This is a genomic window from Pseudomonas sp. JV241A, from assembly GCF_900275665.1.
GTDB classification, from domain to species: domain Bacteria; phylum Pseudomonadota; class Gammaproteobacteria; order Pseudomonadales; family Pseudomonadaceae; genus Aquipseudomonas; species Aquipseudomonas wadenswilerensis.
In genome coordinates this window covers 397,726-454,376 of sequence record NZ_OPYO01000013.1, presented here as the reverse complement: position 1 = coordinate 454,376, position 56,651 = coordinate 397,726, and the positions used below count along the sequence as shown (strand labels likewise).

Here is a 56,651-nt window from a genome sequence, read left to right as displayed (position 1 = left end):
TCGAACGCTTGTCGGCCTCCAGGTATTCACGGGTATAACGCGGCTCTTCGACGATCTCCATCTTCTCGCGCAGGCGGTCGATGATCGGGTGCGCGGCATGGAAATCATCTTCGTATTGTTCGGCCACCAGGTTGCCGAAAATCAGCGGCACGGCGGTCATGTACTGGAGGCAGTGATCGCGGTCGGCGGCATTGGCCAGGGTGCCGACCTTGGAGATGATGCGGATCGCCGATTCATGGGTGGTAATGACAATACGCTCGATTTCATGCAGGCGGTTGCGCACCTGCGGGTGCAGAATCACCGCCGCCTCACAGGCAGTCTGGGCATGGAATTCGGCAGGGAAGCTGATCTTGAACAGCACGTTTTCCATCACGTAGCTGGCGTATTTCTGCGTCAGGCTGAAGGCGCGCTTGTCTTCAGGCTTGAGCGCCAGGTCCTTGTTGGTGTGACTGAACAGCACATCATAAAAGCCCCACTGCGGCGCGCTCAGTACCCCGGGAATACCCATCTCGCCACGCAGGGCGATATCGGCCAGGCGCACGCCGCGGCTGGAAGCATCGCCCGCCGCCCAGGACTTGCGCGAGCCGGCATTCGGCGCATGGCGATAAGTACGCAGCGCCTGGCCGTCGACGAAGGCATGGGAAAGTGCCGCCAGCAGCTGTTCGCGATTGGCGCCCATGAGCTTGGCGCACACGGCCGTCGAGGCGACCTTGACCAGCAGCACATGGTCCAGCCCGACGCGGTTGAAGGAGTTTTCCAGGGCAATCACACCCTGGATCTCGTGGGCCATGATCATCGCCTCAAGCACCACGCGCATGCTCAAGGGCGCTTCGCCATTGGCCACACGTTTTTGCGAGAGGTGATCGGCCACGGCCAGGATGCCGCCGAGGTTGTCCGAGGGATGCCCCCACTCGGCGGCCAGCCAGGTGTCGTTGTAGTCGAGCCAACGGACGATACAACCGATGTCCCAAGCGGCCTTGACCGGGTCCAGGCGGTAGCTGGTACCCGGCACCCGCGCGCCGAACGGTACCACGGTCCCTTCCACCAGTGGCCCCAGGTGCTTGGTACATTCGGGGAAGCGCAACGCCAGCAGGCCGCAGCCCAGGGTATCCATCAGGCAGTTGCGCGCCGTGTCCAGCGCCTCCGGCGATTCGGCCTTGAAGCCCAGGACGTAATCAGCGATGTCCTGCAGCACCCGGTCATAATCGGGGCGGTTGTTCAGATCAACGTTGGCACTCATTTCACATCTCTCTGTTGACGTAGGTAACAGGGAGCCAAGCGCCGCTACTGGTTAGAAGGCATCACCGGGTACCCGTACCCAGCCCTCCATCAGTACGCGAGCGCTACGGCTCATGATTGCTTTGGTGACAGTCCACTCACCGTTCACCTGCCGGGCTTCGGCGCCAACGCGCAGGGTGCCCGAGGGGTGACCGAAACGTACGGCCGTGCGCTCGCCACCACCGGCGGCGAGGTTGACCAGGGTGCCAGGCACTGCCGCGGCAGTACCGATGGCCACGGCGGCAGTGCCCATCATGGCGTGGTGCAACTTGCCCATGGACAGCGCCCTTACCAATAGATCAACGTCGCTGGCGGCCACGGCTTTACCGCTGGATGACTGATAGGCCGCCGGTGGCGCGACAAAGGCGACTTTCGGTGTGTGCTGGCGCTTGGCGGCTTCGTCGACATGCTCGATCAGGCCCATGCGCACCGCGCCATAGGCACGGATGGTCTCGAAACGGGCCAGGGCTTGCGGGTCGCTGTTGATCGCGTCCTGCAGCTCGGTGCCGGTGTAACCGATGGCTTCGGCCTGGATGAAGATGGTCGGAATGCCGGCATTGATCAGCGTGGCCTTCAGCGTGCCGACACCGGGCACCACCAGGTCGTCGACCAGGTTGCCGGTGGGGAACATCGAGCCGCCCTCGCCGTCTTCATCGGCGGCCGGGTCCATGAACTCGAGCTGCACCTCGGCGGCCGGAAAGGTTACGCCGTCCAGTTCGAAGTCGCCGGTTTCCTGGACTTCGCCATTGGTGATCGGCACATGGGCAATGATGGTCTTGCCGATATTGGCCTGCCAGATGCGCACCACGGCCATGCCGTTGTGCGGGATGCGGCCGCTGTCGACCAGGCCGGCGCTGATGGCGAACGAGCCGACGGCTGCCGAGAGGTTGCCGCAGTTGCCGCTCCAGTCGACGAACGCGGTGTCGATCGAGACCTGGCCGAACAGGTAGTCGACATCGTGCTCGGGCTTGATGCTGCGCGAAAGGATCACGGTTTTGCTGGTACTGGACGTCGCGCCGCCCATGCCGTCGATCTGCTTGCCATAGGGGTCGGGGCTGCCGATCACCCGCAGCAGCAGCGCGTCGCGGGCCGGGCCCGGGATCTGCGCGCTTTCCGGCAGGTCGTCGAGGCGGAAGAAAACGCCCTTGCTGGTGCCGCCACGGATGTAGGTGGCGGGGATTTTGATCTGGGGTACGTGAGCCATGGGGGTCTTGTCCTGTTGTCGTTCAGCAATCTTCAGGCTATTCACCTTCCCTGTGGGAGCCGGCTTGCCGGCGATGGCATCGACGCGGTCTATGCAACTGCGCGGTGCCGGCATCGCTGGCAAGCCAGCTCCCACAGAGGGCAAGTTGCCTGTACCTCAACCCATCAAACCGCTACCGCCGATTCGAGGAAGTCCTGGGCAAAGCGCTGCAGCACCCCGCCGGCTTCGTAGATCGACACTTCTTCGGCGGTATCCAGGCGGCAGGTCACCGGCACTTCGACACGTTCGCCGTTGGCCCGGGTGACAACCAGGGTCAGGGTCGCCCGCGGGGTGCGCTGGCCGAGCACGTCGAAGGTTTCGGTGCCGTCGATGCCCAGGGTCTTGCGGTTGACGCCCGGCTTGAACTCCAGCGGCAACACGCCCATGCCCACCAGGTTGGTGCGGTGGATTCGCTCGAAGCCTTCGGCGACGATGGCCTCGACACCGGCCAGGCGCACGCCCTTGGCCGCCCAGTCACGGGACGAGCCCTGGCCGTAGTCGGCACCGGCAACGATGATCAGCGGCTGCTTGCGCTGCATGTAGGTTTCGATCGCTTCCCACATACGGGTGACCTTGCCTTCCGGCTCGATGCGCGCCAGCGAACCCTGCTTGACCTTGCCGCCTTCCTGGACCATTTCGTTGAACAGTTTGGGGTTGGCGAAGGTTGCGCGTTGCGCGGTCAGGTGGTCGCCACGGTGGGTCGCGTAGGAGTTGAAGTCCTCCTCCGGCAGGCCCATTTTCGCCAGGTACTCACCGGCCGCGCTGTCGAGCATGATGGCGTTGGACGGCGACAGGTGGTCGGTGGTGATGTTGTCCGGCAGCACCGCCAGCGGGCGCATGCCCTTGAGCGTGCGCTCGCCGGCCAGGGCGCCTTCCCAGTACGGCGGGCGGCGGATGTAGGTGCTCATCGGGCGCCAGTCGTACAGCGGGGTGACCTTGGGCCCGGTGTCTTCCTGCACGGCGAACATCGGGATGTACACCTGGCGGAACTGCTCGGGCTTGACCGCCGCCTTGACCACCGCGTCGATCTCTTCGTCGCTTGGCCAGATGTCTTTCAGGCGGATTTCCTTGCCATCGACCACGCCCAGCACGTCCTTCTCGATGTCGAAGCGGATGGTGCCGGCAATCGCATAGGCCACCACCAGCGGCGGCGATGCCAGGAACGCCTGCTTGGCGTACGGGTGGATACGGCCGTCGAAGTTGCGGTTGCCCGAGAGCACGGCGGTGGCGTACAGGTCGCGATCGATGATCTCTTGCTGGATGACCGGATCAAGCGCACCGGACATACCGTTGCAGGTGGTGCAGGCAAAGGCGACGATGCCGAAACCGAGCTGCTCCAGCTCGTCATCCAGGCCCGCCTCTTTCAGGTACAGGGCCACGGTTTTCGAGCCCGGTGCCAGCGACGATTTCACCCACGGCTTGCGCACCAGGCCAAGCTTGTTGGCGTTGCGTGCGAGCAAACCGGCGGCAATCACGTTGCGCGGGTTGCTGGTGTTGGTGCAGCTGGTGATCGCAGCGATGATCACCGCGCCATCGGGCATTTGCCCCGGCACTTCGTCCCACTGGCCGGCAATGCCTTTGCTCGACAGGTCGCTGGTGGCGACCCGGGCGTGGGGGTTGGATGGCCCGGCCATGTTGCGCACCACGCTGGACAGGTCGAAGCGCAGCACCCGCTCGTACTCGGCGTTGGCCAGGCTGTCGGACCACAGGCCGGCGACCTTGGCGTAGGTTTCCACCAGCTTGACCTGCTCGTCTTCACGGCCGGTGAGCTTGAGGTAGTCGATGGTCTGCTGGTCGATGGAGAACATCGCCGCGGTGGCGCCGTATTCCGGAGCCATGTTGGAGATGGTCGCGCGGTCGCCCAGGGTCAGGGCGCGAGCACCTTCGCCGTAGAATTCCAGGTAGGCGCCAACCACCTTTTCCTTGCGCAGGAATTCGGTCAGGGCCAGCACCACGTCAGTGGCGGTGATGCCCGGCTGCGGCTTGCCCGAGAGCTCGACGCCGACGATCTCCGGCAGGCGCATCCACGAGGCGCGGCCGAGCATGACGTTCTCGGCTTCAAGGCCGCCGACGCCGATGGCGATCACGCCCAGGGCATCGACGTGCGGGGTGTGGCTGTCGGTGCCGACACAGGTGTCCGGGTAGGCCACGCCGCGCTCGGCATGGATCACCGGCGACATCTTCTCCAGGTTGATCTGGTGCATGATGCCGTTGCCTGGCTGGATCACGTCGACGTTCTTGAACGCCTTCTTGGTCCAGTTGATGAAGTGGAAACGGTCTTCGTTGCGGCGGTCTTCGATGGCGCGGTTCTTCTCGAACGCCTGCGGGTCGAAACCACCGCATTCCACCGCCAGGGAGTGGTCGACGATCAGCTGCACCGGCACCACCGGGTTGACCTGGGCCGGGTCACCGCCACCTTCGGCGATGGCGTCGCGCAGGCCGGCGAGGTCGACCAGCGCGGTCTGGCCAAGGATGTCGTGGCACACCACGCGGGCCGGGAACCAGGGGAAGTCGAGGTCGCGCTTGCGCTCGATCAGCTGGCCCAGCGAGGCATTGAGGCTGGCCGGATCGCAGCGGCGCACCAGGTTTTCCGCCAGTACGCGGGAGGTATAAGGAAGACGGTCATAGGCGCCGGGCTTGATCGCATCGACCGCCGCGCGGGCGTCGAAATAATCCAGGCCAGTGCCCGGCAGGTTCTTGCGAAATTCACTATTCATGGCACAGGGACTCAATCACGGTAGGGTCGGGAGGCAATCCGACTAGCCCCTTCTTGCTACTGTGGGAGCGGGCTTGCCCCGCGATAGCGATCTATCAAGTACATCGCATCGCGGGGCAAGCCCGCTCCCACCCGCAGGAAGGGAGCGTAAGCCGTTTGCCCGCCAGTCTCAGCGTTGTTCGATTGGCACGAACTTGCGCTGTTCGACGCCGGTGTACTCGGCGCTCGGGCGGATGATGCGGTTGTTGGCACGCTGCTCGAATACATGCGCCGCCCAGCCGGTCAGGCGCGAGCAGACGAAGATCGGGGTGAACAGCTTGGTCGGGATGCCCATGAAGTGGTACGCCGAGGCATGGTAGAAGTCGGCATTGGGGAACAGCTTCTTCTGCTCCCACATGGTCTTGTCGATGGCTTCGGACACCGGGTACAGCACAGTGTCACCCACCTCATCGGCCAGCTTCTTCGACCAGGCCTTGATCACTTCGTTACGCGGGTCGGACTCTTTGTAGATGGCATGGCCAAAGCCCATGATCTTGTCCTTGCGCGCCAGCATCTGCAGCAGCTCGGTGACCGCTTCCTGCGGGCTCTGGAAGCGCTCGATCAGCTCCATCGCCGCTTCGTTGGCGCCGCCATGCAACGGGCCGCGCAGCGAGCCGATGGCCGCGGTGACGCAGGAATACAGGTCGGACAGGGTCGAGGCACAGACCCGCGCGGTGAAGGTCGAGGCGTTGAACTCGTGCTCGGCGTAGAGGATCAGCGAGACGTTCATCACCTTGACGTGCAGCTCGCTCGGCTTCTTGCCGTGCAGCAGGTGCAGGAAGTGGCCGCCAATGGTGTCTTCATCGCTGGTGCAGTCGATGCGCACGCCATCGTGGGTGAAGCGGTACCAGTAGCACATTACCGCCGGGAACAGCGCCAGCAGGCGGTCGGTCTTGTCGTGCTGCAGGTCGAAGGTCAGCTCCGGCTCCAGGGTGCCGAGCACCGAGCAACCGGTGCGCATGACGTCCATCGGGTGAGCATTCGCCGGAATGCGTTCGAGCACTTCTTTCAGGGCTTGCGGCAGGTCACGCAGGGCCTTGAGCTTGTGCTGGTACTCGGCCAGCTGCGCCTTGCTCGGCAGCTCGCCGTACAGCAGCAGGTAGGCGACTTCTTCAAACAGCGCGTGCTCGGCCAGGTCGCGCACGTCATAACCGCGATAGGTCAGGCCGGCACCGGCCAGCCCTACGGTCGACAGTGCGGTTTGCCCGGCCACTTGACCACGCAGGCCGGCACCGCTGAGTACTTTTGCTTCGGCCATGTCTTTCTCCACTTTTGAAATTGTTATGGAATCTTGGCTAATCGCGGGGCAAGCCCGCGCCTACAGGTTCGGGCATTCAGCCCTTTTTCTGGGCGAACAGTGCGTCGAGCTTCTGCTCGAACACGTGGTAGTTGATGGCGTCGTACAGCTCCATGCGAGTCTGCATGGTGTCGATGACGTTTTTCTGCGTGCCGTCGCGACGCAGCGCGGTGTAGACGTTTTCGGCAGCCTTGTTCATGGCGCGGAAGGCCGACAGCGGGTAGAGCACCAGCGAGACATCGACCGAAGCCAGTTCTTCGGTGGTGTACAGCGGCGTGGCGCCGAACTCGGTGATGTTGGCCAGGATCGGGGCTTTGACCCGGTCGGCGAAGGTCTTGTACATCGAAAGCTCGGTGATAGCTTCCGGGAAGACCATGTCGGCACCGGCCTCGATGCAGGCGGCGGCGCGGTCCAGGGCCGCTTCCAGGCCTTCGACGGCCAGCGCGTCGGTACGCGCCATGATCACGAAGCTGTCGTCGGTACGGGCGTCGACGGCGGCCTTGATGCGGTCGACCATCTCCTGCTGGGAGACGATTTCCTTGTTCGGGCGGTGGCCGCAGCGCTTGGCACCGACCTGGTCTTCGATATGGATAGCGGCGGCGCCGAACTTGATCATCGACTTGACGGTACGCGCAACGTTGAACGCCGAGGAGCCAAAACCGGTATCGACGTCCACCAGCAGCGGCAGGTCGCAGACGTCGGTGATGCGCCGTACGTCGGTCAGCACGTCGTCCAGGCCGCTGATGCCCAGGTCAGGCAGGCCCAGCGAGCCTGCGGCCACGCCGCCACCGGACAGGTAGATGGCCTTGAAACCGGCACGCTGGGCCAGCAGCGCGTGGTTGGCGTTGATCGCACCGACCACCTGCAACGGGTGTTCGGCGGCAACTGCATCGCGAAAGCGCTGGCCGGGACTGCTTTTCTGACTCATGACTCACCTCGTGGGCTGGTAGCGTCCAGATAGTGACGCTCGATGTTGCGTTTGGAGGCGCCGATGTGACGGCGCATCAAGAGCTCGGCCAGTTCACCGTCACGGTCGGCGATGGCATCGAGAATCCGGTGGTGTTCGGCGAACGCCTGGCGTGGCCGGTTGGGCGTGGCGGAGAACTGGATGCGATACATGCGCACCAGCTGATACAGCTCGCCGCAGAGCATCTGCACCAGGGTGCGGTTGCCGCTGCCCTGGATGATCCGGTAATGGAAGTCGAAATCGCCTTCCTGCTGGTAATAGCCAAGGCCGGCCTGGAAGGTGGCGTCGCGCTCGTGGGTGTCGAGCACCCGGCGCAGCTCGTCGATCTCGGCTACGCTCATACGCTCGGCGGCCAGGCGGCAGGCCATGCCTTCGAGGGACTCGCGAATCTCGTACAGCTCGATCAGCTCGGCATGGCTGAGCGACACCACCCGTGCCCCGACATGGGGCACGCGCACCAGCAGGCGCTGGCCTTCCAGGCGGTGGATCGCCTCGCGCAGCGGCCCGCGGCTAATGCCGTAGGTGCGCGCCAGCTCAGGCTCGGAGATCTTGCTGCCGGGGGCGATCTCGCCTTTGACGATAGCCGCCTGGATACGCCGGAAGACGTTTTCCGAGAGGGTTTCGCTGTCGTCTGCCACTGTGCCGGGGGCTTGGGCTGTGTCCAGCATATTGTCGACACCTCATAAATCAATGAGGGCAAAACTAGCCAAACCAGCATGAATAGTCAAAGACAAAATCAACATTGTCGACAATCGTCTAAGAACGAACTTCAAGGTCCCCGCTGTTGTCTGAGTGCAGCCGCTGGCGCCAGCACACCAGCGTGATAGAATGCCGCGCCTCCCGACGGGGCACGAATAGTGTGTCTGTCATCTGTTCATGCAGGTGCCAGGTAAACGAGGAAGCTTGCGCAGTACTGCCAGTGGCCTTGACCCGAACATCGCACAGCACCGCGCCAGGATTTATGAGACTTACGCCCCTCCCACTGTTGTTCAGCCTCTGTCTGTTGCCGGCCCTGGGCCAGGCCGCGGAAAAGACCGTGTACGGCCTTAATGAATACGCCCGCCTGGCCGATATCGACCTGGAAGTGGCAGCCAAACTCGACACCGGGGCCAAGACCGCCTCGCTCAGTGCCCGCGACATCAAGCGCTTCAAGCGCAACGGTGAGTCCTGGGTGCGCTTCTACCTGGCAATTGACGCTGCCCACTCGCATCCGATAGAACGACCACTGGCCCGCGTCAGCAAGATCAAGCGACGCGCCGGTGATTACGACCCGGACGAAGGCAAGGCCTATACCGCCCGTCCGGTGATTGCCATGAACATCTGCATGGGTACGGCCCTGCGCAGCATCGAAGTGAACCTGACCGACCGCAGCGCGTTCCAGTATCCGCTGCTGATCGGCTCCGAGGCCCTCAAGCACTTCGACGCGCTGGTCGATCCAAGCCTTAAATACGCTGCCGGCAAACCCGCCTGCGCCACTGACGCTCACACCGCAGAGTAATCCTGATGCGCTCTCTTACCCTCCATCTGAAAGTCCTGATTACCGTCCTGGTGCTACTGGGCATCCTGGTCACGGCCTATCAGATCTTCTTTCTCGGCATTCCGGTGACCGAGGATGAAACCGATGACCTGTGGAACATCGACGCCAAGGTCGAGTTCGTCGCCAGCCCCAAGGACCCGGTCAAGGTCCAGATGTTCGTACCACCGCTGAGCCGCGACTACGTGAGCCTCAACGAGAGCTTCATCTCCAATAACTATGGCGTCAGCGTCAACCGCGTCGACGGCAACCGCAAGGTGACCTGGTCGGCACGCCGCGCCAACGGCAACCAGACCCTCTACTACCGCCTGGTGCTGACCAAGCGCTACAGCACCGAAAAGGCCAAGATCAAGGGCCCGACCTTCCGTGACAGCCTGGCCGTCGAAGGCCCCGAGAAGATCGCCGCCGAAGCCCTGATGGCACCTATTCGCCAGCACTCGGCCGACGTCGAAACCTTCGTCGGCGAAACCATCAAGCGGGTCAACAACCTCAACGACGACAACGTCAAGCTGCTGCTGGCCGGCGACACCTCGTCGCTGAACAAGGCCAAGGTCATCGACCTGCTGCTGTCCATCGCCCACGTACCGGTCGAGAAGGTCCACACCATCCGCCTGGTCGCCGACCAGCCGCAAACCCCGGAACTGTGGCTGCGCAGTTTCAACGGCACCGACTGGCTGTATTTCAACCCGGACACCGGCGAGCAAGGCCTGCCTGCCGACCGCCTGCTGTGGTGGACCGGCGATGACAACCTGATCACCGTCGATGGCGGCAAGAAAGCCAACGTCAGCTTCAGCCTCAACAACAGCGAAATGAACGCCATTCGCCTGGCCAAGCTGACCGACGAGAACACCGACGCCGACTTCCTCGAATACTCGCTGTACGGCCTGCCGCTGCAGACCCAGCAGACCTTCATGATCATGGTGATGATCCCGATCGGCGTACTGGTGATCCTGGTGCTGCGCAACCTGATCGGCATCCAGACCCTGGGTACCTTCACCCCGGTGCTGATCGCCCTGGCCTTCCGCGAAACCCAGCTGGGCTTCGGCATCATCCTGTTCACGGTGATTACCGCGCTCGGGCTGTCGCTACGCTCCTACCTCGAACACCTTAAATTGCAGATGCTGCCGCGCCTGTCGGTGGTGCTGACCTTCGTCGTGGTGCTGATCGCCGCGATCAGCCTGTTCAGCCACAAGCTGGGCCTGGAACGCGGCCTGTCGGTGGCGCTGTTCCCGATGGTGATCCTGACCATGACCATCGAGCGACTGTCGATCACCTGGGAAGAACGCGGTGGCGGCCATGCCATGAAAGTGGCGATCGGCACCCTGTTCGCCGCCTCCCTGGCGCACCTGCTGATGAGCGTGCCGGAGCTGGTGTACTTCGTCTTCACCTTCCCGGCGGTGCTGCTGGTACTGGTCGGCTTCATGCTGGCGATGGGTCGCTACCGCGGCTACCGCCTGACGGAGCTGGTGCGTTTCAAGGCTTTCGTGAAGGCTGACGCCTGATGTTCGGTCTCTGGAAAACCTGGAAAGCCCTGGAGGCCCGGGGCATCATGGGTATCAACCGGCGCAATGCGGACTACGTCCTCAAGTACAACAAGCGCCACTTGTACCCGATCGTCGACGACAAGATCATCACCAAGGAGCGTGCGATCCAGGCCGGCATCCATGTGCCGGAAATGTACGGGATCATCTCCACCGAGAAAGAGATCGACAAGCTCGGGGAAATCATCGGCGGGCGCAGCGACTTTGTCGTCAAGCCTGCCCAGGGTGCCGGCGGTGACGGCATCCTGGTGGTTGCCGATCGCTTCGAAGACCGTTATCGCACGGTCTCGGGCAAGATCATCAGCCACGAGGAAATCGAGCACCAGATCTCCAGCATTCTCACCGGCCTCTACTCCCTGGGCGGTCACCGCGACCGCGCACTGATCGAGTACCGGGTCACCCCGGACCAGATCTTCAAGAGCATCAGCTACGAAGGCGTGCCGGACATCCGCATCATCGTGCTGATGGGCTACCCGGTGATGGCCATGCTGCGTTTGCCGACCCGCCAGTCCGGCGGCAAGGCCAACCTGCACCAGGGCGCCATTGGCGTCGGCGTGGACCTGGCTACCGGCGTGACCCTGCGCGGTACCTGGCTGAACAACATCATCAGCAAGCATCCGGACACCACCAACGCGGTGGACGGCGTGCAACTGCCGAACTGGGACGGCTTCATGAAGCTTGCCGCCGGCTGCTACGAGCTGTGCGGCCTGGGCTACATCGGCGTCGACATGGTCCTGGACCAGGACAAGGGCCCATTGATCCTCGAGCTCAACGCCCGCCCCGGCCTGAACATCCAGATCGCCAACGACTGCGGCCTGACCCTGCGTACCCACGCAGTCGAGGCGCACCTGGAGCAGCTGGCCAAAGACGGCCGTCAGGAAAGCGTCGAAGAGCGCGTGCGCTTCGCCCAGGAGCTGTTCGGCCACGTGCCGAGCTGAGTCAACACTCCGCCTGCGTCAGCCTTCCCGGCTGGCGCGGGCTGGAGACTCAATGTCGTAGTCAGCGCTAGGAGCATTTCCTACAGAGGACTACAATCGCCTCCCCCGCATTCATAGCTGTTACTTGCATGCCGACCTGTACGCTCCATCCCCTGCCCTACCAGGCCAACCCTGCGGCCTACTTCGCGCGCGTCCGCAAGGCTCCCGGCGCCGTGCTGCTCGACAGCGCCCGGCCGACCGCCGAGCGTGGCCGCTTTGACCTGCTCAGTGCCTGGCCACTGCAGACCCTGGCGCCCACTGTGGATGAAAGCGGCAGCGCCTACCTGCAGCGCCTGCGTGAAAGCCTGGCGCAACTGGGCCGGGCGGATGTACCCGATGGCATCGAACTACCGTTTGCCGGTGGCCTGATCGGCTACTTGAGCTACGACTTCGGCCGGCGCCTGGAGCATTTGCCCAGCATTGCCGTCGACGACCTGGGCCTGGCCGATGCCAGTCTTGGCCTGTATGCCTGGGCGCTGATCAGCGACCACCAGCTCAAGCGCAGCCAGCTGCTGTTTCACCCAAGCCTGGCCGAGGCCGAGCGCCAGCGCCTGATCGAACTGTTCGAGGCTCCCGCCCCCGCCGACGCCACCGGTTTCTCGCTGCAAGCACCGATGCGCGGCGATATCAGCGCGCAAACCTACCGCCAGGCCTTCGACCGCGTGCAGCAGTACATCCATGCTGGCGACTGCTACCAGATCAACCTCACCCAACGCTTTCGCGCGCCGTGCCAAGGCGACCCCTGGCACGCCTACCAGGCCCTGCGCCAGGCGTGCCCGACACCCTATTCGGGTTTCCAGCTACTGGCCGATGGCAGCGCGCTGCTGAGCTTCTCGCCGGAGCGTTTCATCCAGGTCAGCAATGGCCAGGTAGAAACCCGGCCGATCAAGGGTACCCGCCCACGCAGCAGCGATGCCGCTGAAGATGCGCGCAACGCCGCCGAACTGCTGGGCAGTCGCAAGGATCGTGCAGAGAACCTGATGATCGTCGACCTGTTGCGCAACGACCTGGGGCGCACCTGCGAGATCGGCTCGGTGAAGGTGCCGGAACTGTTCAGCCTGGAAAGCTACCCCAACGTGCATCACCTGGTCAGCAGCGTCACCGGGCGCCTGGCCGCCGGCAAGGATGCCCTGGACCTGATCGCCGACAGCTTCCCCGGTGGCTCGATCACCGGTGCCCCGAAAATCCGCGCCATGCAGATCATCGACGAGCTGGAGCCCAGCCGCCGGGCGCTGTACTGCGGATCCCTGCTGTATGTGGACGTGCGTGGTGAGATGGACAGCTCGATTGCTATCCGCAGCCTGCTGGTCAAGGACGGTCAGGTGTGCTGCTGGGGGGGTGGCGCAGTGGTGGCGGATTCGGACTGGCAGGCGGAGTACGAAGAGTCGATCACCAAGGTCAAGGTGTTGCTCGAGACCTTGCAGGGCCTCTGAAAAGCATCGCCGGCAAGGCCGGCTCCCACAGGTAATGCATGCACTGGACCATTGTGGGAGCCGGCCTTGCCGGCGATGGGCTGCAGCGCAGCCCCAAAACCATCAGAGGCTCAACGACCGGTTCGAAGCCTTGATGAACTCTTTCTTCAGCGCCTCGAAATCATGCACCGCCGGGAACTGCGGAAACTCGCGGATCACGTTCTCCGGCGCATGGAACAGAATCCCTGCATCCGCCTCGCCGAGCATGGTGGTGTCATTGTACGAATCCCCCGCAGCAATCACCCGGTAATATAGGCTCTTGAAGGCCAGCACCGACTGGCGCTTGGGATCTTTCTGGCGCAACTGGTAACCGGTAACCCGATCGGTTTCGTCTGTGATCAAGCGATGGCAAAGCAGCGTCGGGAAGCCCAGCTGGCGCATCAGCGGCTGGGAGAATTCGTAGAAGGTGTCGGAAAGGATCACCACCTGGAAGCGCTCACGCAGCCAGTCGACGAACTCGATGGCGCCGTCCAGCGGCTTGAGCGTGGCGATCACCGCCTGGATATCGGAAAGCTTCAGGCCATGCTCATCGAGAATGCGCAGGCGTTGCTTCATCAGCACGTCGTAATCGGGAATGTCGCGGGTGGTGGCCCGCAGCGATTCGATTCCGGTTTTTTCCGCGAAGGCGATCCAGATTTCCGGGACCAGCACACCTTCCAGGTCGAGACAGGCAATTTCCACAGCACACTCCTCGAACAACGCCAAAAATGGGAAGCCGCACTCTACATGCGCGGCGTCGACACCGGCAATTTTTGTTAAGATCGCAGGTATTACGAGCGCCAAGCGCCATTCAATGACCGGAAGCCGCCTGATGAGCCAACCCTTCGACGTCGCCGCCCTGGCCGCGACCTACGCCAACAAGTCGCCACAAGACATCCTCAAGCTGGCCTTCGAGCACTTCGGCGATGACCTGTGGATTTCCTTCAGCGGTGCCGAGGACGTGGTGCTGGTGGACATGGCCTGGAAGCTCAACAAGAACGTCAAGGTCTTCAGCCTCGACACCGGCCGCCTGCACCCGGAAACCTACCGCTTCATTGACCAGGTGCGCGAACAGTACAAGCTGCCGATCGAAATCCTCTCCCCCGACCACAGCAAGCTCGAGCCCTTGGTCAAAGAGAAAGGCCTGTTCAGCTTCTACAAGGACGGCCATGGCGAGTGCTGCGGCATCCGCAAGATCGAACCACTGCGGCGTAAGCTGAGCACCGTCAGCGCCTGGGCCACCGGCCAGCGCCGTGACCAGAGCCCGGGCACCCGCAGCCAGGTCGCCGCGCTGGAAATCGACAGCGCGTTCTCCACCCCCGAGCACACCCTGTACAAGTTCAACCCGCTGGCGCAGATGAGCAGCGAAGAAGTCTGGGGCTACATCCGCATGCTCGAGCTGCCGTACAACAGCCTGCACGAGCGCGGCTTCATCAGCATCGGCTGCGAACCCTGCACGCGCCCGGTGCTGCCGAACCAGCACGAGCGCGAAGGCCGCTGGTGGTGGGAAGAGTCAACCCAGAAGGAATGCGGGCTGCACGCCGGCAACCTGATCACCAAGGGCTGACCGCCTCGCCCTGACAATAGCGTTCCAGGTGCTGCTCGAGATCGACAATCGCCTGTCGCAACATCTGCACCAGCTGACTGATACGGTGGGCTGGAGCCCGCGAGGTGCAGGCCTGTTCCAGCTGGACACAGATTGCCAGCACCTCATGCGCCCGGATCATCCGGGCGCCGCCCTTGAGACGGTGCACCAGGTCGGCCAGCGCCACCAGGTCCTTGCCGTCATGCAGCCGGTCCAACTGCCGCAGATCCTGGCGATTGCTGCTGACCAGATCGCCGAGCAGGGCCTGCACCTTGCCCTGATCACCTGCGGCCAGCACCAGCAGGCTGGAAATGTCCATGCCTGGCAGCACCGGTAATGCCTCAGCCGCCACCGGCACCACGGTGCGGCCCGCCACACCCCCCAACGCCTGCGCCAGGTCATCGATGCTCAAGGGCTTGAACAGGCAGGCATTCATCCCCGCCGCCAGGCAACGGGCGCGCTCCGACGCCTGCGCGTTGGCGGTCACCGCCAGCACCTGGCAGGCCCGCCTGCCTGTCCGTCGTTCATGCTCGCGGATCGCCCTGGCCAGCCGATAGCCATCGAAGATCGGCATGTTGCAGTCGGCGAGGACCACATCGAACGACTCTCGCAGCCAGCAACGCAACCCCTCGCCGCCGTGCTCGCAAACCCGCACACGATGGCCCAGATAGCCCAGCTGATGCATGAGCAGAATGCGGTTGGCCGGATAGTCATCCACCACCAGCACCTTGAGCGGCTTCACCCCGCCAGCGTTTTCCCGGCGCCCACCTGGCACGTCGCTGGAAGCCGAAGGTGGCAGGCAGGTCAGGCTCAACTGCAGCTCGACGCGCGTACCAACACCGATACTGCTGTCCAGCTGCATGCGCCCGCCCATCAGCTCGCACAGCATCCGGCAGATGCTCAGCCCCAGCCCCGCACCATTGCGCCCCGCCTGCCGGTTGTTGCTGGCCTGGCAATAGGGTGTGCCCAGGCGTGCCAGGTCGGCCATGGGAATGCCGACGCCGGTATCTTCCACCACCAGGGTGACCGCGACCCGGTGGCGCTGCCGTTGAGTTTCCAGGCGAACCCGCACTGAGCCTTCACGGGTGAACTTGATGGCATTGCTGATCAGGTTGGACAGAATCTGCTTGAAACGCAGGGCGTCGAGCAACACATCGCTTTCCAGCGCACCGATAACCTCCAGATGCAGGCGCAGGCCCTTGCTCAAGGCCTGCTGTTCAAACATGCGCACCACCCCTTCGACCTGCTGACGCAGTGGGGTGCGGCGCGGCTCGAGCAGCAAATGGCCGGACTCGATGCGGGTGACATCCAGCACATCGCCCAACAACTCAAGCAGACCGCGCGCCGAGCTTGAGGCCACCTCGATGGCCAGCCGATCGAGCACGCCCTGATCGGCCTTTTCCTGGGCGAGCTCCAGCATGCCCAGCAGGGCATTCATCGGCGTGCGGATCTCGTGGCTCATGGTCGCCAGAAACGTCGTCTTGGCCTGATTGGCCGCCTCTGCCTGTTCCTTGGCCGCTTGCAGTTCGGCGTACATCGCGGTCAGCGCCCGTTCGGCCCGTTCACACTTGCGGATCGACTGGCGCAGGTAGTGAATCCAGATCAGCGCCAATGCCAGCAAGCTGCCGACCACCGCACAGGCCTGGGCGATCAAGCGCCCGTTCTCGTGCCAAAAGCTGTCGACTCTCGCCAGCGTGGGGTTTTGCACCACCGCCGCGTGTGCGTGAGCCTCTAAGGCGTGCAAGCCGCGGATTGCATCCGGCCATATGCTCTGCGGTACTTCCTGGGCGCCTGCCACCCCGGCCAGGCACAGCAGTGCCAGCAACACCAGCGCTTGCAGCAAGCGAGCATGCACAAAATTCGGCAACCTAAACGAGCAGGTTGCGCTTGGCGACATCCGCCAGGTCCACCAACGACTTGACCCTCAACTTTTCGATCAGACGGGTTTTATAGGTACTGATGGTCTTGTTGCTCAACAGCATCGCATCGCCGATGGCCTTGTTGCTCAAGCCACGGGCCAGCTGTTGCAGCACCAGCAGTTCACGATTGGTCAGGCTGGCGATGCACTCGGCCTCCGAGGCCCGGACATCGACTCTGCTCACAGAGCTGAGGGCAACTTCAGGGAAGTAGGTGTAGCCAGACATGACCGCATGCACGGCCTTGCTCAGTTCGCACAGGTCATCGGTTTTCGACACATAGCCGACCGCGCCCGCCTTCATGCAGCGCAGGGAAAAGTAATCGGCCTGTTGTGAGGTCAAGATCAGAACTTTCAGCGCCAGCTTCATCGCCTTGACCCGGGCAATGACCTCCAGGCCGTCGAGCCCCGGGATGCTGATATCCAGGATCATCAGGTCAGGGGTCAGCTCACGCGCCAGGCGTACGGCATCGATGCCGTTATCGGTCTGGCCGACCACCTTGAAGCGTTCGCTGACCAGCAGCAGGTTGACGCTGGAGCGAATAAACGGGTGATCATCCACGATCAGGACACTACTCATGCTTTCCCTCATACCACGATGGTGACTGGGTCCGATTCACCCCTTGAAGGCAATTTCGCGGCTCTGCTCGCCCTCGACCAGCTCGAAGCGGTAGTGGCGTCCGGCCTTTTTCTCGAATGCGCGGGTATTGCCCGGTAACACATGGTGCTTGGTCGCCGGGGCACAGTCCTTGTTGCCCGCAGCGCAGTCATTGAAATGATCAAGGACAATCGTGGTGTTGCCCCTGTTGGGGACCAGGAAGCGCCCTGCCTCATGCTCAATGGCGGTCTGGTAGCGACTTGCCTGTGGCCGTATAAAGAGTATCGAGCCGTAACCGGCAAGAATGTTGACGCCGACCTTCAGCGCGTCCTCATAACGCTCGGCCTCGTCCTCGGTAATCGCGAAGCCGTCGTTGACCTCCGGCAGCACCGGGATGAAACGCAACCTGAAGTAGCGCTCGTGGTCACGCTCCCCACGATAGAGCAAGCGCACCGCCTGCATGCCATTGGCGGGGATGATCAGCCGCGCGGGACTGACCACCAGGCCACGCTGCAACGCCTCGCGGCCATCCATCTCGACCTCGCGCGCCTGACCCTGGTTGTCGTAGACCATCTCGACGACGCTGACCTTGACGAACGCAGTGGTGTCGCCGCCATTGCGCACGCGTTTGAGCAGCGTGCTCTTGCCGCCGTCCAGATAGTCGTAGAACGTACCGATATTGAGCTCGGGACCGGCAAGCGCGGTGGTGACCATCGACATCAACAGCAGCGGTACTGCCAGCGTTCCTTTCATCTATTTAGCTCCCAGCATAACTGGCTAATTAATATCATTCTCATGCACTAGACGAGACCGAGCAACCGGCAGGGTCCGTAGGAAACGTCCTGATCTAACAGAGAAATTTCCATTGCCGACGGTTAGCGGTCGTCTAAAGTGCGGCATCCAGAACCAGCGTCACGTCGCCCTGATAGGTTTCACCCGGGTACAAGAGCATCGAGGCGGTGTCGGCCTGTGACACTTCGAATAGCAGGCGCGCCTGGCGATCGAGCGTGGCCTCGACGGTTTCGATGGTCAGCGAGGACGGAGCGCCAACCGGCAACACCAGGTTGTCCACCGGCGCACCGAGGTGCCTCATGCTTGCCGGCAGCGTCAGGGCAACCTTCAGCGGAACCTGATGGCCGCCACGACCGCGAATGCCACAACGCCCACCCAGGTCGTATTCGCAGCGGGTATGCACGCTGATTGCACCGGTGGTCCAGATCCGGAACGGCAGGATCCGGTACAGGCGCTGGGGCGGCGCGCCGCGATTGATCCAGCCCATCCAGCCGCCTGGTGGTTCAAGCACCGCCCGCTCGGAACCGGCCGGAAACTCGACCTTCAAGGGGTGTTTGACAGTGAACTCGAAATTCAGCGTTAGCAGGTCGGTGCTGACGCTGGTGACTCGGTTACCCAGGTCGAAGTCCGCACCGCTACCACCGACGCTCAACTGCAACTGAGCCCGGTAGATGCCACTTTTCAACGAAAGAGGTGACGGCAACACCAGCTCAAAACCCAGGCCCGTGACGGTGCTGTCGACGTTCACAACAGACCCGGCACTGCCGTCTCGTGCGTCCATGTAGCAACCGCCGGGCACCAGCATATCGACCCGGCCCAGGTACTGGGTAACGGCTTGATGCTCAGTAACCGCCGCAGGAACGCAAACCCCCTGACTTGGCCCGACCAGGACCGCATAACCCGGCTGGATCCTCAAACCGAAATGCGTAGGCCTGAACCGGACAGAAAAAGACTCTCCTTGCTCATTGACCAGATTCAGGGTTCTGGTTGCCGGCAGCCGGAAGTAGTAGCTGTCGCGAATATTCGGTGCACGGCGGATGACCGCCGTAGAGAATCTCAGCGGCAAACTGACCGTGTATCGATACTCGCTGCCGGCGCAAGACACAAACCCCGAGCAGAATTCTGCCCGCGGCGTGGTGTTGACGAAACCACTGGGCGGCCTGCCGCTATAACCTGGCGCGTACTCGCCAGTAATGTCCACCACGCTGGCCTGGGCAACGCCTGCGAGCGGCCCCAGGCACAACGCTGCCAGCGTCGCGAGAAGTGCGGCAAAGGCTGCGCACCGAGGTTTTTCCAGCCATCGCATCAAGCATCCTCCTTTGTTTGTTTCAGCTCGGCCTGGGCCACATTGGCCCCGGCGCAGGTCAGGTCACCGACCAGCAGAACGTCGTTCTCCCGGGTGTACTTGCCCTGATCGAAACTGACCAGGCACAAGGCATCGGCGCCCCGGCGAATTTCCAGGGTCGGTGTCGACTCGCTCATCTCGATGGCGAAAAAGCCATCCGCTTCGCTGACACTGCGGCTGGCGTGATTGATTACCAGCGCGCCCCTGAGCGGCTGCCCCTTGGCGTCGACCAGGCGACCGATCACGGTGAGGGTCTGCATCACGCGGATGCGGTGATAGTCGACCCCGCCACGGTTGAGGTGATACTCGACCGTCGAAGGCTGGATGACCGCCGTATGGGCGTCGTTACCGTCGAAGTCGAAGTGCACCTGGCCGGCCTTGTAGGCGCTGACCGGAATGACGTTGCGCCCCGGGCGCAGCACTGCACTGTGGCCGTGTCGGTCATCGGCACGCATGCGCACACCTTGCAGGTCCGAATCGACGTCGACGATCAGGCCTGCCTCGTGGGGCAGGTACTGCCCGGACATCGCCACTTTGCCGGCGCCAATCGCCAGCACACTGTCGAGGTTCAAACCCGCGGTCAGCTCGCCGTTGTAGGAGGAGCGCTGGGCATAGGCATCGCCATGCAGCAACGGGCTCTCGAACAAGGCGCTGCCGCCAAACCCGGTACCGTAGCGGTCCAGCGCAACCGTACCGGCCAGGCTCTGCAGGGCGCCGTAGTCAACGTCCTGCTGATAGGTCAGCGAGGCGTTCTGGTCGCGCGCACCGTCGCGGGACGTGCGACTGCCCAGGGTTGCCGAAATCCTTCGTCCCGGCCCGCCAAGGCTCATGCTCATGCTCAAGGTGACGCCACGGTTGCGCGCGTCGCCGGAGCTGCTGGTGCCCGGGCGATCGAACAGCGACAGGCGCCAGTTGGTGTCGGAGTTCAGCAACTTGCCGAAGTAGCCCCAGCCGACATCGAAACCCATGCCATCGGCCCCTGTGCCGCTGCTGTGCGACACCCGCAAGGTTGCGGTACTTTGCCGATCGACCCGGTGGTTGAGCGACAGCGCACTCTGGCGGACTTCGCGAACGCTGTAGTCACGGTAGGAGACGGGCTGTTCCTCCTCGAAGCGGCGGCTGTCCAGCCAGGAACGGCTCTGGCTGAACACCAGCGAACCCGAGGCGTAGTTGTAGATGCCTTGCAGGTCATAGCCGTTGCCGTGGTCTTCGGTGTGAAAAACACTGCCGTACAGCTTGAGCGGATCGAGCACATCCCAATCCAGCGAGCCGCCATACTGCATAAGTTCGTCGATTCGCTGGGCAGAGAGCCCGAGCACCGCCCGCGGGTGCAACAGGTAGTTGGTGAAGACGCCGGCCGTCAGGCTGTTGTCATAGTCCTTGTCCCAATTGCTCCACAGGCTGCTTTGCTGCCCCATGTAAACGTTGTAGCGCCACGGCGACTCGGCGTTGCTCCAGTTGGAGGGCTTGTAGATGAAGGCTTCGCTGCGTGAGGTTTCCTGGTTGTCTTCAATCAGGCGGATCTCCACCTCATAGATCCCCCCGGGCAGCACCCGGGTATCCAGCGCCTGCAAGCCGGCCTGCACCGCCTGGCTGTTGATCAGCACACCATCACGGTAGATTTCGACGATCCCGGCGCGGTTCGGCGTGACATAGACCGGAGTGGCGCTGGCCTGGCCGTTGTTGACCGCCAGGCTGTCGCTGCTGCCGAGCATCAGGCCACGGGTGGTGTCGGGCAGGTTGCCGAGCAAGCGCGGCTGGCGGGTCAGCCCCTGGGCGCCCGGGGTGAAGTAACCCAGGCGAAAGAAGTGCTTGTCGTGCAAACGCTCGGCATAGAGCTGGTCCACGCGGTGCCGGGTTTGCTCGACGTAATCGCTGTTGCGGTCGAACCGCGCCTCGCCCACGGTGGTCCAGTTGCCGAAACTGCCCTGCCCTTGCACAGCATAACGACCGGTGGTTTCCAGGTCGCCACCGACCAGGTTCAACTGGTTGCGCAGCAGCAAGCCGTGGCTGCCACGTTCGGGCAACTGATGATAAAGCGCCGGCTGATCGCTGCGTTCCGCCGCCGTGGTAAGAATCGACAGCTGCGAATTCACCAGGCTGTAGTGCAACGCCACCAGCCCTCGCGGGCAACTGGACAGGCAGTTGCCCAGCGCCCTTGGCTCCTGGAGCTGTTCGCGCCAGCGCGAACGCTCGGTGTCGGAGGCGTGGCTCTCGAAGGTGTCGGTGAAGTCGAGCAGTTGCACCTGTTCATCGCGCGACAGCACCACCAGGGCATCGCCCAGGTAGCGCCCATCGAGGTCGACGCGAACGGCCAGGGGCACATCGAAAAAGTGCTCGCCAAATTCCTGCGGCAAGCCTTGCGCCTGGCTCAGCACCCCCAAGGGCCCGGCCTGCCCTCGGGCTTCGGCCCAGGCACAGGCTGTACCTGAGAGCACAAGGCACCCCAGGGCCAGTCGAATGGATGCAGCGAGAGACAAGTAATTAGCCATGTCCATTTTTTCACAGGCAATACTCACCCCGCACTCGTTCGAACGAATGAGCAGCGGGGTGAATAGAAGGGGATGGAACAGCGCTTGGCTGGCGACTTACGGCGAGACGGTCTCGAACAACATGTTGACGATGCCCTGGTAGTTGCCCGGCACGTAGCCACTCGGGCCGGCCGACTGGGCGGCTACGTCAAAGGCGACCAGGGTGCCTGCCGCTGCCGCGGCTGCCGGCACCACCGGAACCGAAGTGGTGGTCAAACCGGTGCCGTTGACCGCAACGTCCAGGCCGATGCTGTTGGCGCCGCTGTTAATCACCGCCGGGCTGAGCAGGCGCGCAGAAATCGCCCCGGTGGTGCTCTTGACCTGCAGCTGCTTGCGGATCGGCTCAAGCGATTCGCGCAGGGCATTCCAGGCCATGTTTTGCGGTTCGTTCATCCAGTTGCCGCCCACCGGCTCGACATAGAAGTTCTCGGTCGGGATGGTGGCCGTTACGGTAACTTGTTTCTCCAGCGGGTCGGCGGCGAATACATTACCAACGGCCAGCAGGGCGAGAGGCAGGGCCAGAAAAGTGCGCTTCATGAATAATTCTCCTCGAATAGACCTGTGAAAACGTCACAGACGACGTGCCGACGGCGAGTGTGTCCGCCGGCTTGTGCCGCACCGCGCAGGGCGGTTGACGAGGAGGATTATTCGGCAGATGTCCGACGCAAAAAGTCGGACCACTCCCAGCAAGATTGGGAAATTTCCCAAAGAAAAACAGGGTTCAATCGCACAAAAAAACGCCCCAAAAGGGGCGTTTTCTGAACATCGGACAACCACGCGCAGATCAGTGCACCGGCAACTCGACACCGTCGAACAGCTCTTCAAGCTCTTGCTTGTTGTGACATGCGATAGCCTTGGCCATCACTTCACGGGTCAGGTGCGGGGCGAACTTCTCGATGAAGTCGCACATGAAGCCGCGCAGGAAAGTGCCACGGCGGAAACCGATCTTGGTCACGCTGGACTCGAACAGTTCGCTGGCATCGAGCACTACCAGGTCATTGTCGAGCTTGGTGTCGACGGCCATCTTGGCGACGATGCCGACACCCAGGCCCAGGCGCACGTAAGTCTTGATCACGTCGGCGTCGGCGGCGGTGAATACCACTTTCGGGGTCAGGCCGCGGTGACTGAAGGCTTCGTCGAGCTTGGAACGGCCGGTGAAACCGAACACGTAGGTGACGATCGGGTATTCGGCCAAGGCTTCAAGGGTGAGCTTCGGCAGCTTGGTCAGCGGGTGGCCTTGCGGCACCACCACGCAGCGGTTCCAGCGGTAGCACGGCATCATCACCAGGTCGCCGAACAGCTCCAGGGCTTCGGTGGCGATGGCGAAATCGACGGTGCCGTCAGCGGCCATCTCGGCAATCTGCATGGGCGAACCCTGATGCATGTGCAGGGCCACTTCCGGGTACTGCTTGATGAAGCTGCTGATCACCGGCGGCAGGGCATAACGCGCCTGGGTGTGGGTCGTGGCGATCGACAGGGTGCCCTTTTTCTCGTTGGAGAATTCCTGGGCGATCTGCTTGATGCTTTCGACCTTGCGCAGGATCTCACCGGCGGTGGTGATGATGCGCTCACCGGCCGGAGTCACGCGGGTCAGGTGCTTGCCGCTGCGGGCGAACACTTCGACGCCCAGCTCGTCTTCGAGCAGGCGGATCTGCTTACTGATGCCCGGCTGGGACGTATACAGGCTCTGCGCTGTCGCGGAGACGTTGAGGTCGTGGTGCGCCACTTCCCAGATGTAGCGCAATTGTTGAAGCTTCATAGGTATCCCTCAAATCAGCTGGGCGTCACCGGCAGCAGCGACGATTTATAACTATATTAGTGGTTTGAAGAATAAATCTAGAACTATTTTAGCAGTCTTCCAGGAACCCACCTACCCCACGCAGTTAAGACTTCCTACGCCCCAAGTGTTGCGCGAGCGGCACCATATACACCGGCACCGGCGACAGTTGCAGCAAGCGCACCGCGGTGCGTCCGATCGGGATATCGACGCCAGCGCCCTGGCTATGGCTACCGAAGATCAGCAGGTCGACACTCAGGCGCTGGGCCTGCTCGAGAATCACCTGCGCCGGATCGCCCTGACGCACGCGTACGGCCTTGATCAGGGCCAGGTCAGCCTCCTCGCCCAATTCGTCACGAAAGTTTTCCAGAACCCTTTGTTCGATGTTGGCCATCACCGTGGTGACGCCTTCGCTGTGCAGTTCATCGAGGGTCTGTTCGTCCAGATAGCTCTGCAGCAGCGATTCGGCGAACTGGCCCATGGGCTCGACCGCATGGATGACGTAGAGCTCTGCGTTGAAGGTCCGCGCCAGTGCCAGCGCGTGTTGCATGACAAAAGGCGCGTACACACCGAGGTCAGTGGCATACAGCATGGAATGGATCATTCGACCTCCTCGACTGCCATGACGGCAGAGCAAGCTTCAGCTTAGCAGCGCCAAGAACCGTCGCAGGGCCGTCCGGCGCCGAGGTTTACCCGTTAGCCCAAGGTCGGTTCGTTGCTGATGCCATGGGGCACATGGCCAGTGGCGACGACGCTGCGGGCCCGTTCGCAGTGGCCGGCCTGGTCGTCGAAAAACACATCGGCGGCGAAGGCTTCGAGGAACGCCGATTTGTCCAGACCGCCGAGGAACAGCGACTCGTCCAGGCGGATATCCCACTCGCGCAAGGTACGGATCACTCGCTCGTGGGCCGGTGCCGAGCGGGCTGTTACCAGTGCCGTGCGGATCGGACAGGCGCCTTCGGGGAACTCCTTCTGCAACAGGTTCAGTGCCGCCAAAAATGGTTTGAACGGCCCGCCGCGCAACGGCTCGCGGGCTGACTGGCGCTCGCTGGCCTGGAAGGCTTCGAGACCGCCAAGCTGGTAGACCCGTTCGGACTCATCGGAAAACAGCACCGCGTCACCGTCGAAAGCGATGCGCAGTTCGTCACTGGCAGCGCGCCGGGCACCACCGGAGAGAATGGTGGCAGCGGCAAAACCGGCCTCCAGGGCACTGCGCACATCATCGGCATCGGTGGACAGGAACAGGTGACCGCCAAACGCCGCCAGATAAGGATAAGGACTACGGCCGCCAACGAAGGCAGCGCGGTAGATACCCAGGCCATGATGCTCGATCGAGTTGAATACCCGCAGACCGGTGTCGGCGCTGTTGCGCGACACCAGCACCACCTCGACCCGGGGCTGGCCAAGACTGGCGTTCAGGCCCAGGAGCTTTTGCACCAGGGGGAAGGCGTCACCGGGTTCGAGCACTTCGTCTTCGTGTTCGATCTGGTACTGGCGATAGGCTTCAACGCCCTCGGCCAGGTACAGGCGGTGACTCTCGCTGAGGTCGAACAGCGCTCGGGAGGAGATGGCGACGACCAGTTTGTCGCCTAGATTCTTGCTCATGTACTGTTCCCCTTGGGGCCTTATCGCGGGGCAAGCCCGCTCCTACATTGTGGGAGCGGGCTTGCCCCGCGATGCTGTTTGCCGATCAATAAAGGCCAAAGCCTGATACAGCGCCTGCATCTTCGGCAATTCACAGCCCGCCGCCCTGGCCTGGGCCAACGGCTCGGCATAAATCGCCGCCAGCTCCAATGGCCGCTGCTGGATAAAATCGTGGTACATGCTCGGCCAGTAGTCGGGCATCTTCTCGGTCACCGCAAACAGGTGTTCGGCATAGCCTGGCGGCAACGCGTAACCGCAGGCGCGCGCGCCCTGCACCACCTCGGCCATCAGCGCCTGGATCAAGGCGCGGCTGTCGGCATCGGTCATCAGCGGTGTGGTGCTGGCCTTGAGCAGCACTGACAAACCATTGTAGGGCACATTCCACACCAGCTTTTGCCAACGCGCCTGGGCCAGGTTGGTCATGGCCTGGGAGTCGATGCCAGCGGCATGGAACAACGCAGCCCCGGCCTCGACAATTTGCTGACGGCTGTCTTCATCCGCCGCCGGACCACTGTGATACCCCAGGTTCACCGCCCCCAGCGACTGATGGCGGATCACCCCCGGCGCTTCGCGGTTGACGCAGATAAAGCACAAGCCGCCGAGCAGGTGCAGATTGGCGGGTAACAGCGGCTGCAGTTGGTCCTCGACGCCCAGGCCGTTCTGCAGCAGCAGCACCTTGGCATCAGGCGCCGCTACCTTGGCGATCAAGGGTGCAAGCTCGGCGTTGCTGGTGGTCTTGGCGCCGACCAACAGCCAGTCGCAGGGCGGCATGTCGGTGGCATCGGCATAGGCCCGGACCTGCATCTGCACGGTGCCATGCACGGCACTGTCGACCCGCAATCCGTTGAGCTGAACGGCGTCGAATTCACTGCGCAAGAGGAAATGCACCTCGAACCCGGCACGCGCCAGCATCAGGCCATAGAAGCCACCAATGGCGCCGGTTCCGATCACGCCGATACGCGGGCTGCTCGTGTTCATCCTGCTCTCCTCAACCGTTCATTTTTTGTTCAATTTTTTTACACGTAAATCAACCGCTTTACGATCCTTAACTATACTCAGGCGAACAAGGTCAAAAAATCGACACGGAGTCGAGCATGCGTGGCTTCCTGCTGCACCCGGACGATGTTCCGGTGGAGCTGACCCTGCGTCAGTCGCCCAAACTGTTCCGCCAACGGCTGCACACTATCAGCCTGGGCGGAATCGCCTGCAACCACCCACGGGCCTACCGACGGGGCATGGCGGTGGAGATGCTCATCCCCTCCCTCGGCGCCGAGGCACGCTATCCCGGTTATGTGGCCTGGTGCCAGAAGCAACAGGACGGCTATCGGGTGGGCATTGCCTTCATCGACGAGCAAGCGCTGTTTGGCGCACGCATGGGCGAACAGGTGTGTCAGATCCAGCACTTCTGCCAGGCCGAAAGCCCCGATGCGGACGTCGAAGCCCTCGCCCAGCAGTGGGTCAGCCTGCACGCCGGCGAGTTCTCCGATGCCAGCCTTGAGGCAAGTCATACCCGGGAAATCCTCGTTCCTGGGTAAAAACCCCGTGCCTATGGGCCTTTCCTTGCAGGAAAGCGGCCCGTGCCCATTGTCGAGCCACAGTGTAACGCGCTAAGGTTCGGCTCCCCGCTGCGTACAATTTTCGCTGCTCCGCCGCACGGGGATCGCTGGCGGCCGGCACCCGTGACCTGACGAGTAACACGATGGCTGATTTACCGATCGATGACCTAAACGTTGCCTCCAACGAGACCTTGATCACCCCCGATCAGCTCAAGAAGGAAATCCCCCTCAGCGCTACCGCCCTGCAGACCGTGACTGCCGGTCGCGAAGTGGTGCGCAATATCCTCGACGGCAAGGACCACCGCCTGTTCGTGGTGATCGGCCCCTGCTCGATCCACGACATCAAGGCTGCCCACGAGTACGCCGAGCGCCTCAAGGTGCTGGCGGCAGAGGTGTCCGACACCCTGTACCTGGTCATGCGCGTGTATTTCGAAAAGCCGCGGACCACGGTCGGCTGGAAAGGCCTTATCAACGACCCGTACCTGGACGACTCGTTCAAGATCCAGGACGGCCTGCACATCGGTCGCCAGCTACTGCTGGACCTGGCGGAAATGGGCCTGCCTACCGCCACCGAAGCACTCGACCCGATCTCTCCGCAGTACCTGCAGGACCTGATCAGCTGGTCGGCCATCGGCGCCCGTACCACCGAATCCCAGACCCACCGCGAAATGGCCTCGGGCCTGTCCTCGGCGGTCGGCTTCAAGAATGGCACCGACGGCGGCCTGACCGTTGCCATCAACGCCCTGCAGTCGGTTTCCAGCCCGCACCGTTTCCTCGGCATCAACCAGGAAGGCGGCGTGTCCATCGTCACCACCAAGGGCAACGCCTACGGCCACGTGGTGCTGCGCGGCGGCAACGGCAAGCCCAACTATGACTCGGTCAGCGTCGCCCTGTGCGAACAGGCCCTGGCCAAGGCCAGGATCAAGCCGAACATCATGGTCGACTGCAGCCACGCCAACTCCAACAAAGACCCGGCCCTGCAGCCGCTGGTGATGGAGAACGTCGCCAACCAGATCCTCGAAGGCAACCAGTCGATCATCGGCCTGATGGTCGAAAGCCACCTGAACTGGGGCTGCCAGGCGATCCCGAAAGACCTCAACGACCTGCAGTACGGTGTGTCCATCACCGACGCCTGCATCGACTGGGAGTCCACCGAGAAGACCCTGCGCAGCATGCACGCCAAGCTCAAGGACGTGTTGCCCAAACGCCAGCGCGACTGACAGGCAGATACAACAACGCCGGGCAATTGCCCGGCGTTTTTGTTGGTGCGTTGAAGAGCAGCACTAATGGCTGCCCTTCGCGATCCTCAGGCCTTGTTGGTGGCGTGCTTTTGCTGACGTTCCATGTAACGTTCGACGTAGGAGCACGACGGGATCACGGTATAGCCCATGTCTTCGGCGTACTTGAGCGCCTGTTCGGTGAGTGCCGCAGCGATACCCCGGCCACGCAATGCGTTCGGTACGAACGTGCGGTAGATATCCAGGGTCTGCTTACCCAGGTCCATGTAGGTCAGGTAAGCACGATGACCGTCCACATTGGTCTCGAACTGATGACCAGCCTGGTCATGGTGGATGGACAACGCCTCGCTCATCACTACTCCTCGCGGGTCTTGTGCTATGACCCCTACCTTACCGATGTTTGTCCGGCGAAGGAACCTCTACGCCACCCCGTGCCCCTTTGGACAGCGAGAAGAGCATGGCTGTTCTCTGGCAAGTGAGCACGTACAAATAGTAGGCGCCCCATGCCCAGATGCTCAAGGTGGCTGGTCGCAAATTTCATCCACTTGGGGCACGCGGACAGGGCGACGAGCATCGGCCTGAACAGTTGCCGGATGTTGTAGTGCTATGACGAAGGATGACACTTTAAGTCACTTTTAGTTCAACAAAATACACACTTGCTACACTTGTTAGCACCCGCGCATGCGGCGCCTTCACAGTTTTTCTACATAAGGCTGTGGCGGACCCGGGACAGGCGCATTTTTTTGCAGTTCTTGCGCTCTGTCAGTTTACTTACTACAAGTAATGGGTACTATGTACGCCGGCCAGTTTCTCTTTCTTGAGAGATGGCTATTTAATAGAAAGTCCTTGAAGGGGAACACGATGAACAACGTTCTGAAATTTTCTGCTCTGGCTCTGGCCGCAGTTCTGGCAACCGGTTGCAGCAGCGTATCCAAAGAAACCGAAGCTCGTCTGACCGCTACCGAAGACGCAGCTGCTCGTGCACAAGCTCGTGCCGATGAAGCCTATCGCAAAGCTGACGACGCTCTGGCTGCTGCTCAAAAAGCACAACAGACCGCTGACGAAGCTAACGAGCGCGCTCTGCGTATGCTGGACAAAGCCAGCCGCAAGTAATAGTCCTTCGGGATTGTTATTGGAAGCCGACCCACTTGTGGGTCGGCTTTTTTATTGCCGCCAGCAAAGTGCAACGCCAGAAACGACGAGGCCTGCACGATGGCAGGCCTCGGGTATAGCAGGAATGGCTTACTGCATGTCGTAAGGCACGCTGGAAACCATCGGTGCCGGGCCGCCAGCGCCATTGGGCACGGCGATCTCCACCGGCATGCCGTCTTCGGCGGCGACCACGTCACGGACCATGTCCCAGTTCATGCGCAGGTTGTTGGCCAGGTCTTCACGCTTGAGCAGCGCGTTGATGACCGCGGTGTGCTTGTCGACCACCGACGGGTCGCCTTTGTCGTCAAGCGGCGTGTGCGCCTCGAGGTAGACCTTGCCGGCACTGAGGCCGAACTTGTACGGCTCGTTGATGATGCGTACCGGCACGCCGACCGGGGCCATCTTGGCCAGCTCCAGCACGTTGTTGTTGAACATGCGGAAGCAGCCGTGGCTGGTGCGCATGCCGATGCCGAACTTCTTGTTTGAACCGTGGATCAGGTAACCCGGCACGCCAAGGGTGAACTTGAACGGCCCCAGCGGGTTGTCCGGGCCAGCCGGTACCACGGTCGGGAGGATATCGCCGTCTTCGGCGTGTTCCTTGCGGATCGAGGCCGGTGGCGTCCAGGTGGGGTTCGGGGTCTTGGCGGTAACCTTGGTATTGGCGATCGGCGAGCCCCAGCCTTCACGACCGATACCCAGCGGGTAGGTGTGCACCACGTTCTGCCCTTTCGGGTAGTAGTACATGCGGTACTCGGCCAGGTTGATGACGATGCCTTCGCGCGGCCCCGGCGGCAGGATAAAGCGGGTCGGCAGGATGATTTCGGTGCCGGCGCCCGGCAGCCACGGGTCGACGCCGGGGTTGGCGGCGATCATTTCCAGGTAGCCCAGGTCGTTGGCGGTGCCGATGTCGGCAAAGGTGTCTTCGTACTTGGCCTTGATCACCTGGACCTGGCCGATGACGTCTTCACCGGGAGGCGGCAGGGGGAACTCCAGCGCAGCGGCGGGACCTGCCGCCAACAGGGCGGCCAGGGACAGGCAACGGGTGACGGCGGGAAAGCGCGGCAACATCCGGGAAATCCTTCGCTAATTCAATTGAGTCAAGCAATCGATTGTACACCGGCACCCGCGTAATCGGGAGATGTCCCGGGCGCAGTTGGCCGTACAGGGGATGAAAGGTTATATCGGCAGGTTACAGCTCGGGCCATACCGGCCGTGTGCCACGGCGCTGGGCATCGAGAATCGCCCGGCACAGCGAACACAGGCGGCGGTCACGGTAAATGCTGCGCTCGGCCTGCGACCAGCGCGGTTGCGCCGGCAACAGGGTGCCGCACAGGGTACGGTCGGCCGAGCCACCGAGCTCGAGCTGGCGGGCTACCAGGTGGACGCGGATCTCCTGGCAGGCGAACAGGTCAAGCTGTTCGTCAGGCTCGATCAATTGATAGGCATACAGGGACCAGGCGGGACGCGGCATCGGGGGCTCCAAATCGGGGGCGCAACATTAGCCGAAAGCCGGTCACTATAAAAGCGTCAAAGCAGCGGTTTTAGTTGCGGCCAGGCATTTTCCAGCAACCTGGCCTGGGCGCCCTGCCCCGGATGAATGCCATCGGCCTGCATCAGCTCGGGCACACCGCCCACCCCTTCGAGAAAGAACGGCACCAGCGGCACCTGTTTTTCCGTCGCCAGGTTTTCATACACCTTGGCGAAGGCCTCGTTGTAACGCTTGCCGTAGTTGGGCGGCAGGCGCATGCCCAGCAACAGCACCTTGGCGCCGGCAGCTCGCGACTTGTCGATCATCGAGGCAAGATTTTGTTGCAATTGCGTTGGCAGATGCCCGCGCAGGCCATCGTTGCCGCCCAATTCAAGCACCACCAGCTCCGGCTTGTGCTCTGCAAGCAGCGCCGGCAGCCGCGCCTGGCCTCCGGCACTGGTGTCGCCGCTGATCGAGGCATTGACCACCTTGGCGTCGAAACCCTCGTTCTTCAGGCGTTTTTCCAGCAAGGCAACCCAACCCTCGCGGGTATCCAGGCCGAAAGCGGCACTGATACTATCGCCGACAATCAGCACGGTCCCCGCTGCTGCGCCCTGGGCCATGCACATCAAGGCCAGGCCAGCACTCAATAACCACACTCGCATCGGATTCTCCATGGGCCCCAGCATTCTCAGTGCGCGCAACCTTAGCAAAGTGGTCCCCAGCGCGGAAGGCGACCTGACCATCCTGCACGAACTCTCGCTGGAATTGAAACAGGGCGACAGCCTGGCGATCGTCGGCGCCTCGGGCTCGGGCAAATCGACCCTGCTCGGCCTGCTGGCCGGGCTCGACCTGCCCAGCGCCGGCTCCGTGACCCTGGCCGGCCACGACCTCGGCCCGCTGGATGAAGACCAGCGCGCGCGGGTGCGGGCCGAGCATGTCGGCTTCGTGTTCCAGTCGTTCCAGTTGCTCGACAGCCTCAACGCGCTGGAAAACGTCATGCTGCCACTGGAGCTGGACGGTCGCCGCGATGCCCGCGAGCACGCCCGCAGCCTGCTTGAGCGGGTCGGCCTGGGCCAGCGCCTGAGCCACTCGCCACGCCAGCTGTCCGGTGGCGAGCAACAACGGGTGGCGATCGCCCGCGCCTTTGCCGCCGAGCCTGCGGTGCTGTTTGCCGACGAGCCCACCGGCAACCTCGACAGCCATACCGGCGAGCGCATCAGCGACCTGCTGTTCGACTTGAACAAGGAACGCGGCACCACCCTGGTACTGGTCACCCATGACGAACGCCTGGCCCAGCGCTGCCGTCGTCTGATCCGCCTGGACGCCGGCCACCTGGTCGCGCCGCTGGAGCCTTGATGAAGCGCTTGCCGTTGTTCCCCCTGGCCCTGCGCCAGTTGCTGCGCGACGCCCGCGCCGGCGAGTTGCGCGTGCTGTTCTTCGCCCTGCTGGTAGCGGTGGCGGCCAGTACCGCCATCGGCTATTTCGGTGCCCGCCTCAACGGCGCCATGCTGTTGCGGGCTACCGAGTTCCTCGGCGCCGACCTGGTGCTGCAGGGCAGCTCGCCCGCAGAGCCCGGGCAGGTCAACCGCGGCACCGCGCTGGGCTTGCAACACGCCCGGGTGGTCGAGTTTTCCAGCGTGATCGCCACCGACAACGGCATTCAGCTGTCGAGCATCAAGGCGGCCAACGATGCCTATCCGCTGCGCGGCGAGTTGCGCAGCGCCGCCGAACCCTATGGCGTCGAAACCGCTGGCGGCGGCCCGGCGCCGGGCGAGGCCTGGGTCGAACCGCGGCTGCTGGCAGCGCTGGACCTGAAAATAGGCGACAGCATCGATGTAGGCATGAAAACCCTGCGCATGAGCCGGGTGCTGACCTACGAACCCGACCGTGCCGGCAACTTCTATAGCCTGACCCCGCGGGTACTGATCAACCTCGCCGACCTTGAGGCCACCGGGGTAGTGCAACCGGGCAGCCGGGTCAGCTACCGCGAACTCTGGCGTGGCGAGCCCGATGCCCTGGCCAGCTACCGCGATGCGCTCAGCAACAACCTCGCCGCCAACCAGCGCCTGCAGGATTCACGGGATGGCAACCAGCAGATCGGCGGCGCCCTGGGCAAGGCCGAACGTTACCTGAACATGGCCAGCCTGGTGGCGGTGCTGCTCGCAGGTGTTGCCGTGGCGCTGTCGGCCAGCCGCTTCGCTACCCGGCGTTTCGATGCCAGCGCCCTGCTGCGCTGCCTGGGCTTGTCGCGCCGCCAGGCATTGAGCCTGTTCTGCCTGCAACTGGCGATTCTCGGCAGCATCGCCGCCGTGTGCGGCGCAGCGCTTGGCTGGCTGGCCCAACTGGGCTTGTTCGAATTGCTGCAAGGTCTGATGCCGGCGCAGATTCCTCCTGGCGGTGTCGGTCCGGCCCTGGCCGGTATCGCCACCGGCCTGGTGGCCCTGGCCGGGTTCGCCCTGCCGCCGCTGGCCGCCCTTGGCCGGGTGCCACCCCTGCGGGTGCTGCGTCGCGACCTGCTACCGGTACCGGCCAGCAGCTGGCTGGTGTACGGCGCCGCGCTGTTCGCCCTGGGCCTGATCATGTGGCGCCTGAGCCTCGACCTGCTGCTGACCTTCGCCCTGCTCGGCGGTGGCCTGGTCGCCGCCTTGCTGCTGGGCGGGCTACTGTTGCTCGGCCTGCGCAGCCTGCGGCGCTTGCTTGCCGACAGCCCGCTGGCTTGGCGCCTGGGCCTTGGCCAATTGCTGCGCCACCCACTGGCGGCTGCCGGGCAGTCCCTGGCCTTCGGCCTGATCCTGCTGGCCATGGCCCTGATCGCCCTGCTGCGTGCCGAGCTGCTCGACACCTGGCAGAACCAGTTGCCCAAGGACGCGCCCAACTACTTCGCCCTGAACATCCTGCCCGACGACAAGAACAACTTCGCCCAACGCCTGACCGAGTTCTCCGCCGAGGCCGCACCGCTGTACCCGGTAATCCCCGGGCGCCTGACCGCCATCAACGGCGAGCCGGTGCAACAGATTGTCAGCAAGGAATCCACCGGCGACCGCGCCGTGCAGCGCGACCTGAGCCTGACCTGGGCCGCCGACCTGCCGCAGGGCAACACCCTGAGCGAAGGCCAGTGGTGGCAGGTCAAACCTGCAGCCGATGCCTTGCCCGGTGTTTCAGTGGAAGCCGAGCTGGCCCTGAGCCTCAAGCTCAAACTCGGCGACCAGCTGACCTTCACCATTGGTGGCCTGCAACGCCAGGTGCAAGTCACCAGCCTGCGCACGGTCAACTGGGACAGCTTCCAGCCCAACTTCTACATGATCTTCCAGCCTGAAACCCTGCAGGACCTGCCGACCACCTACCTGACCAGCTTCTATCTGGCACCCGGGCATGACCAGCAGGTGGTCGCGCTGTCGCGGGCGTTCCCGGCGGTGACCATCCTCCAGGTCGACGCGTTGCTGGCGCAGCTGCGCAGCATCCTCGCCCAGGTCACCCTGGCGGTGGAGTACGTGCTGTTGTTCGTGCTGGCGGCAGGCCTGGCGGTGCTGTTCGCCGGCTTGCAGGCGACCCTCGACGAACGCATTCGCCAAGGCGCCCTGCTCCGCGCCCTGGGCGCCGGGCGCGGGTTGCTGGTCAAGGCACGGCGTATCGAGTTCGGCCTGCTGGGGGCGGCCAGCGGCCTGCTGGCAGCGATCGGTTGCGAGCTGATCACCCTGGTGCTGTACCGTTATGCCTTCGACCTGCACTGGAGCCCGCACCCGTGGCTACTGCTGCTGCCGGTCATCGGCGCCCTGCTGGTCGGCGGTGCCGGGGTCTACGGCACGCGCCGGGCGCTCAATGCCAGCCCGCTGGCAGTACTGCGCGAGGGCTGATCAGGGTTTGACGTAGTCGATGGCGTTGACCCACCAGCACATCTCGCCGGAAGGGGTCTGGACGATGACTTCATCGCCGACCTCTTTTTTCAGCAACGCGCGGGCCATGGGTGAGTCGATCGAGATGTAGTCCATGCGCCCGTAGATTTCGTCGTAGCCGACGATGCGAAAGCGCTTGGTCTCGCCCTCCTCGTTCTCGATCTCGACCCAGGCGCCGAAAAACACCCGGCCCTCCTGCTCCGGCGAGTACTCCACCACACGCATGTCTTCCAGGCGCTTGCGCAGGTAGCGCACGCGGCGGTCAATCTCACGCAGAAGCTTCTTGTTGTACTGGTAATCGGCGTTCTCGCTGCGATCGCCCAGGGACGCTGCCCAGGTGACTTTCTGGGTGATATCGGGACGCTTTACCCGCCACAGATGGTCCAGCTCCTGCTTGAGCGCTTCGTGACCTTCCTTCGTGATGATTTGCGTACTCAACAAAAATTCTCGCTTCCAGGCTGACTGAGTGGCTTGCAGGGCCTGATCATCAACCCTGTCGAGGCGCGGCGCAACTGCACGTGACTTGTGCCTGTCGGCTCCAGTCCCAAGAGTGAAACCGCAGACAACCACAACAATACGGTCTGACCCGCATGCACGCCCAACGCACCGCCTTGCACAACGAGCTGCACGCCCGTCCGTCGCTGTACTTCGACGAACCGGCGCATGTCTTCCATCTGGCGTTTCTCGGCACCGATGCCGACTGCAATGCCCTGTTGCAGCGTTGCTGCCCGGACGCCTTCGAGCCCGATGCCGCACAGGGCATCACCCGGCTGGACGGTCATCCGTTCAAATGGGAGCGCCATTCCGAGTTCTTCACCCTGACGCTGGTGGTGCCCGCCGCCAGCGGCGAGCTGAACTGGACCACCCTGCCCCCGGCCCTCGCCGCAGGCGTCGAGCCCTACCGCGAGCAGATGATCAACGCGGTGCAGGTGCTGGTGCGCGACGAACAGGACCTGGACCTGAGCCGTTATGGCTTCAAAGACCCCTGCGGCTCCTGCGTAGGCGGCGGCGATGCCGTGGTGTGGAGCGATTTTCGCCTGACCGCAGATGGCACCAACCGCTTCCTGTTCATCAACCGCCGGCTCAATGCCTACCGCCAGGGACGAATGATCCGCCGCCTGCTGGAGATCGAGACCTACCGGATGATGGCGTCATTGTCGCTGACCGCCGCCAAGGCCCTGAGCCCGCAACTGGACGCCTATGACCGCAAGCTGGTCAGCCTGTCGGAGCGTAACGTCAGCAGTGACGGCGGCAATGCCAAGGCATTGCTCGCCGACATCGCTCAGCTGTCGCGCCAGGTGGTCGGCAGCACGGTCAAGCACCGCCATCGCTTCAGCGCCACCCAGGCCTACGCGCAACTGGTGTTCGAGCGCCTGGGCGAGCTGCGGGAGAGCCATGTCGGTGATTGCCAGCGGCTGGGAGTGTTCATCGAGCGGCGTTTCAAGCCCACCGTGCGTTATTGCGCGGTCACCGAACAACGCCTGGAACACCTGGCCGAGAGCGTGGCCAACCTCGGCGACCTGCTGCAGGCGCGGGTGCAGGTCGAGATGGAAGAACAGAACGCCGAGATCCTGCGCAGCCTCAACGCCCGCGCCGATACCCAGATCAAGATCCAGCGGGCAGTGGAAGGCCTGTCGATCATCGCGATCAGCTACTACCTGCTGAGCCTGTTCAAACTGTTCTATGCCGGCCTGCACACCCTGGGCGCGCAGATCAGCGCACGCGAGGCGCTGCTGGGTATGGCGCCGGTGGTGGTATTGATCATGCTGGTGATTGTGCTACGGATCAGGAAAGCCAAGGCACATTGAGCGGCTAACCCGGGCTGTCACTCAAGCCCGGGTGATCAGGCCCTGTCGAGCGACACGGGTCAGGTGACCGAGAACTTCGGCGGCATCTTCGGCGCTGGGCGACTGAATCACCGCCAGATCGAAACGGTCGTTGGCGAACTGGCCAAGCGAGGCGCAGGTGTCGGCAAACTGGATCAGGAAGGCAGTGGCACGGCCTTTACGGCGTGGCCAGCCATCGAGGTAGCGCAGAAGTGTTGGCTGATGGCTGCCGCCCAAGAGAATACGCGGCGTGCGCGTAGCCTGGCTGGCAGGCAAGGGGGTCAGGCAAACACTGGAACGTGGACAACTCATGGAGTAGATCTCCGCCTCGCAAAACCCGCTGGGCTGCGGTGGGAGGCGTCACCGAACCAGCGTTTTAGCGGTATTTGGTGAAACCCCCGAAGAGGAAACCCTGCGCCCCGCAAGTAGCTGTTTAAATCGGCGCAAGTCAGCATCCTAGAGAAGCTGCGGGTGGGATGTCAACATGTGACTGTAGGAGCGGGCTTACCCCGCGATAGCGTCCCGCCTGCCACATCGCATCGCGGGTCAGGTCGAGTCGTCGCACCGCCGCTCCCACAGAGTCAGGCAAGCAAGAGCGAAGCGTAGGGCCCCTGGTGGGCGAGAATTTTGGCTTACTATTGTTTCGACTGAACAAAGTAAGGCGCCGTAAAGGCGCAAAGGTGAGGCAGCAGCGCTGCCTCACCCGGATCGACCCAACCTTAGCGAGCAATCAACCGGTCCAAAGACCCCCGCCCTGCCCCCTCGACCAGCACCGCCAGCGTCCCCGCCATCAACGCCAGGGCAAACTCATAGCCGTTGTTGGCCATGAACAACCCATTGCCGATATGCACCGAGAAGATCGCCACGATCAACGTCACGGTCAGCGCCAGCGCCGCTGGCCGTACCAGCAAGCCGATCACCAGGGCCAGGCCGCCGAAGAACTCGGCACCGCCGGACAGCAGCGCCATCAGCAGGCCTGGCGCCAGGCCAAGGCTTTCCATGAACTGCGCAGTCCCCGCCAGGCCGCCGCCGCCAAACAGGCCGAAGAGCTTCTGCGCGCCATGGGCCATGAAGATGATACCGACCAGAATACGGATGATGCTCAGGCCCCAGCTGGCACGGCTGGCAACTACGGCGTTGAGGATGTTGTTCATGAGTGTTCCTTAAGGGGTGTGATGTGTGGTGTTGGGCGCCATATTAATCGAATCAACCAATAGTAAAATCGCAATATTTGCGACATTAAAATCGAATTATTCGATTATTTTTGCCCCACACCTTTACCCCCTTTCGGCTCCAGGGATGCGCGCTCACGGTCAAAGGCCAGGAAGTACTTGTTGACGCTGTTCACATAGCTCACCGGCCCCATGCCCACCTGTTCCATGGCGATGCGCTCGGTCTGGAAGAACCACTGGTTGCCATTGAGCCCACGCCGCCGTGCTTCGGCACGCATCGCCTGAACCCGCTCCGGGCCCAGGTTATAGGCCGCCAGGGTGAACGCCATGCGTTCACGCTCGTTAAGCTGGTTGCTGGAAAAGAACTTGCGCCGGATCAGCGCCATGTAGCGGGCGCTGGCCTGAACATTGCCATCGACATTGGCAATATTGCTCACCCCCACCCGCTGAGCGGCGCTGGGGGTGATCTGCATCAGCCCGTGGGCGCCCCCTGCCCCGCGGGCAGTCGGGTCAAGGGAGGACTCCTTGAAGGCCACCGCAGCCAGGTTCAGCCAGTCGATCTTCTGTTCGCGGGCATGGCGCTGCAGCACCGGCCGCAAGGCCTCCAGGCGCTTGCGATCAGTGCGTGCCAGGGGATTGTGGACCCGGTACAGACGCCGGTAGATCCGCTCAAACGCTGCATCCTGATTGGCCGGCGCCTTGTAGCCCTGAAGAAAGCGGTCGACGCTGGCGTGCAGCATTACCGCGTCACGGCGCACGTACCAGCGCATGGCCTCGGGGCTGGCCACATGCAGCTTGCGCTCGACCCGCAGCTTGGGCATGACCTTGGCCCAGCGTTCGGCAATCGGCTGCTCGACCACGGTCAGATGAAAAATCCCGGCCTGGACCATCTCCAGCACATCTTCGACCGCCAGCGTCGGGTCGACCCACTCGACCTTGATCGGCGCCAGCTTACGCAGGGCCAGCTTCTGGTTGATCTCATGCAAGGTATCGCCGGCGGCACTTGAGCTGGTCAGTGCCAGGGTGCGCCCGGACAGCTGCTCGACGCGCTGGAAGCTGCGCTCGCCCTTGCGCCCGACCAGCACCAGGGGCACCTTGTCGACCACCGGGTCGCTGGCGCTGAGGCCACGGGTAGAGGTGGGGTCGACCAGTTCACCCGGCGCCACCAGGTCGGCTTCGCCGCGCTGCAATGCGGCCAGCAGTTGTTCCTTGGCGCGGGGGATGATCTTCAGGCGGATTTCCTCGCCATCGCGGGCGCGGGCGTTGAGGTAATGCTCGAAGGCTCGCAGACGATGGTACTCGACGCCCACCGGCTCGCCCTTGACTTCACCGGAGCTGTTGCGGCTCTGATTGACCAGCACCTTCAATACCCGGCTGCTGCGGATCTGCGCCAGGTCGCGCGCCTGGGTCTTGGGCACCGCCTGTTGCGGCCCGGCCAGACGCGCACTGGCCGGCCCTGCAGGCAGCAGCGAGAGGCTCAGCACGATCAACAAAAACAGCGCTCGGGTCATCCGTTGCAAGGTCCGCGCGTGTGGGGTTGGCGCCATAGTCTGCAGTCGTTCCATGACAATTGACCGCAAAAGACCACGACAACTCGTTGAAGTTCTTGGCTTTATCGATTTTCGCCGAGCTTTGTTATGCTGGCCGGCCCCCGGCCTGAGGTAGCACCATGCAACTCATCGACATCGGCGTCAATCTGACCAACCCAAGTTTTGCCGACAAACATCAGGCGATTCTCGAACGCGCCGTGGCTGCCGGGGTGGTACAGATGATGGTCACCGGCACCAGCCTTGAGGGTAGCGAACAGGCCCTTGAGCTGTGCCAGCAGCTCGATGAAAGCGCCCAGCGCCTGTTCAGCACCGCCGGTGTTCATCCCCATGACGCCAGCAGCTGGAGCGCCGACAGCAGCCGCCAGTTGCGCGCGCTGCTTGGGCAGCCGCGGGTGCAGGCCGTGGGTGAATGCGGGCTGGACTTCAACCGTGATTTCTCGCCGCGCCCGCAGCAGGAAAAGGCGCTGGAAGAACAGCTGGCCCTGGCCGTGGAGCTGCAGATGCCGGTGTTCCTGCACGAGCGTGACGCCAGCGAACGCCTGCTGGCGATCCTCAAGGAGTTTCGCGATCGCCTGCCAGCAGCGGTAGTGCACTGCTTTACCGGCGAGCGCGCGGCGCTGTTCGGCTACCTCGACCTGGACCTGCACATCGGCATCACTGGCTGGATCTGCGACGAACGACGCGGCACCCACCTGCACCCGCTGGTCAGCAGCATCCCCCAGGGCCGCCTGATGCTCGAAAGCGACGCGCCGTACCTGCTGCCGCGCAGCCTGCGGCCCAAGCCGAAAAGCGGGCGCAACGAACCGGCCTTTCTCACTGAAGTGCTGCGCGAAGTAGCCCTGCACCGCGGCGAAAGCCCTGAGCAACTGGCTGCCCACAGCACCGCCAGCGCCCGCGCCTTCTTTAACCTGCCCGCGATTATTTGACGCATATCAAAACGTCTTGATGATCGAGTCGGCACAATGATGGCACCTTGCCAACAATGTTTCCGCTCAATCAGAGAAGACCTACCATGGGTGCCTGGCTTAGCAATATCTCCCTGAAGTACAAGTTCTGGGCCGTGAACGCGGTCGCCTTCGTCACCACGCTGTTCCTGGTGCTGTATGCCGTGCATCTGGAGCAACAGGCCCGGGCCCAGAGTGCACAAAGCAAAGCCCAGGCCGAGGCGCAGTTGCTGGCGGCCTGGCCCGCCGGGCAAGCCCTGCCGAACAATGCGCTGTGGCTGACTTACAGCCCCGGCCAGGCGCCGCAATTCGAAGGACAAAGCCTCGATACGCTGGCCACGGCCCAGGGCTGGGTCGAGCTCGAAGGCTTGCCGTTGCTGGGCCGCGATCCGCTGACCGGTGCCCAGGTCATCAGCCGTGATAACCAGCAGATCGCCGTGCTCGCCCCCTCCCCCAGCCTGGTCCAGGTGTTCACCGACCGCTTCACCAACTACGCCGTGTGCGTGCTGATCCTGATGCTGGCGATGCTTTGCGCCTCGCAACTGCTCATCCGCTTTCTGCTCAGCCAGCTCAACACCCTCAAGGACGTAATGCTGCACGTGGAAAAAACCGGCGACCTGTCGGCCCGCGTACCCCTGGCCTGTGGTGATGAAGTCGGACAGATGGCCAGTGCCTTCAACGCCATGCAAACCACCTACCACCGGGTGGTCAACACCGTCGCGCGCACCGCCGCACAACTGGATTCCGGCGCCGCGCGCCTGGCCGCGAGCATGAACGACGTGCGTCACGGCATGCTTGGCCAACAGAGCGAAACCGATCAGGCCGCCACCGCCATCAACGAAATGACCGCCACGGTCTATCACATCGCCCAGCACGCCGGCGCCACCCGCGACCTGTCGCAGAGCGCCGACACCCTGGCTGGCAGCGGCCAGGAAGTGGTCAGCCGGGTACAGACCTCGATCGCCGGGCTGTCCAGCGGCGTACAACAGACCGCCGAAATGATCCGCCAGCTGGCCGACGACAGCCAGAAGATCAACGGCGTGGTCGGGGTGATTCACAGCATTGCCGAACAGACCAACCTGCTGGCCCTCAACGCCGCCATCGAGGCCGCCCGCGCCGGCGATCTGGGCCGTGGTTTTGCGGTGGTCGCCGACGAAGTACGCAACCTGGCCAAACGGGTGCAGGCTTCCACCGACGAAATCACCACCATGGTCTCGGCGCTGCAGGCCGGTACCCGCGACGCCGTGGATTTCATGCAGGAAAGCTCGTTCAAGGCTGACGACTGCGTACAGCAGGCCCAGGAAGCCGGTGCCGCGCTGGCAGAAATCACCAGCGCGGTGGCGCAGATGCGTGAAAGCAACACGCAGATTGCCGTGGCCGCCGAGCAACAGAGCCAGGTGGCCGAAGAAATGAACCGGGCAGTGGTAAGTATCCGCGACGTAACCGAAGAGACCGTGCAGCAAACCGTCGACTCGGCCACCACCAGCAGCGAACTGGCGACCCTGGCCGGCGAACTGAACAAGGCCATCGGCCAGCTCAAGCTATAGGCGTCATAGCCGCCATCGATTGGCCCCTTCACCGGGGCCGCACTATTCTTCAGGCAAGCCCCTGAGGAAAATTTCCATGAGCAAACGCCTGCCCAACCTGCCCGCCTGGCAATGGCGTGGCTACCACCACAACCACCGCAACCCGACCAACCTGGTGCTGCACCTGATTGCCGTGCCGTTGTTCATCCTCGGCGTATTGCTGGTGCTTTCGGGGTTGTTCTCGCTGGACCTGGGGCAACTGGCCGTTGGCATCATCGCCCTGATCGCCGGGCTCGGCCTGCAACGCCAGGGTCACCGCCTGGAAGCCGAACAACCCGAGCCGTTCGCCAACCGCAAGGATGCCATTGGCCGCCTGCTGGTCGAGCAGTTCGTCACGTTCCCGCGCTTTGTACTCAGCGGTGCCTGGTGGCGCGCCTGGCGCGACCGGCACCGCCATTGAGCCGTCTCAGCCGAACACGGTCACGGTCTGGCGGCTGAGCGCCAGCAACTCGCCCTTGTCGCTCCACAGCGCGGCCGCCGCATGCCCGTAACCATCTCGGGCATGTTCGGTTTCGACGTGGTAGCGGCACCAGTCCAGGGTGGTCAGGCTCGGCACCGGCTGGATGAATTCGATGGTCCAGGTCAAGGTGCTGCCGGACGCCGGTTTGTTCAGGTGCGAAAGCAAGGTCGGGGGCCAGGCGTCAACCAGCGCCAGCAAGTGCGCTTCACTGACCGGCTCTTCACGTTCGCTGTCGCGAAAACGTACCCAGCCGCCCATGTCCCGGGACTTGTTATTGCTGAACGGAATGCCGCCGATGGCCCAGCGCAGGGACACATGGCGCATGAACTCCGGGGTCACCCCCTTGATGTACGGAAGCTCTGTGCTCGATTGCTCAAGCGGCTTCATCTCTACCGCCGGCAAGGCCGGCACATCGATCATCGAATCGCGGCCGCTGCCAAAGCTGCCCTGCATCAGGGTAACCACCTGGCCGTTCTGCAGGGCGCGCCCGAGCAGCGAGCTGACGGCCTTGCCCTCGCGCAGCAGTTCCACTTCGAAACTGATCGGCACCTCAGGTTCGGCCGGTCCGACAAAGGTGATGGCCAGGGAGCGCACCGGACGCCCCGGCGAGGTCTTGGCCAGCATGGCCTCATACAGCAAGGCAGCCATCAGCCCGCCAAAACAGGCGCGACCCTGGGCCCAGCTTGAATCAATGGTCACGGCCTGGGGATGCTGGCGGACCGCCGTGAGCAATTGTGAGAAGTTCATGCCGACCTCAGCGATTTGAAAAGAAACTGATCTTAACCAGCCAGCAAGTGGTCTACAGCACGCATTTCGGCCATTTCAGCGGGCTATCGCTGCGCAAGCTGCTCCTGCAGGCGATCGAGGGTGGCATCGGCGCATTGTTCGGCCTTGGTCAGTTGCATTTGCCAATGGCTGACACACGGGGCCAGGTCGCTTTGCTGCTCGGCTTGCAGCAGCCACTGCAGCAGGTCGTGCCAGTTGCCCAGATCGCCCTGGGCACGCCTGAGGGCCTTTTGCAGGCGTGGGTTGGAGTGCTGCAGTTGCGGGTAGGCTTCAGCCGCGTAGCGCACCCGCTTGATCAGCAGGCGCAGGCGATGACGGTCGTGGGCAGGATCGTCGAGGGCCTGGCGTAGCTGCTTCCACTGCTTTTCCAGGCGTTTGTCGATGCGCTGTTGCAGCCGGCGGATCAAGCCCTGGCGCTGCGCCGCGCGCAGAAACACCGGGAAGGCGTCGACGATTGCCAGCAGGCGCGCCAGTTCGGCACTGGCGGCGACGCTGGCGAAGGTCTGCGCGCGATGGGCCAGGCGCGTATGCGCCGCGACCGTCTGGCGGCGTTCGAGCAACTGCGCGGCCAGTACCTCACGGTCGCGCATTGGCGTGGTCAGGCTACCCAGCGCCTGGGCAGCCGCTTCCAGCTGCTCGACTCCGGGCAATTCACGCAGCGGCCGCAGCAGGCTGCGCAAGCGCCGCACGCCGATGCGCAGGTCGTGCAGCGCCTCGCCGTCGGTATCGGCGGCCAGGCGCGCCTGGCAGGCCAGCAGGCGCACCTGCAGGCTCAGTACCTGGGCAATGACGTGGTCGAGCATGGCCGACGACATGGTCTACTCCTGTATCAGCGCCCGGCGCGGGATTCACGAATGTAGAAACGGGCCTTCTCGGCCTTCTTGCTGCAGCCCTCGAACGCTTCGAACTGCTGCTGGGTCTTGGCCCCGGTCAACAGCGACAGCGCCTTGGAGTAACTGACGGTACCGGCGAAACCTTCGGCCTTGGCCAGGTCGAGCTCTTTCCAGGCCGAGTCCAGCTGATTGGCGCAGCTGTCGCGGTAGGCTGTCTTGCCAGCGCAACCGGTCAGGACCAGGGCAATCAGGGGCAGGCAAATCCAGGCTTTCATCGGCAATACCTCAAAAAAAAAAGTTCAGGGTGGCGACTTCGACGGTAAACAGCGAGAAAAGTGCCCTGTTCAGCGTAGCGCAGCGCCAGCGACGATTGAAGCACAGACACAATTGGGCGCATTGTTAGACCATGGAAGCAGAACACCGGGGAAGCATCATGAAAAAACGCGTCGCACTGGTTCTGGGTTCAGGCGGGGCCCGGGGCTACGCACACATTGGTGTGATCGAAGAAATCGAGCGCAGAGGCTACGACATCGCCTGTATTGCCGGCTGCTCCATGGGCGCGGTGATTGGTGGCATCTATGCCGCCGGCAAGCTCGATGAGTACCGCAACTGGATCGAGAGTCTGGACTACCTGGACGTGCTGCGCCTGGTCGATGTGAGCTTTCGCCTCGGGGCGATTCGGGGCGAGAAGGTCTTCGGGCAGATCCGCAAGATTGTCGGCGAGGTCAATATCGAAGACCTGCGCATCCCCTACACGGCGGTGGCCACCGACCTCACCAACCAACAGGAAATCTGGTTCCAGGAGGGCTGCCTGCACCAGGCCATGCGCGCCTCGGCAGCGATACCGAGCCTGTTCACCCCGGTGGTGCAAGGCAACCGCATGCTGGTCGATGGCGGTATCCTCAACCCCTTGCCGATCATCCCGGTGGTGTCCAGCCACTGCGACCTGATCATTGCCGTGAACCTCAACTCGACCAACCAGAAGCAGTATCAACTGCCGGTGATCGAACGCCCGGCGGCGTTCAAGCTGCGCTTTGACAACCTGATCAACTCCCTGGGCTCGCACTTGCCGTTCCGGCGCAAACCGGCCGAGCAACTGATGCGCATCGAGCAGGAGCTGCAACCCGAGGCAGCGCAGATTCCCAACCCCTGGCTCAGCGATGCCGCCGACCCCGAAGCCCAGCAACCGGCGGCAGCCCCGGAGATTGAAGGCGCGCCAAAATCGGCCACTGGCTCGTTCATCATCGACAACGTCGGGCCGGCGTCGCTGCTGGACTTGATCAACCAGAGCTTCGAGGTGATGCAGACATCACTGGCGCAGTACAAGATTGCCGGGTACCCGCCAGATGTACTGATCAACGTGCCCAAGCGGGTATGCCGGTTCTTCGAGTTCTACAAAGCGCCGGAGCTGATTGCCCTGGGGCGGGAGATTGCCCGGGATACCCTGGACAACTATGAGGCGGAGCGGCGTTGACGGCTAACAGCATCGCGGGGCAAGCCCGCTCCTACAGGTAAAGTGCACACCGGACCTCGTGGGAGCTGGCTTGCCAGCGATGAGGCCAGCAAAATTCAACTCCAGCCCTCAGCCCTGTTCCGGCCCGATCAACCGATAGCCGACCCCGGGTTCGGTAACGATAAACCGCGGCGCCGTCGGGTCATCGCCGAGCTTCTGCCGCACATGGGCGACGACGATACGCAGGTAATGACTGTCATCGACATGGGTCGGCCCCCAGATATCCTTGAGCAGTTGCTGCTGGGTGATCACCCGCCCCGGATGGCTGGCCAGTTGCGCCAGCAAGGCATACTCCTTGCGAGTCAGCGCCACCTCGATGCCGTCCAGAGTCACCCGGCGAAACGCCAGGTCGACGGTCAAGGGCCCGAAGCTCAAGGCCGAGGCGGTGGTGGAAGCCTGCGGCGCCTGGCGCAGCAAGGCACGCACCCGGGCAAGGAATTCCTGAATGCCGAAGGGCTTGGTCACATAGTCGTTGGCACCGTTGTCCAGCGCCTCGACCTTCTGGATTTCACTGGCCCGCACCGACAGCACCAGCACCGGCACCGCGCTCCACTCACGCAGCTCACGCAGCACCTGCTGGCCGTCCATGTCCGGCAGGCCGAGGTCGAGCACCACCAGGTCGGGGCGCGCCAACGCCGCCTGGGTCAGGCCCTCGGCGCCGGTGCCAGCTTCCACCACCTTGTAGCCCTGAGAGCTCAGGCTGATACGCAGGAACTTGCGGATTTGCGGTTCGTCATCGATGACCAGCAGGGTCGCGCTCTGGCTCATGGGGCTTCGCTTTCAGGCTCGGGTTGGGTCGGCAGCGGCAAGCATAAAGTGATGCAGGTGCCCTTGCCATCGATACCGTCGGCCACCCGGATGTGCCCGCCGTGGGCGCCGATCATGCCCTGGCAGATCGCCAGGCCCAGCCCCGTGCCCTGCCCGCCCCGGTCACCGCGCGCAGCGGTGTAGAACATGTCGAAAATGCGCTCGCGGTCGGCCTCGGGAATGCCCGGCCCTTCATCGCTGACGGCAAAACACAACAACTCGCCCTCAGTGCTGACCTGAAGCTCCAGCCGCCCAGCGGCCGGAGAAAAACGTGCAGCGTTCTCCAGCACATTGATCAGCGCCTGCTCGATCAACGCGGCGTGAACGAACAACAGCGGCAAGTCGGCCGGCACCTCGGTGCGCAGTTGCAACGGCGCCAGCACCACCCGCAGGCGGTTCAGGGCGCTGCCGACGATATCGGTGGGCGCCACCCAGTCGCGCGCCAGTTTCAGCCCGCCATGGCCCAGGCGGGTCATGTCGAGCAGGTTCTGGATGTAGCGGTCCAGACGCTCGGCTTCATTGCGGGTGCCTTCGAGCAGCTCCTGACGGTCAGCCTTGGGGATCGCCTCACCGAGGGCCAGCAGGCTGTCGATGCTGCCGCGCATGGCAGTCAGTGGCGTGCGCAAGTCGTGGGACACCGAGGCCAGCAAGGCGCTGCGCAACTGTTCGGTTTCGCCATGCAGGCGTGCCGATTCGAGCTGCTCGGCCAACCGCGCCCGGGCCAGGGCCTGGGCCAGCGGCTGGCTCAGGGCCTTGAGCAGGCGGCAATGCTGGGCGGTCAGTTGCTCGTCCTTGCGCGGGCGCACACCGAGCAGCGCCAGGCACGCGTCATCTACCGACAGCGGCCACCACCACCAACGGCCATTGGGCAAGGTATCGCTGCCCAGGCCAGCCGCCTGGTCATGCTGCCAGGCCCAGTCGGCAGCGGCGCGTTCGTTGTCGCTCAACTGCAGGTTGCCGCCACTGGCCACCTGCAGACGGCCCTCGGCGTCGCGCTCAAGCAGGCACACCTGCAGGTCCTGCCAGCCATCCAGATGCTGGCCGGCGGCGGTGAACACCGCCTGGCGGTCGGTGGCAGCGGTGAGCTTGCGCGACAGTTCGAGCAACTGGCTGGTCTGCTCCTGGGTTTCGCGCAGGGCCTGCAACTGCCGACGCTGGCGCGCAGCAAGGTTACCGGTGAGCGCTGCCATCAACAGGAAGAACAGCGAAGTCAGTACGTCCTCTTCACGCTGGATGCTGAACGAGAAAGTCGGCGGGATGAACAAAAAATCGTAGGCCAGGAACGACATCACCGCACAGGCCAGTGCCGGGCCCAGGCTGCTGCGCACCGCCACCAGCAGCACGGCGGCGAGAAACACCAGGGAGATGTTCGGCAAAGCCAGCACGCCGGCCACCGCCCAGGCCAGGCCGGACGCCAGCATCGTGGCGGCCAGGGCCAACAGGTAATGGCGCCACACCCAGACCTTTTTCACCGCCGCGCTCGGCGGCTCGGGCTGGGTGTCGCGGTCGAGCACGTTGATTTCCAGGCCATGGGCGTCACGCAGCAAGCGCGTCGCCACCCCGGCGCCGAACAGGCGCCGGCGCAGGCGATCGCGCGACTGGCCGACCAACACCAGGCTGGCGCGCCGTTCCAGGGCATGCTGGATCAGGGTTTTGGCCACCTCGCCAGCACGCAGCAGCACCACTTCGCCGCCCAGGCGCTCAGCCAGTTGCTGGGCCGCCTGCAAGCGCTGGCGCGCGGTTTCGTCGCGCAGCCGGCCGTTGTCCACGTGCACCAGGGTCCAGGGCAGATGCCGCCGCTGCGCCACCCGGCTGGCGTGGCGTACCAGTCGTTCGGCCTGGGCATCGCCATCGACGCCGACCAGCAAACGCCCGCGCAAGGCCGGAGCGTCCTGGCCGAGCTGGCGGTAGCCGTGGGCCAGGTCGGCATCGACCTGGGCCGCGGCCGTCTGCATGGCCAGCTCTCGCAAGGCAGTAAGGTTGGTTTGGGAGAAAAACGCATCGATCGCCGCCCGGGCCTGCTCCGGCACGTACACCTTGCCTTCGCGCAGGCGTTCGAGCAGCTCGCGCGGTGGCAGGTCGATCAGCACCAGTTCGAAGGCTTCCTGCAGCACCCAGTCCGGCAGGGTTTCGCGTACCTGCACGCCGGTGATGCCACGCACCTGGTCGTTGAGGCTTTCCAGGTGCTGGACGTTGACCGTGGTGTAGACGTCGATGCCAGCGGCGAGCAGTTCCTGGACGTCCTGCCAGCGCTTGGCATGACGACTGCCTGGGGCGTTGCTGTGGGCCAGCTCGTCGACCAGCACCAATTGCGGGCGGGCCTTGAGCAGGCCGTCAAGGTCCATTTCTTCCAGCAGCATGCCGCGATAGTCGCTGCGCAGCAGGGGCTGCTGGGGCAAACCGCCGAGCAGCGCTTCGGTTTCGCTGCGCCCGTGCGTCTCGACCACCGCCGCCAGCAGCGTCACCCCCTGGCGCAGCTGGGCATGGGCGGCCTGGAGCATGGCGTAGGTCTTGCCCACCCCAGGTGCCGCGCCCAGAAATACCTTGAGCCGGCCGCGCCCTTCGCGCGGCAGCCCGGCCAACAACGCATCAGCGCGTTCGGAATTGCTCATGCTCACTGCCTGTCCTTATTTCGACGCCGGCGACAGCCGCTCAAGGGCGCTGTTCAGGGCCAATACATTGACCACCGGCGGGCCGATCAAGGGGTGCAGGGTGGACTGCTCGACCAGTACTTGCAAGGCCTCGGGCGCAACCTGGCGCGCCGCTGCCACCCGCGGCAGCTGGTAGGCCACCGCGGCTGGCGACAGGTGCGGGTCAAGGCCGCTGCCGGAGGTGGTCAGCAAGGCCAGCGGCACCGGCCCTTGTGCTTCGATGTACAACTGCGCGGCGCTGTTGGTGACCCGCTCGGCCAGCGCCGGGTTGCTCGGCGCCAGGTTGCTGGCGCTGCTCGATACCGTGGCGTAGTCGCCCGCCGAAGGCCGCGACTGAAACCAGCCCTCGCCCTCGAAGCGTTGCGCGATCAACTGCGAGCCACGCACCTGGCCCTGGTCGTCGCGCAGCAGGCTGCCATTGGCCTGCTCGGGGAAGGCCACTTGGGCGATGCCGGTGACCACCAGCGGGTACACCGCGCCGGTGATCAGGGTCATCAACAGGATCAGGCTCAGGGCCGGACGGATATGGGTAGTCATGGTCATCTCCTTGGTTCAGACCAGCTTCAGGGCGGTGAGCAACAGGTCGATCAGCTTGATCCCGGCGAACGGCACGATCAGCCCGCCCAGGCCGTAAATCAGCAGGTTGCGGCGCAGCAGGTGGGCGGCGCTGGCGGCCTGCACCCGTACTCCGCGCAGGGCCAGCGGGATCAGCACAACGATGATCAGGGCGTTGAAGACGATCGCCGAAAGGATCGCGCTTTGCGGGCTGCTCAGGTGCATCAGGTTGAGCACGCCCAGTTGCGGGTAGATCGCCGCGAACAGCGCCGGGAGGATGGCAAAATACTTGGCCACGTCGTTGGCAATCGAGAAGGTGGTCAGCGCGCCACGGGTTACCAGCAGCTCCTTGCCGACCTGGACCACATCCAGCAGCTTGGTCGGGTCGCTGTCCAGGTCGACCATGTTGGCCGCCTCGCGGGCTGCCTGGGTACCGTCGTTCATGGCCATGCCGACATCGGCCTGGGCCAGCGCCGGGGCGTCGTTGGCACCATCGCCGCACATGGCTACCAACCGGCCGTCATTCTGCTCCTGGCGAATGCGCGCCAGCTTCTTCTCCGGGGTGGCTTCGGCGAGCACGTCGTCGACCCCGGCTTCAGCGGCAATGGCGGCGGCAGTCAGTGGGTTGTCACCGGTGACCATCACCGTGCGGATGCCCAGCTTGCGCAGCTCGGCAAAGCGCTCGCGGATGCCCGGCTTGACCACGTCCTTGAGGTGGATAACCCCCAGCAGGCGCTTGTCGACGCACACCAGTAACGGCGTGCCGCCGCTCTGGGCGATCTTGTCCACTTCCCGGGCCAGCGGCACTGGCATTTCCAGGCGCTGCATGGCGACGAAAGCCAGCACCGAATCCACCGCGCCCTTGCGGTAGCGACGCTGCTGATAGTCGATGCCGGACAGCCGGGTTTCGGCGCTGAAGGCTACCGGTGTGAACTGGTCGGCCGCCGGTTCGTTGAAGTCATGCAACTGGCGCAGGTATTCAACGATCGACTTGCCTTCGGCGGTATCGTCGGCCAGCGACGCCAGCAAGGCGCCCTCGCCCAGCTCCCGCGCAGTGACGCCCGGTGCCGCATGCAGGGCGCTGCAGCGGCGGTTGCCGAAGGTGATGGTGCCGGTCTTGTCGAGCATCAGCACATGCACATCGCCTGCGGCTTCTACCGCACGGCCGGAACGGGCAATCACGTTAAGGCGTACCAGGCGGTCCATGCCGGCAATACCGATGGCCGACAGGAGGCCGCCGATGGTGGTCGGAATCAGCGTGACCAGCAGTGCCACGAGGAACACCAGCGGGATGCTGCCACCGGCAAAATGGGCGAACGGCTGCAGGGTCACCACGACCACCAGGAAGATCAGGGTCAGGCCGATCAGCAGGATGTCCAGGGCGATCTCGTTGGGCGTTTTCTGCCGTTTGGCGCCTTCGACCAGGGCGATCATGCGGTCCAGGGTCGACTCGCCGGGGTTGCTGGTGATGCTGATCAGCAGCCAGTCGGACACCAGCCGGGTGTTGCCGGTGACCGCCGAACGATCACCGCCGGACTCGCGGATCACCGGCGCAGACTCACCGGTAATCGCCGCCTCGTTGACCGCCGCGATGCCTTCGAGCACCTCGCCGTCGCCAGGGATCATCTCCCCGGCCGAGACCTTGACCACATCGCCCTTGCGCAGGCTGGTGGCCGGGACAATCTCGAAGCTGCCCGAGGCCGTGCGCCGACGGGCACTGAGGCCCTGGCTGCCGGCCTTGAGGCTGTCGGCGCGGGCCTTGCCACGGCCCTCGGCGAGGGCTTCGGCGAAGTTGGCAAACAGCACGGTGAACCACAACCACAGGGCGATCTGCACCGCCACGCCGGTCGGCACGCGGCTATCGGGCAGCAAACACAGCAAGGTGGTGAAAATCGCGGTCAGTTCCACCACCAGCATCACCGGCGAGCGCTTGAGCTGACGCGGGTCGAGCTTGACGAAGGCCTGCACCAGCGCCGGGCGCCACAGAGCAGCAAAGGTGGTGCGCGCAGCCTCGGGGGCCTGCGCCTTTACTTCAGGAATCGGCATGTTCATCAGTTGTTCCTCACAAGCCCAGGCTCAGGTATTCGGTCACCGGCCCCAGGGCCAGGGCCGGCAGGAAGGTCAGGCCACCGACCAGCAGGATGGTCACCACCAGCAAGGTGACGAACAGCGGGCCGTGGGTCGGGAAGCTGTTCTGCCCCACCGGTGCGGATTTTTTCAGCGCCAGGCTACCGGCCAGGGCCAGCACCGGCAGGATGTAGCCGAAGCGGCCGATCAGCATGCCCAGGCCGATCATCACGTTGTGGAAGGTGGTGTTGGCACCGAGGCCGGCGAAGGCCGAACCGTTGTTGGCGCTGGCCGAGGTGTAGGCGTACAGCAGCTGGCTGAAGCCATGGGCACCGGGGTTGCTGATCGCTGCTGCCGGGCCTGGCAGGCTGGCCGCCAGGGCGCCGAGCACCAGCACGCCGACCGGCATCACCAGCAAGGTGGCCACCAGCAACTGCACTTCCCGCGCCTGCAGTTTCTTGCCCAGGTATTCCGGGGTGCGGCCGATCATCAGACCGGCGAGGAACACCGCGATCAGCACGTTCAGCAGCATGCCGTAGAGCCCGGCACCGACGCCGCCAAAAATCACCTCGCCAACCATCATGTTGACCAGCGCGACCATACCGCTGAGCGGGTTGAGGCTGTCGTGCATGTTGTTCACCGAGCCGTTGGAGGCGGCGGTGGTGGTCACCGTCCAGAGCACGCTGGCGGTGGTGCCAAAGCGGCTTTCCTTGCCTTCCAGCGGCGCGGTCTGCTCAACCAGCGGGCTGTTCAGCGTCGGGTTGGCCTGGTGCTCGCTCCACAGCGCGGTGCCGCCGCCGATCAAGAACAGCGCGAGCATGCCGGCGATGATTGCCCGGCTCTGGCGCATGTCCTTGACGTAATGGCCGAAGGTAAACACCAGGGCCACCGGAATGAGGATGATCGAGGCCACCTCGAACAGGTTGCTCCAGGCCGTCGGGTTCTCGAACGGGTGCGCCGAGTTGACACCGAAAAAGCCACCGCCGTTGGTGCCCAATTGCTTGATCGCGATCTGGCTGGCGGCCGGGCCGAGCGGGATGGTCTGGTCGGCGCCTTGCAGGGTCAGGGCATGCACGTAATCGGCGAAGGTTTGCGGTACACCCTGCCATACCAGCAACAAGGCCAGCAGCAGGCACAGCGGTAGCAGGCCGTAGAGGGTGGCACGGGTCATGTCGACCCAGAAATTTCCCAGGGTCCTGGCGGAACGGCGGGCGATGCCGCGGCACAAGGCAACCAGTACGGCGAGGCCGGTGGCGGCGCTGACGAAGTTCTGCACGGTCAGGCCGAGCATCTGGCTCAGGTAGCTGACCGAGGCTTCGCCGCTATAGGACTGCCAGTTGGTGTTGGTGACAAAGCTCACCGCGGTGTTGAACGCCAGCGACCACTCCTGCCCCGCCAGCTGCTGCGGGTTGAGCGGCAGGTAGCCCTGCAACAGCAGCACGGCGAACACCAGCACGAAACCGGCGAGGTTGAAGGCCAGCAAGGCCAGGGTGTACTGCTGCCAGCTCTGTTCCTTGCTGGCGTCGACCCCGGCCAGCCGGTAGCAGCCACGCTCGACCGGCCCGAGCAGCGGCGACAGCCAGGTGCGCTGGCCCTCCATTACCTTGAAAAAGAAACGCCCGAGCAAGGGTGCCGGGAGCAGTACCAGCGCAAAGAACGCCAGCAGCAACGCGTAATCGTAACTGTGCATGGTCGCTCCTAACCCCGATCGGCGCGCAGCAGCGCGACCAGCAGGTAGATCATCAAGGCCACTGCCAACAGCAGTGACACCCCGTCCAGAATGCTCATGAAAACTCTCCGTCCTTACGGCACGTGCCGCTGACGGTCATTGTCGGTAGAGGGGCTGTAAAGGGGCGAGATCGAGAGCCTGGGGCGGGCATAAAGAATGCGTAAATAACGCGATCCGGCGTCGCCTGGATTGCGACCGCTGCGCGCTCGATCGCGGGGCAAGGCCCGCTCCCACAGGGGCAGCGCATAGATATTTGTGGGATGTTTCCGATTCCGCCCAGCGGTGCGCCAGGTCGAGATTGTCAGTGCTAGGTTCCGGGCCTCTTTGCCTGAATGCATCTATGAGGCACAGCGATGATAGATATCAATACCTGGCCCCTGAACGCCCAGATCGGATTCGGCCTGGCGCCTTTCGTTATCGCGTTATCCGGCGTTGCCATCGACGTGCATATCGCCTGCTCACGACATTTCGAGGTTATGTGTACAGCGCTGCAGAACAATCGCGGGCTGGAGCAACAAATTCAGCTATGGGGACGCAGGGGCGTTATGTCACGCACCCTGGTGGTTGCATCTATCAGTGGCGCGCTAGCTTGGCCGAGCACCGGCATTGGCAGGAGGGTCCTTGAAGTGGAAGAAATTCACGAGCTTCCTACCTACCTGCAGCGCCGAATGAAGGTGTCTTGCTGGTTGACGCTTGTAGGCGGCATCTGGCTGATGATCGGCGCCGGCTTGGTACAGCTGGGGAGGTACTAGTGAGCCCGGCGTCGCCTGGCGTGCGACCGCTGCGCGCTCGATCGCTGGCAAGCCAGCTCCCACAGAAGGCCCGCCCCTACTGGATTTGCCACTGCAGGGGTTGCTGGTAATCGGCAACCCAGTCGATCACCTGCTCAGCCGGCATCGGCCGGGCGATGCAGTAGCCCTGGGCGACGTCGCAACCCAGGCCCATGAGCAATTGTCCATGCTCGACCGTCTCCAGGCCCTCGGCGATCACCTGGCGGCCAAAGGCCCGGGCCAGGCCGATCACGGCGCGGGTCAGGGCCAGGTCGTCCTGGTCGTGGAGGATGTCGCGGACGAAGGATTTGTCGATCTTGATGGTCCGCGTCGGCAGGCGCTTGAGGTAGCTGAGCGACGAATAGCCGGTGCCGAAATCATCCAGGGAGAACTGCACGCCCAGGCGCTGGCAGGCCTCCAGGCACTGGCTGACGCGCTGGATGTTTTCAATGGCGACCGACTCGACGATTTCCAGGTCGAGCATGGCCGGGGCTACATCCGGATGACGGCCCAGCAACAACTTCAGGCGTTCGACAAAGTCATCACGCTGCACATGGCGGGCGGCGATATTGACGCTGACCGGCCACTGGTGACCCAGCGCCTGCCAACGCTGCATCTGGCTCATGGCCTGATCGATGACCCATTCGCCGATCTCGACGATCAGGTCGGTCTGCTCGACCTGCGGCAGAAAATCGCCGGGCATGACCAACCCCTTGCTTGGATGGTGCCAGCGCAGCAACGCTTCGAAGCCGATGACCGCGCCGCTGTGCATGTTGACCTTGGGTTGGTAGTGCAGGCACAGCTCACCCTTGTGCAGGGCCTGGCGCAGGCGCGCCACGGTCTGGTGGGTAGCCTTGACCTCCTGGTCCAGCGACACGTCGAACAGGTGGAAGCGATTGCGCCCGCTCTGCTTGGCCACGTACAGCGCCTGGTCGGCGTGGCGCACCAGGGTGTCGGTGTCTTCGTTGTCCTGGGGGAACAGGGTCACGCCGATACTGGCGCTGACGCGAATCTCCTGGTCGCGGATCTGGTAAGGCGCGGCTATCGCGGTCAGCACCCGGTCGAGCGCCGCCTGCAAATGCGCCGGGTTCTGCACATGGCGCAAAATCAGCACGAACTCGTCGCCCGACAACCGCGCCACGGCATCACCACCGCGCAGGATGCCCTTGAGGCGCGTGGCCACTTCGACCAGCAGCAGATCGCCACTGGCATGACCGTAACCGTCGTTGACCGCCTTGAAGCCATCCAGATCGAGCATGCACACGGCCAGCGGAATGTCCTCGTTGCGCGAGAACTCCAGGGCCTGGTTGAGCAGGTCGGACAGATAGGCACGATTGGGCAGACCGGTGAGCACATCGTGGCCCACCCGCCATTGCAGGGTGTGCAGCAGCTGGCGTTTCTCGGTGACGTCGAAGCGGATCGAGACGAACTTGCGCACCTTGCCAGTGGCCGGATCAATCAACGGCACCATGGTGCTGTCGACCCAGTACAACGAACCGTCCTTGGCCCGGTTGCATATCTCGCCCTTCCACACCCGCCCGGCGACCAGCGCGCGCCACATGCCAATAAAGAATTCCGGGCCGTGCAGGCCGGAGTTGAGGATCCGGTGATTGGCCCCCAGCAGTTCCTCGCGGCTGTAGCCGGAGATGCTGCAGAACTGCTCGTTGACGTAAGTGATCCGGCCACTGAGGTCGGTTTCGGAAAAGATCGCGGCGGCATCGACAGCCGCGCGGTAGTTATCGTCCATGAATTCCTCTGCACCCTGGTGGTTAGCGATTGAAACGCTCGACCAGGGCCCGCAGGCCCGAAGAAATGCTTTCCAGCTCGGTGCCGCGGCTGGCCGCGGCATTGGCGTTGCGCGCGGTGGCCTGCACCGTGCTGGCAACGTTGTTGATCTGCTCGGAGACTTCTTCGGCCACCGAGGATTGTTCTTGCGAGGCGGCAGCCATCTGCTGGCTCATGTCGCTGATGCGCTCGACGGCGGCACGAATGCCCTGCAAGGCGCGCTGCGCCTCCAGCACCTGGGCCACGCCCTGCTCGGCCTCGTGGATGCCGAGGCTGGCGATGCTCACCGCTTCGTCGGCGCCGCTGCGCAGGTTCTCGATGATACCCTGGATCTGCACGGTCGAATGCCGGGTCTTGGCCGCCAGGGCGCGAACCTCATCGGCGACCACGGCAAAGCCACGACCCTGCTCGCCGGCGCGGGCCGCTTCAATGGCGGCGTTAAGTGCCAGCAGGTTGGTCTGTTCGGCAATCGCGCGGATCACTTCAGCGGCGAGCATGATGTCCTGGGTCTGCCCGGCCAGGTGGGTGACCGCCTGGTTGATCTGGCTGACAGTATTGGCCAGTAACTGGATGGCCTCGCGGCTGGTGCCGGCGACCTGGCTGCCCTGCTCGGCCAGTTGGTTGGCGGTCTGTGCCTGGACTGCGGTCTGCTGCACATGCTCGGCCACCTCGCCGATGGACGCGGCCATTTGCGTCATGGCGGTGGCGGTCATGTCGGTTTCGGCGCGCTGTTCAAGCAACGCGGTTTCGGTGCTGCTGGACAGGCGACTGGAATCGCTGGCGGCTTCGGCCATCTGCGTGGCCAGGTCGCTCAGGCGGGTGAGCGCGGTTTTGAGGCGCGCTTCTTCGCTGATCAGGATCATCTGCAACTGCGCCGCCGGGCCCAGTTGATCGCTGTAGGTCAGGGCGCTGATCTGATCGGCAAAGGTGTTGTTCGAGCACGCCACGATCTGCCCGAGTTGGCGGCCCAACCGGTTATGGGCCCAAAGGCCGATCATCGCGAACAGGCCAAGGGTGATGCCCTGGCCCGGCCAGCCCGGCAGCGCCTGGTTGGCCGCCACTGCCAGCGCGCCGGCA

Annotated in this window: 52 protein-coding genes (2 of these 52 only partly in view); 16 read left to right on the top strand and 36 right to left on the bottom strand. The window is 63.6% G+C overall.

What is annotated here, in order from left to right; all coding sequences use genetic code 11:
• From prpD to JV241A_RS08730, 6 genes are all read right to left on the bottom strand, one after another.
• A protein-coding gene (gene prpD, locus JV241A_RS08755; protein ID WP_134061977.1) for a 2-methylcitrate dehydratase crosses the window boundary here: on the bottom strand, positions 1-1,240 show its 5' portion. Its footprint begins 245 nt before the window's first position; only the first 1,240 of its 1,485 coding nucleotides appear in the window; the start codon lies at positions 1,238-1,240; its stop codon lies off the left edge, out of view.
• Positions 1,241-1,291: 51 nt separating this feature from the next.
• Entirely contained in the window at positions 1,292-2,482 is a 1,191-nt protein-coding gene (gene prpF / locus JV241A_RS08750) for a 2-methylaconitate cis-trans isomerase PrpF (RefSeq protein ID WP_134061975.1), read from the bottom strand.
• Positions 2,483-2,646: 164 nt separating this feature from the next.
• On the bottom strand, positions 2,647-5,238 hold the full coding sequence (gene acnD / locus JV241A_RS08745) for a Fe/S-dependent 2-methylisocitrate dehydratase AcnD (protein ID WP_134061973.1): 2,592 nt from the start codon (positions 5,236-5,238) through the stop codon (positions 2,647-2,649).
• Positions 5,239-5,406: 168 nt separating this feature from the next.
• Positions 5,407-6,534 (bottom strand): 2-methylcitrate synthase, encoded by a 1,128-nt coding sequence (gene prpC, locus JV241A_RS08740; protein ID WP_115086190.1) that lies wholly within the window; start codon positions 6,532-6,534, stop codon positions 5,407-5,409.
• Positions 6,535-6,610: 76 nt separating this feature from the next.
• The gene (gene prpB / locus JV241A_RS08735) at positions 6,611-7,501 is read right to left on the bottom strand and encodes a methylisocitrate lyase (protein ID WP_010222526.1); all 891 of its coding nucleotides are present in this window, start codon (positions 7,499-7,501) and stop codon (positions 6,611-6,613) included.
• Positions 7,498-8,208, bottom strand: a complete 711-nt coding sequence (locus tag JV241A_RS08730) for a GntR family transcriptional regulator (protein WP_045194728.1) — start codon at positions 8,206-8,208, stop codon at positions 7,498-7,500. Before JV241A_RS08730 ends, prpB begins: the two co-directional genes overlap by 4 nt.
• A 293-nt stretch (positions 8,209-8,501) precedes the next feature.
• On the opposite strand from JV241A_RS08730, the gene JV241A_RS08725 reads away from it, so the two are divergent.
• The 4 genes from JV241A_RS08725 to pabB all read left to right on the top strand — a co-directional run bounded on the left by JV241A_RS08725 (position 8,502) and on the right by pabB (position 13,025).
• Positions 8,502-9,038, top strand: a complete 537-nt coding sequence (locus JV241A_RS08725) for an ATP-dependent zinc protease (RefSeq protein WP_026001282.1) — start codon at positions 8,502-8,504, stop codon at positions 9,036-9,038.
• A gap of 5 nt (positions 9,039-9,043) precedes the next feature.
• On the top strand, positions 9,044-10,576 hold the full coding sequence (locus JV241A_RS08720) for an inactive transglutaminase family protein (RefSeq protein ID WP_115086189.1): 1,533 nt from the start codon (positions 9,044-9,046) through the stop codon (positions 10,574-10,576).
• Positions 10,576-11,553 carry an alpha-L-glutamate ligase-like protein gene (locus JV241A_RS08715; protein WP_115086188.1) on the top strand — a complete coding sequence of 326 codons (978 nt, stop codon included), beginning with the start codon at positions 10,576-10,578 and terminating at the stop codon, positions 11,551-11,553. Before JV241A_RS08720 ends, JV241A_RS08715 begins: the two co-directional genes overlap by 1 nt.
• A 128-nt stretch (positions 11,554-11,681) precedes the next feature.
• On the top strand, positions 11,682-13,025 hold the full coding sequence (gene pabB, locus JV241A_RS08710) for an aminodeoxychorismate synthase component I (protein ID WP_134061971.1): 1,344 nt from the start codon (positions 11,682-11,684) through the stop codon (positions 13,023-13,025).
• Positions 13,026-13,127: 102 nt separating this feature from the next.
• Here pabB and thrH read toward each other — a convergent pair whose 3' ends face one another.
• Entirely contained in the window at positions 13,128-13,745 is a 618-nt protein-coding gene (gene thrH, locus JV241A_RS08705; protein WP_038609216.1) for a bifunctional phosphoserine phosphatase/homoserine phosphotransferase ThrH, read from the bottom strand.
• A gap of 130 nt (positions 13,746-13,875) precedes the next feature.
• Between thrH and JV241A_RS08700 the strand changes: the two genes are divergently transcribed.
• Entirely contained in the window at positions 13,876-14,610 is a 735-nt protein-coding gene (locus tag JV241A_RS08700; RefSeq protein WP_115086352.1) for a phosphoadenylyl-sulfate reductase, read from the top strand.
• Here JV241A_RS08700 and JV241A_RS08695 read toward each other — a convergent pair.
• The 10 genes from JV241A_RS08695 to JV241A_RS08650 form a co-directional block, all read right to left on the bottom strand.
• Positions 14,597-16,483, bottom strand: coding sequence for an ATP-binding protein (locus JV241A_RS08695; RefSeq protein WP_166675665.1), 1,887 nt, complete (start codon positions 16,481-16,483; stop codon positions 14,597-14,599). The two genes, JV241A_RS08700 and JV241A_RS08695, sit on opposite strands and share 14 nt — an antisense overlap.
• 13 nt (positions 16,484-16,496) lie before the next feature.
• Positions 16,497-17,123 carry a response regulator transcription factor gene (locus JV241A_RS08690; RefSeq protein WP_134061967.1) on the bottom strand — a complete coding sequence of 209 codons (627 nt, stop codon included), beginning with the start codon at positions 17,121-17,123 and terminating at the stop codon, positions 16,497-16,499.
• Between the two features lie 36 nt (positions 17,124-17,159).
• Positions 17,160-17,894, bottom strand: coding sequence for a molecular chaperone (locus JV241A_RS08685; protein ID WP_134061965.1), 735 nt, complete (start codon positions 17,892-17,894; stop codon positions 17,160-17,162).
• Between the two features lie 133 nt (positions 17,895-18,027).
• Positions 18,028-19,239, bottom strand: coding sequence for a hypothetical protein (locus tag JV241A_RS08680; RefSeq protein ID WP_134061963.1), 1,212 nt, complete (start codon positions 19,237-19,239; stop codon positions 18,028-18,030).
• A complete protein-coding gene (locus tag JV241A_RS08675; RefSeq protein ID WP_134062062.1) occupies positions 19,239-21,770 on the bottom strand; it encodes a TcfC E-set like domain-containing protein in 2,532 nt (843 codons plus the stop codon). Before JV241A_RS08675 ends, JV241A_RS08680 begins: the two co-directional genes overlap by 1 nt.
• Positions 21,771-21,866: 96 nt before the next feature.
• Positions 21,867-22,346, bottom strand: coding sequence for a CS1 type fimbrial major subunit (locus tag JV241A_RS08670; RefSeq protein ID WP_115086182.1), 480 nt, complete (start codon positions 22,344-22,346; stop codon positions 21,867-21,869).
• A 247-nt stretch (positions 22,347-22,593) separates the two neighbouring features.
• Positions 22,594-23,568 carry an HTH-type transcriptional regulator CysB gene (gene cysB, locus JV241A_RS08665; protein ID WP_115086181.1) on the bottom strand — a complete coding sequence of 325 codons (975 nt, stop codon included), beginning with the start codon at positions 23,566-23,568 and terminating at the stop codon, positions 22,594-22,596.
• Positions 23,569-23,692: 124 nt separating this feature from the next.
• Positions 23,693-24,190: a universal stress protein gene (locus tag JV241A_RS08660; RefSeq protein WP_010222541.1), complete on the bottom strand. Its 498-nt coding sequence runs from the start codon at positions 24,188-24,190 to the stop codon at positions 23,693-23,695.
• A 92-nt stretch (positions 24,191-24,282) separates the two neighbouring features.
• The gene (locus tag JV241A_RS08655) at positions 24,283-25,191 is read right to left on the bottom strand and encodes a 5'-nucleotidase (protein ID WP_134061961.1); all 909 of its coding nucleotides are present in this window, start codon (positions 25,189-25,191) and stop codon (positions 24,283-24,285) included.
• A 42-nt stretch (positions 25,192-25,233) separates the two neighbouring features.
• Entirely contained in the window at positions 25,234-26,208 is a 975-nt protein-coding gene (locus JV241A_RS08650) for a putative 2-dehydropantoate 2-reductase (RefSeq protein WP_134061959.1), read from the bottom strand.
• Positions 26,209-26,324: 116 nt separating this feature from the next.
• Here JV241A_RS08650 and JV241A_RS08645 point away from each other — a divergent pair, with 116 nt between their 5' ends.
• Both JV241A_RS08645 and JV241A_RS08640 read left to right on the top strand, forming a co-directional pair.
• Positions 26,325-26,765, top strand: a complete 441-nt coding sequence (locus JV241A_RS08645) for a PilZ domain-containing protein (protein ID WP_115086178.1) — start codon at positions 26,325-26,327, stop codon at positions 26,763-26,765.
• Between the two features lie 164 nt (positions 26,766-26,929).
• Positions 26,930-28,006 (top strand): 3-deoxy-7-phosphoheptulonate synthase, encoded by a 1,077-nt coding sequence (locus JV241A_RS08640; RefSeq protein ID WP_115086177.1) that lies wholly within the window; start codon positions 26,930-26,932, stop codon positions 28,004-28,006.
• A gap of 86 nt (positions 28,007-28,092) precedes the next feature.
• Here JV241A_RS08640 and JV241A_RS08635 read toward each other — a convergent pair whose 3' ends face one another.
• Positions 28,093-28,377: a GNAT family N-acetyltransferase gene (locus tag JV241A_RS08635; RefSeq protein WP_010222546.1), complete on the bottom strand. Its 285-nt coding sequence runs from the start codon at positions 28,375-28,377 to the stop codon at positions 28,093-28,095.
• Positions 28,378-28,885: 508 nt separating this feature from the next.
• On the opposite strand from JV241A_RS08635, the gene oprI reads away from it, so the two are divergent.
• Positions 28,886-29,137: an outer membrane lipoprotei OprI gene (gene oprI / locus JV241A_RS08630; RefSeq protein WP_003259780.1), complete on the top strand. Its 252-nt coding sequence runs from the start codon at positions 28,886-28,888 to the stop codon at positions 29,135-29,137.
• 129 nt (positions 29,138-29,266) lie between these two features.
• Here the strand turns inward: oprI and JV241A_RS08625 are convergent, their stop codons facing one another.
• From JV241A_RS08625 to JV241A_RS08615, 3 genes are all read right to left on the bottom strand, one after another.
• Positions 29,267-30,244 carry a L,D-transpeptidase family protein gene (locus JV241A_RS08625; RefSeq protein WP_115086176.1) on the bottom strand — a complete coding sequence of 326 codons (978 nt, stop codon included), beginning with the start codon at positions 30,242-30,244 and terminating at the stop codon, positions 29,267-29,269.
• 121 nt (positions 30,245-30,365) lie between these two features.
• On the bottom strand, positions 30,366-30,647 hold the full coding sequence (locus tag JV241A_RS08620; protein WP_010222548.1) for a hypothetical protein: 282 nt from the start codon (positions 30,645-30,647) through the stop codon (positions 30,366-30,368).
• Positions 30,648-30,703: 56 nt separating this feature from the next.
• Positions 30,704-31,309, bottom strand: a complete 606-nt coding sequence (locus JV241A_RS08615; protein WP_115086175.1) for an arylesterase — start codon at positions 31,307-31,309, stop codon at positions 30,704-30,706.
• Positions 31,310-31,319: 10 nt separating this feature from the next.
• Here JV241A_RS08615 and JV241A_RS08610 point away from each other — a divergent pair, with 10 nt between their 5' ends.
• Together JV241A_RS08610 and JV241A_RS08605 are read left to right on the top strand one after the other, a co-directional pair.
• Positions 31,320-32,003, top strand: a complete 684-nt coding sequence (locus JV241A_RS08610) for an ABC transporter ATP-binding protein (RefSeq protein WP_010222550.1) — start codon at positions 31,320-31,322, stop codon at positions 32,001-32,003.
• Entirely contained in the window at positions 32,003-34,501 is a 2,499-nt protein-coding gene (locus tag JV241A_RS08605) for an ABC transporter permease (RefSeq protein WP_115086174.1), read from the top strand. The genes JV241A_RS08610 and JV241A_RS08605 overlap by 1 nt, the downstream gene beginning before the upstream one ends.
• Here JV241A_RS08605 and greB read toward each other — a convergent pair whose 3' ends face one another.
• Entirely contained in the window at positions 34,502-34,978 is a 477-nt protein-coding gene (gene greB, locus JV241A_RS08600; protein ID WP_010222552.1) for a transcription elongation factor GreB, read from the bottom strand.
• 152 nt (positions 34,979-35,130) lie between these two features.
• Between greB and JV241A_RS08595 the strand changes: the two genes are divergently transcribed.
• Positions 35,131-36,348 (top strand): DUF3422 domain-containing protein, encoded by a 1,218-nt coding sequence (locus JV241A_RS08595; protein ID WP_115086173.1) that lies wholly within the window; start codon positions 35,131-35,133, stop codon positions 36,346-36,348.
• 21 nt (positions 36,349-36,369) lie between these two features.
• Here JV241A_RS08595 and JV241A_RS08590 read toward each other — a convergent pair whose 3' ends face one another.
• The 3 genes from JV241A_RS08590 to JV241A_RS08580 form a co-directional block, all read right to left on the bottom strand.
• Positions 36,370-36,678, bottom strand: coding sequence for a hypothetical protein (locus tag JV241A_RS08590; RefSeq protein ID WP_115086172.1), 309 nt, complete (start codon positions 36,676-36,678; stop codon positions 36,370-36,372).
• 407 nt (positions 36,679-37,085) lie between these two features.
• A complete protein-coding gene (locus JV241A_RS08585) occupies positions 37,086-37,520 on the bottom strand; it encodes a DoxX family protein (protein ID WP_134061957.1) in 435 nt (144 codons plus the stop codon).
• A gap of 104 nt (positions 37,521-37,624) precedes the next feature.
• Complete coding sequence (locus JV241A_RS08580) at positions 37,625-39,049, bottom strand: transglycosylase SLT domain-containing protein (protein WP_134062060.1); 1,425 nt, start codon at positions 39,047-39,049, stop codon at positions 37,625-37,627.
• 158 nt (positions 39,050-39,207) lie between these two features.
• On the opposite strand from JV241A_RS08580, the gene JV241A_RS08575 reads away from it, so the two are divergent.
• From JV241A_RS08575 to JV241A_RS08565, 3 genes are all read left to right on the top strand, one after another.
• Positions 39,208-40,014 (top strand): TatD family hydrolase, encoded by an 807-nt coding sequence (locus JV241A_RS08575; protein ID WP_115086169.1) that lies wholly within the window; start codon positions 39,208-39,210, stop codon positions 40,012-40,014.
• Positions 40,015-40,100: 86 nt separating this feature from the next.
• A complete protein-coding gene (locus JV241A_RS08570; RefSeq protein WP_115086168.1) occupies positions 40,101-41,579 on the top strand; it encodes a methyl-accepting chemotaxis protein in 1,479 nt (492 codons plus the stop codon).
• A 76-nt stretch (positions 41,580-41,655) separates the two neighbouring features.
• A complete protein-coding gene (locus JV241A_RS08565) occupies positions 41,656-42,018 on the top strand; it encodes an Mpo1-like protein (protein ID WP_115086167.1) in 363 nt (120 codons plus the stop codon).
• 6 nt (positions 42,019-42,024) lie between these two features.
• Here the strand turns inward: JV241A_RS08565 and JV241A_RS08560 are convergent, their stop codons facing one another.
• The 3 genes from JV241A_RS08560 to JV241A_RS08550 all read right to left on the bottom strand — a co-directional run bounded on the left by JV241A_RS08560 (position 42,025) and on the right by JV241A_RS08550 (position 43,972).
• A complete protein-coding gene (locus JV241A_RS08560; RefSeq protein ID WP_115086166.1) occupies positions 42,025-42,825 on the bottom strand; it encodes a thioesterase family protein in 801 nt (266 codons plus the stop codon).
• A gap of 83 nt (positions 42,826-42,908) precedes the next feature.
• On the bottom strand, positions 42,909-43,679 hold the full coding sequence (locus tag JV241A_RS08555; protein ID WP_134061955.1) for a CHAD domain-containing protein: 771 nt from the start codon (positions 43,677-43,679) through the stop codon (positions 42,909-42,911).
• A gap of 14 nt (positions 43,680-43,693) precedes the next feature.
• Positions 43,694-43,972 (bottom strand): hypothetical protein, encoded by a 279-nt coding sequence (locus JV241A_RS08550; protein ID WP_028941416.1) that lies wholly within the window; start codon positions 43,970-43,972, stop codon positions 43,694-43,696.
• Between the two features lie 158 nt (positions 43,973-44,130).
• On the opposite strand from JV241A_RS08550, the gene JV241A_RS08545 reads away from it, so the two are divergent.
• Positions 44,131-45,171, top strand: coding sequence for a patatin-like phospholipase family protein (locus tag JV241A_RS08545; RefSeq protein WP_115086164.1), 1,041 nt, complete (start codon positions 44,131-44,133; stop codon positions 45,169-45,171).
• Positions 45,172-45,279: 108 nt separating this feature from the next.
• Here the strand turns inward: JV241A_RS08545 and JV241A_RS08540 are convergent, their stop codons facing one another.
• From JV241A_RS08540 to kdpF, 6 genes are read right to left on the bottom strand one after another with little or no spacing between them, the layout of a single operon-like run.
• Complete coding sequence (locus tag JV241A_RS08540) at positions 45,280-45,978, bottom strand: response regulator (protein WP_115086163.1); 699 nt, start codon at positions 45,976-45,978, stop codon at positions 45,280-45,282.
• The gene (locus tag JV241A_RS08535; protein WP_134061953.1) at positions 45,975-48,629 is read right to left on the bottom strand and encodes a sensor histidine kinase KdpD; all 2,655 of its coding nucleotides are present in this window, start codon (positions 48,627-48,629) and stop codon (positions 45,975-45,977) included. Before JV241A_RS08535 ends, JV241A_RS08540 begins: the two co-directional genes overlap by 4 nt.
• Positions 48,630-48,644: 15 nt before the next feature.
• Positions 48,645-49,205, bottom strand: a complete 561-nt coding sequence (kdpC, locus tag JV241A_RS08530) for a potassium-transporting ATPase subunit KdpC (RefSeq protein ID WP_134061951.1) — start codon at positions 49,203-49,205, stop codon at positions 48,645-48,647.
• A 15-nt stretch (positions 49,206-49,220) separates the two neighbouring features.
• Positions 49,221-51,275: a potassium-transporting ATPase subunit KdpB gene (gene kdpB, locus JV241A_RS08525; RefSeq protein ID WP_115086160.1), complete on the bottom strand. Its 2,055-nt coding sequence runs from the start codon at positions 51,273-51,275 to the stop codon at positions 49,221-49,223.
• A 10-nt stretch (positions 51,276-51,285) separates the two neighbouring features.
• Positions 51,286-52,980: a potassium-transporting ATPase subunit KdpA gene (gene kdpA / locus JV241A_RS08520; protein WP_134061949.1), complete on the bottom strand. Its 1,695-nt coding sequence runs from the start codon at positions 52,978-52,980 to the stop codon at positions 51,286-51,288.
• 8 nt (positions 52,981-52,988) lie between these two features.
• The gene (gene kdpF / locus JV241A_RS08515) at positions 52,989-53,078 is read right to left on the bottom strand and encodes a K(+)-transporting ATPase subunit F (protein WP_036996387.1); all 90 of its coding nucleotides are present in this window, start codon (positions 53,076-53,078) and stop codon (positions 52,989-52,991) included.
• Between the two features lie 294 nt (positions 53,079-53,372).
• Between kdpF and JV241A_RS08510 the strand changes: the two genes are divergently transcribed.
• Positions 53,373-53,771 carry a hypothetical protein gene (locus tag JV241A_RS08510; protein ID WP_115086158.1) on the top strand — a complete coding sequence of 133 codons (399 nt, stop codon included), beginning with the start codon at positions 53,373-53,375 and terminating at the stop codon, positions 53,769-53,771.
• A 76-nt stretch (positions 53,772-53,847) separates the two neighbouring features.
• Here JV241A_RS08510 and JV241A_RS08505 read toward each other — a convergent pair whose 3' ends face one another.
• On the bottom strand, positions 53,848-55,536 hold the full coding sequence (locus JV241A_RS08505) for a GGDEF and EAL domain-containing protein (RefSeq protein WP_134061947.1): 1,689 nt from the start codon (positions 55,534-55,536) through the stop codon (positions 53,848-53,850).
• Positions 55,537-55,558: 22 nt separating this feature from the next.
• A protein-coding gene (locus JV241A_RS08500; RefSeq protein ID WP_115086156.1) for a PAS domain-containing methyl-accepting chemotaxis protein crosses the window boundary here: on the bottom strand, positions 55,559-56,651 show its 3' portion. Its footprint extends 473 nt past the window's final position; only the last 1,093 of its 1,566 coding nucleotides appear in the window; its start codon lies beyond the right edge, outside the window; its stop codon occupies positions 55,559-55,561.

Bases quoted from the DNA above. Each gene is read 5' to 3' on its own strand.
- prpF (WP_134061975.1), bottom strand. From the start codon at position 2,482: ATGGCTCACGTACCCCAGATCAAAATCCCCGCCACCTACATCCGTGGC.
- acnD (WP_134061973.1), bottom strand. From the start codon at position 5,238: ATGAATAGTGAATTTCGCAAGAACCTGCCGGGCACTGGCCTGGATTAT.
- prpC (WP_115086190.1), bottom strand. From the start codon at position 6,534: ATGGCCGAAGCAAAAGTACTCAGCGGTGCCGGCCTGCGTGGTCAAGTG.
- prpB (WP_010222526.1), bottom strand. From the start codon at position 7,501: ATGAGTCAGAAAAGCAGTCCCGGCCAGCGCTTTCGCGATGCAGTTGCC.
- JV241A_RS08730 (WP_045194728.1), bottom strand. From the start codon at position 8,208: ATGCTGGACACAGCCCAAGCCCCCGGCACAGTGGCAGACGACAGCGAA.
- JV241A_RS08725 (WP_026001282.1), top strand. From the start codon at position 8,502: ATGAGACTTACGCCCCTCCCACTGTTGTTCAGCCTCTGTCTGTTGCCG.
- JV241A_RS08720 (WP_115086189.1), top strand. From the start codon at position 9,044: ATGCGCTCTCTTACCCTCCATCTGAAAGTCCTGATTACCGTCCTGGTG.
- JV241A_RS08715 (WP_115086188.1), top strand. From the start codon at position 10,576: ATGTTCGGTCTCTGGAAAACCTGGAAAGCCCTGGAGGCCCGGGGCATC.
- pabB (WP_134061971.1), top strand. From the start codon at position 11,682: ATGCCGACCTGTACGCTCCATCCCCTGCCCTACCAGGCCAACCCTGCG.
- JV241A_RS08700 (WP_115086352.1), top strand. From the start codon at position 13,876: ATGAGCCAACCCTTCGACGTCGCCGCCCTGGCCGCGACCTACGCCAAC.
- JV241A_RS08690 (WP_134061967.1), bottom strand. From the start codon at position 17,123: ATGAGTAGTGTCCTGATCGTGGATGATCACCCGTTTATTCGCTCCAGC.
- JV241A_RS08685 (WP_134061965.1), bottom strand. From the start codon at position 17,894: ATGAAAGGAACGCTGGCAGTACCGCTGCTGTTGATGTCGATGGTCACC.
- JV241A_RS08680 (WP_134061963.1), bottom strand. From the start codon at position 19,239: ATGCGATGGCTGGAAAAACCTCGGTGCGCAGCCTTTGCCGCACTTCTC.
- JV241A_RS08675 (WP_134062062.1), bottom strand. From the start codon at position 21,770: ATGGCTAATTACTTGTCTCTCGCTGCATCCATTCGACTGGCCCTGGGG.
- JV241A_RS08670 (WP_115086182.1), bottom strand. From the start codon at position 22,346: ATGAAGCGCACTTTTCTGGCCCTGCCTCTCGCCCTGCTGGCCGTTGGT.
- cysB (WP_115086181.1), bottom strand. From the start codon at position 23,568: ATGAAGCTTCAACAATTGCGCTACATCTGGGAAGTGGCGCACCACGAC.
- JV241A_RS08660 (WP_010222541.1), bottom strand. From the start codon at position 24,190: ATGATCCATTCCATGCTGTATGCCACTGACCTCGGTGTGTACGCGCCT.
- JV241A_RS08655 (WP_134061961.1), bottom strand. From the start codon at position 25,191: ATGAGCAAGAATCTAGGCGACAAACTGGTCGTCGCCATCTCCTCCCGA.
- JV241A_RS08650 (WP_134061959.1), bottom strand. From the start codon at position 26,208: ATGAACACGAGCAGCCCGCGTATCGGCGTGATCGGAACCGGCGCCATT.
- JV241A_RS08645 (WP_115086178.1), top strand. From the start codon at position 26,325: ATGCGTGGCTTCCTGCTGCACCCGGACGATGTTCCGGTGGAGCTGACC.
- JV241A_RS08640 (WP_115086177.1), top strand. From the start codon at position 26,930: ATGGCTGATTTACCGATCGATGACCTAAACGTTGCCTCCAACGAGACC.
- JV241A_RS08635 (WP_010222546.1), bottom strand. From the start codon at position 28,377: ATGAGCGAGGCGTTGTCCATCCACCATGACCAGGCTGGTCATCAGTTC.
- oprI (WP_003259780.1), top strand. From the start codon at position 28,886: ATGAACAACGTTCTGAAATTTTCTGCTCTGGCTCTGGCCGCAGTTCTG.
- JV241A_RS08625 (WP_115086176.1), bottom strand. From the start codon at position 30,244: ATGTTGCCGCGCTTTCCCGCCGTCACCCGTTGCCTGTCCCTGGCCGCC.
- JV241A_RS08620 (WP_010222548.1), bottom strand. From the start codon at position 30,647: ATGCCGCGTCCCGCCTGGTCCCTGTATGCCTATCAATTGATCGAGCCT.
- JV241A_RS08615 (WP_115086175.1), bottom strand. From the start codon at position 31,309: ATGCGAGTGTGGTTATTGAGTGCTGGCCTGGCCTTGATGTGCATGGCC.
- JV241A_RS08610 (WP_010222550.1), top strand. From the start codon at position 31,320: ATGGGCCCCAGCATTCTCAGTGCGCGCAACCTTAGCAAAGTGGTCCCC.
- JV241A_RS08605 (WP_115086174.1), top strand. From the start codon at position 32,003: ATGAAGCGCTTGCCGTTGTTCCCCCTGGCCCTGCGCCAGTTGCTGCGC.
- JV241A_RS08595 (WP_115086173.1), top strand. From the start codon at position 35,131: ATGCACGCCCAACGCACCGCCTTGCACAACGAGCTGCACGCCCGTCCG.
- JV241A_RS08590 (WP_115086172.1), bottom strand. From the start codon at position 36,678: ATGAGTTGTCCACGTTCCAGTGTTTGCCTGACCCCCTTGCCTGCCAGC.
- JV241A_RS08585 (WP_134061957.1), bottom strand. From the start codon at position 37,520: ATGAACAACATCCTCAACGCCGTAGTTGCCAGCCGTGCCAGCTGGGGC.
- JV241A_RS08580 (WP_134062060.1), bottom strand. From the start codon at position 39,049: ATGACCCGAGCGCTGTTTTTGTTGATCGTGCTGAGCCTCTCGCTGCTG.
- JV241A_RS08575 (WP_115086169.1), top strand. From the start codon at position 39,208: ATGCAACTCATCGACATCGGCGTCAATCTGACCAACCCAAGTTTTGCC.
- JV241A_RS08570 (WP_115086168.1), top strand. From the start codon at position 40,101: ATGGGTGCCTGGCTTAGCAATATCTCCCTGAAGTACAAGTTCTGGGCC.
- JV241A_RS08565 (WP_115086167.1), top strand. From the start codon at position 41,656: ATGAGCAAACGCCTGCCCAACCTGCCCGCCTGGCAATGGCGTGGCTAC.
- JV241A_RS08560 (WP_115086166.1), bottom strand. From the start codon at position 42,825: ATGAACTTCTCACAATTGCTCACGGCGGTCCGCCAGCATCCCCAGGCC.
- JV241A_RS08555 (WP_134061955.1), bottom strand. From the start codon at position 43,679: ATGTCGTCGGCCATGCTCGACCACGTCATTGCCCAGGTACTGAGCCTG.
- JV241A_RS08550 (WP_028941416.1), bottom strand. From the start codon at position 43,972: ATGAAAGCCTGGATTTGCCTGCCCCTGATTGCCCTGGTCCTGACCGGT.
- JV241A_RS08545 (WP_115086164.1), top strand. From the start codon at position 44,131: ATGAAAAAACGCGTCGCACTGGTTCTGGGTTCAGGCGGGGCCCGGGGC.
- JV241A_RS08540 (WP_115086163.1), bottom strand. From the start codon at position 45,978: ATGAGCCAGAGCGCGACCCTGCTGGTCATCGATGACGAACCGCAAATC.
- JV241A_RS08535 (WP_134061953.1), bottom strand. From the start codon at position 48,629: ATGAGCAATTCCGAACGCGCTGATGCGTTGTTGGCCGGGCTGCCGCGC.
- kdpC (WP_134061951.1), bottom strand. From the start codon at position 49,205: ATGACTACCCATATCCGTCCGGCCCTGAGCCTGATCCTGTTGATGACC.
- kdpB (WP_115086160.1), bottom strand. From the start codon at position 51,275: ATGAACATGCCGATTCCTGAAGTAAAGGCGCAGGCCCCCGAGGCTGCG.
- kdpA (WP_134061949.1), bottom strand. From the start codon at position 52,980: ATGCACAGTTACGATTACGCGTTGCTGCTGGCGTTCTTTGCGCTGGTA.
- kdpF (WP_036996387.1), bottom strand. From the start codon at position 53,078: ATGAGCATTCTGGACGGGGTGTCACTGCTGTTGGCAGTGGCCTTGATG.
- JV241A_RS08510 (WP_115086158.1), top strand. From the start codon at position 53,373: ATGATAGATATCAATACCTGGCCCCTGAACGCCCAGATCGGATTCGGC.
- JV241A_RS08505 (WP_134061947.1), bottom strand. From the start codon at position 55,536: ATGGACGATAACTACCGCGCGGCTGTCGATGCCGCCGCGATCTTTTCC.